The organism is Zestomonas carbonaria (genome assembly GCF_904061905.1).
Taxonomy (GTDB): Bacteria; Pseudomonadota; Gammaproteobacteria; order Pseudomonadales; family Pseudomonadaceae; genus Aquipseudomonas; species Aquipseudomonas carbonaria.
On sequence record NZ_CAJFCI010000081.1, the window covers coordinates 1 to 42,371 of the forward strand.

Here is a 42,371-nt window from a genome sequence, read left to right on the forward strand (position 1 = left end):
GCAGCAGGGGGTGGGGGTTGGTTCGTTTGGCGACTGCCAATTTACCCATTTCCCTGACTGTCAACTCGCTCTTTCCCCTGAGTCCGCGAAGAACCTTTTATTGGGTCCCCGCGTTCGCGGAGATGACGAGGTTGAGGCCCGCGCTCGCTCTCTCCTCCGTCTTCCCCGCGAACGCGGGGACCCAGAAAGCAACCGGGCGTCCCGCCACTTCTAGGCGGTCTTGATACCCGTCAGCGCAGCCGCCCCGTCCACTTCGACCAGCGTCTCGATCATCGCCCGTGCTGCCGGCGACAGGCGGAAGCCGGTGCGACTGACGATGCCGCAGCGGGCGAATAGCTGGTCGAGGTTCTGCGGCAGGTTGCGCCAGTGCAGGTGGACTAGGTCGCCCCGGTCGATCGCCGCCTGGAAGGCTTCCGCCGTGCCGATGCCGATGGCGTCGGTCTGCTCGACGATCCGCCGCAGGGCGTCGTAATGCTCGGCCTCGATGCTCGGGGAGAAGTCGATGCGTCCGCTGAGGTTCGCCAGTACCTTGCGCACCCCCGGCGGGATCAGGGTGGCGGCCAGCGGGTAGGCGAACATGTCGTTGGTCGACAGGCTTTCCTTGGCCAGCAACGGGTGTCCGGGGCGGCAGAAGAACAGGCCGCGCTTGGGCGTCAGCGGTTGGGTCTGGAAGTTCGGGTCGGCCTCGAAATGGCGGATGTCGGCGACGAAGAATTCGATTTCCTCGCGACTCAGGGCGCGGCCGAGCTTTTCCCAGTTGTCGACCATGAACGCGGTGCGCACGCGCGGATGGCGGTTGATGAACTGCGCGACGGCATCCGGCACCAGCCTGACCGCCGGCGCCGGGCCGCAGCCGAAGCGCAGGTCGCCAGCGTCCAGCTTGGTCATCTGGTTGATTTCGCTGACCAGGTTGGCGGCCCCCTGTACCAGGCGCAGGGCGTGTTGCAGCACCAGTTGGCCTTCCGGCGTGGGGCGCAGGTCCTTGTTGCCGCGATCCACCAACTGGCAGCCGAATTCCTGCTCAAGCCCCTGGATGCTGCGGCTGAACGCCGGTTGGGTGATGCCGATGGCATCGGCCGCGCGGACGAAGCTGCGGTGTTCGAGCAGGGCGATGAAGTAACGGAGTTGGCGCAGATCCATGATGCTTTCCCGGCATTGAAAAAATAGGGCGAAGGTATTTGCCCGTCCCTGGGTGCTGGTTTTAAATGCAGGCTCTTATTCCGTCAATAAAGCTTATTTTTAATTATTAGATTTATAAGGAATAAGTTTATGGCCTTGCATCCGAGGGGATATCGCCAATGAACAACACCGCCAACCTACCTGTCCGGCAGTACCGCAGCGCGACCGCGCGCATGTGTCGCTGATCCTTCCGCGCGCCAGCCCATGAGCTGGGCCGGTTCCGCCGGTCATCGCGCCCACCGATCCACACGTTTTTTCAATGCCAGGTCTGCTGGCGCGGGTTCGTTTTGCCCGGCGTTCTGGCGCCGGGATGGGGATGAAAAGGAAAACCATGAGCACGCAACGCAAATCGATCGACCAGCGCTTCCGCCCACGGATTGCCCGCCCGCTGTCCTTGCGCAGGCTGGCCGCGCCGGATTACGCCCTGACCCTGCTGCTGGCGCTGGGGAGCGCCTGGAGCGGCGGCAATGCCTGGGCCGAGGAAGTGGCCGGGGAGGAGGGGGCTTCTCTGGAGTCCGATACCCGCCTGAGCAAGGTCACGGTCACCGCCCGCCGCCGCGAGGAGGATGCCCAGGACGTGCCGACGCCGATCACCACCTTGAGCGGCAACACCCTGGAGACGCAGAAGATCCAGCGGGTGCAGGACCTGCAGCAGGTGCTGCCGAGCGTCAACGTCGCCTACGTGCATGCGCGCCAGTCGAGCATCGCGGTACGCGGCATCGGCAACAATCCGGCCAGCGACGGCCTGGAGGGCAGCGCCGGGGTCTATCTGGACAACATCTACCTGGGCCGTCCCGGCATGGCGGTGTTCGACCTGCTGGACATCGAGCAACTGGAACTGCTGCGCGGCCCGCAGGGCACCCTGTTCGGCAAGAACACCACCGCCGGGGTGCTCAACATCAGCACCCGCAAGCCGACCTTCACGCCGGAAAGCAGCATCGAGTTTTCCGGTGGCGAGCGTGGCTACTTCCAGGGCAAGGGCAGCGTTTCCGGCCCGCTGACCGAGACCCTGGCGGGGCGCCTGTCGGCCTATCGGACCCGCGAGGACGGTTTCATCGAGAACACCTTCAACGGCGACGACCTCAACGGCGGTGTCCGCGAAGGCGTGCGCGGCCAGTTGCTGTTCGAGCCCAGCGAGGACTTCAGCCTGCGCTGGATCGCCGACTACAACGCCGAGGATTCCGACTACGGCACCATGGTGGTGTACGGCGCGCCGGACCGGTACTGGGATCGCGCGGCCCTGGCCGGCGCCTCGCCGCACCGCGACCCGGACGACAAGAAGGTCAACATCGACAGCCGCCAGCACGTCAGCGTGCACCAGGGCGGCACCTCGGTGGAGGCCAACTGGCGGTTGAGCGGCGGCTACAACCTGACGTCCATCAGCGGCTACCGCTACTGGCATTTCACCCCGGCCAACGACGAGACCCTGAATGTCTCGGCGATCCGCAACACCGGCGTGGAAGTGCATGATCGCCAGTTCTCCCAGGAAATCCGCCTGGCTTCGCCCACGGGCGGCGCCTTCGACTATGTGCTGGGCGCCTATCTGTTCAAGCAGGACCTGGGCAACAAGAACTTCACCCACTTCGGCGACCGCGCGGACCTGTTCCTGCTGGGCGCCGACCTGAATGCGCTGAATGGCGTCAGCACCAAGACCAACGGCAAGATCGACACCAACAGCTACGCGCTGTTCGGCCAGGGCACCTGGCATGCCACCGACCGGCTGGACCTCACCGTCGGCCTGCGTGGCACCTACGAGGAGAAGGAGGCCAAGGTCGAGCGCTTCGCCCCGGTCGGTGGGGCTCCGGTGGCGGGCTTGCCGGCGGCGATCCGGCAGGGCCAGACCGGCGCCTACGCCACCGGCGACCTGAACCAGTACAACGCGGCGCCGTCCGGGCTGGTCGCCCTGAGCTACAAGTTCAGCGACGACCTGCTCGGCTACGCCAGCCTGTCCCACGGCGAGAAGTCCGGCGGGGTCAACCTGGCGGTCGGCAGCGCGCCGACGGCGGGGGCGGAGTCGCTGCTGGTCGGTCCCGAACGAGCCAACGACGCCGAGCTGGGTTTCAAGAGCACGCTGTTCGACCGGCGCCTGCAGCTCAACGCCAACCTGTTCTGGACCGGTATCCACGGCTACCAGGCCACCACGCTCTACCAGATCCCCGGCACCATCAATCTTGTGCAGGTGCTGGCCAACGCCGGCAGCGTGCGTTCGCGTGGCGTCGAGTTCGAGGCCACCGCGCTGCCGCTGCGCGGCCTGACCCTGAACTTCAACGGTTCCTATAACGACGTCACCTACCTGTCGTTCAAGGATGCGCCGTGCCCCGGCGAGATCGCCACCGTGCCCGGTGCGCCGACCAGTTGCGACCTGACCGGTGAACGCGTGGTCGGCGCCTCGAAGTGGATCGGCAACATCAGCGGCGAATACAAGTGGCAACTGGACAACGGCATCGAGCCGTACCTCACCGCCAGCTACTCCTACCGCTCCGAGGCCGAAGGCACGCTGGACAACTCGGACCTCTCGAAGATCGACGGCTACGGGCTGGTCAACCTGGCGGCGGGTATCCGCAGCGAGCTGGGCGACGGCCTGCTGGACGCCTCGGTGTGGGTCAGGAATGCCACCGATACCGACTACTACCTGGCCGCCTTTGCCTACCTCAACGGCGCCTACAGCGCATCCGTCGGCCAACCGCGCACCGCTGGCCTGTCCGTGCGTTACGACTTCTGACCACCCCACAGAGGGCTTACATCATGAGCAATGCCGCATTAGCCGTAGAACAGAACGCTGTCCTTGAGATCCATCCTGTCGCTGGCCGTATCGGCGCCGAGATTCGCGGAGTGAAGCTTTCCGCCGACCTGGACGCCGCCACCGTGGAGGCCATCCAGCAGGCGCTGGTGCAGTACAAGGTGATCTTCTTCCGCGACCAGACCCACCTCGACGACCAGGGCCAGGAGGCCTTCGCCAAGCTGCTCGGCGATCCGGTGGCGCACCCCACCGTGCCGGTCCGCGATGGCACCGCCTACGTGCTGGAGCTGGATGGCGCGCAAGGCCACCGGGCCAGTTCCTGGCACACCGACGTGACCTTCGTCGATGCCTACCCGAAGGCTTCGATCCTGCGCTCGGTGGTGGCCGCCAAGGCCGGCGGCGACACGGTGTGGGCGAATACCGCGACCGCCTACGACGACCTGCCGGCCGAGCTGCGCGAGCTGGCTGACAAACTCTGGGCGGTGCACAGCAACGAGTACGACTATGCCGGCGTGCGCCCCAACGCCGACCCGGCGCGCCTTGAGGAATACCGCAAGGTGTTTGCCTCCACCGTCTACGAGACCGAGCACCCGGTGGTTCGCGTGCACCCGGTCAGCGGCGAACGGACCCTGCTGCTCGGCCACTTCGTCAAGCGCCTGAAGGGCTTTTCGCAGGGCGACTCGGCGCAGTTGTTCAACGTCCTGCAAAGCCACGTGATCCGCCTGGAGAACACCGTGCGCTGGCGCTGGCGCGAAGGCGACGTGGCGATCTGGGACAACCGCGCCACCCAGCACTACGCGGTGGACGACTACGGCACCCAGGATCGAGTGGTGCGCCGCGTGACCTTGGCCGGCGACGTGCCGGTGGGCGTCGACGGCCAGCGCAGCCGCACCGTGCGCAAGGGCTGAGGCCGGTCGTGGGGTGGATGTCATTGTGCACATCCGCTCTTGCGAGCCGGGCCTTGGCCGCCCCACATCCAACCCAATCACCAGAGAACCCCGTCATGTCCCAATCCGCCACCGCGCTCCGCCAGGAGCCCGACACCTTCGCCATCACCCCGCTGGACGCGCCGCTCGGCGCCCGCGTCAGCGGCCTGGATGCCCGCCAGCCGCTGAGCGCCGACCAGGTACTGGCCCTCAAGCAGGCGCTGCGCGACCACCACATCCTGGTGTTCAGCGGCCAGAAACTGAACGACGGCCAGTTCCTCGACTTCGCCACCTGGTTCGGGTCGGTGTTCCAGCCGCCGGCCGATATCCCGGTGCTGTCTTCCGGCTCCGACGGCAAGGCGCCGCAGATCGTCCGCGTCGCCAACCACGACGAGGGAGAACTGGGCAGCATCGCCTTGCCGCCCCACAGCGACCACCACTGGACGCCGGTGCCGTCGGCCGGCTCGCTGCTCTATGCCCTGGACGTGCCGTCGAAGGGCGGCGACACCAGTTGGTACAACTTGGCCCTGGCCTACGAGACCCTCGACGAGGAGACCAAGCACGAGATCGATGGCCTGCGGCTGATCAACTACAACCCGTTCATCCGCCTCCGCCAGGGCGGCTACGGCGGCGCCCACGTCACCTACCGAACGCCGGACATCGAGCCGATCCAGGGCACCGAGCATCCGCTGGTGCGCGTGCACCCGGAAAGCGGCAAGCGCCTGCTCTATCTCAGCGTGGCCACCGAGGTGGAAATCCCCGGCTACGACCCCGAGCGCGGCAAGGCGCTGATCGCCCGGTTGCGGGAACACATCGGCCAGGAGCGGTTCTTCTATACCCACAAATGGCAGGTGGGCGACATCGTCTACTGGGACAACCAGGCCACCCTGCATGCGCGCAGCGCCTTCGATCCACGGGAGCGGCGCGATCTCAAGCGGATCAGCCTGGCCGGTAGCCGGCCGTTCTAGGGCGATGGCGTTCCCGGATTGCACCCGGGCTACAGGAGGGGAGGCAAGCCAGATGAGCCGCCTGTCGAGAGACAGGCGGCTTTTTTGTCGAGGTGCTGTTTTTCCATGCCTTTTAGGCATTTTTCCAATGCCTTCTTGATCATCGAATAAATAAGTCATTTAAAAACAAATAGATAGAGAACTTATATTCTTTTTAGATATTACAAAATCAATAAAAATTACTTTATGAGATAAAAGCTGCCGCCAATCATTGTCCTCACACCCGGCAACCGCTCTGCGATGGCCCTTTCAAGCCTCCGGAAGGCTGCCGGCTCCACTGTCACCGCCGTGACCCTGTCAGGGCGCGGCGCAACAGGTTTCTTCGAGGAGTTTTTCGATGGGCAATGCACAGAGCGCAGCCAGCGCCCAGGAGTTGTTCTGGCGTGAGGCGCCAAGTGCCGATCTGGTTGGCATCGGCCGACCGCACCGAGAACCGCTGGGGCGCGACCGCCAGCATCATGTCCGTCCGCAGGGTGCGCTGAGCCGCCGTGAAGGCCTGTTGCTCGGCGCCTTCGCCCTGGTCCTGCACGGCGCGGTGATCTACTGGCTGAGCCAGCGTCCCGAGCCGGTGCTGCCGGAAGTTCCGGTGGAGATTCCGCCGATGACCATCGAATTCACCACGCCGGCGCCGCCGGTGATCGAGCCGCCACCGCCGGAGCCGATTCCCGAGCCGGTGGTGGAACCGCCGCCACCGCCACCTCCGGTGGTCGACGAACTGGCGACCAAGCCGCCACCGAAGCCGAAACCCAAGCCGAAGCCCGCGCCACCTCCGCCGCCCAAGCCGGTCGAGCCGCCGCCGGCGCCGCCGAAGGAAGTCGCTCCGCCGCCGCCCGCGCCGGCCCCGGTCATACCGCCCTCGGCCAACGCCGGCTACCTGCGCAACCCGGCGCCGGAATACCCGTCGCTGGCCCAGCGCCGGGGCTGGGAAGGCACCGTGCTGCTGCGCGTCCATGTACTGGCCAACGGCAAGCCGAGCGATATCCAGGTGCAGACCTCCAGCGGCCGCGACGTGCTCGACCAGGCCGCGATACGGGCGGTCAAGCGCTGGAGCTTCGTGCCCGCCAAACGCGGCGACGTCGCCCAGAACGGCTGGGTCAGCGTGCCGATCGACTTCCGCCTGAATTGAACGAACAGACATTCATTTCGCTGAACACAGAGAGACCCGACATGAACCTACTGGCATCCCCACTCGAATCCATCGAACACGCGGTCATCTGGCTGCTGATCGGCTTTTCCATCGTCACCTGGGGGCTGGCCCTGCTCAAGGCCGTGCAGTTCGGTCGCCTGAAAGGCCAGGATCGCAAGTTCCAGAAGCTGTTCTGGAGCGCCTCCAGCCTCGACGGCGCCGCCGAGCTGACCAACGCCCAGCCCGGCGCGGTGTCCCGTGTGGCCCAGGCCGGCTTCGGCGCCATCCGTATCCAGGACCACGGCCAGGGAGACCTGAGCCAGGCGATCAACCACCAGGACCGCCTCGAACGCGCCCTGCGCCAGCAGATCCAGCGTGAGCGCCGCTCCCTGGAGTCGGGCCTCGCGGTACTCGCCTCGATCGGCTCGACCTCGCCGTTCATCGGCCTGTTCGGTACCGTGTGGGGCATCATGGAAGCGCTCAAGGGGATCAGCGCGGCCGGCTCGGCCAGCCTGGAAACCGTGGCCGGGCCGATCGGCGCGGCACTGGTCGCCACCGGCGTGGGTATCGCCGTCGCGGTGCCGGCGGTGCTGGTCTACAACTATTTCCTGCGCCGCCTGAAGCTCAACGCCGCCGATCTCGACGACTTCGCCCATGACTTCTACAGCCTGGCGCAGAAGAGCGCGTTCAAGCTGATCCAGCTCCCCACCGCCAAGCCCGCCGCCGGCGCGCAGAAAGTGAAGGAGGCGTCCTGACATGGCCTTTTCCACCCAAGACAGCGATGAAGTGCTGAGCGAGATCAACGTCACCCCACTGGTGGACGTGATGCTGGTGCTGCTGGTGGTATTCATCGTCACCGCGCCGCTGCTGACCAACGCGATCCCGATCAACCTGCCGAAGACCGAAGCGGTGGCGCCTCCCGAACAGAAGGACCCGCTGGTGGTGAGCATCGACGGCGAAGGCCGGTTCTTCATCAACAAGGACGAGGTCCAGCTGGACCTGTTGCAGAGCAACCTGGAAGCCGCCAAGGCGGAGGACCCGGAACTGCGCGTGCAATTGCAGGCCGACGAACACGTCGACTACGGCCAGGTGGCCAAGGCAATGGCCTCCATCGAGCGGGCCGGCATCACCAAACTGGCGGTGATCACCGCACGCTGACCGGACGCGCACGGATCGTTCCGGTCGGTTCGTCTTCGACCGTCCTTCTTCAGGCAGGGGAAGGGCGGTCTTTTTTATTATGATTGGCCATTATTGACCTTGTGTTCCTAAGTTGGAACTTCCAACGTTTTCAAGGTACTAACCTGCGTAGTGGCAATATGCAGGCGTGTGGTGCGATCAATAAACAATTGAATAGCGTGACTCGCTATAACGGCATATGTCTACTATCGTTCTACAGGTCCACGTGTTTGACACTCCGACCTCGTATACAAGCCAACTGGGGATATTTAAGGATGAAACTGAAAAACACCTTAGGCGTTGTCATAGGTTCACTGATCGGAAGTCTTTCGCTCAGCGCACTGGCCCAAGGCCAAGGTGCAGTCGAGGCGGAAATTTTCGGTAAGCGATACTTCGAAGACAGCACTCGCGATTTCGACGAGGGCAACTTGCTGGGTGGCTCTCTCGGTTACTTCCTGACCGAAGACCTGGCACTCGTGCTTTCCTATGGCGAGTACCATGACATCCGCGGCGATGTCACCAACAAGGACATCAAGGGCAGTTCGACCGGCCTGGATGCCGTCTACCACTTCGGAGAGCCCGGCCCGGGCCTGCGCCCCTACCTGTCGGGCGGTGTCGCTCACCAGAGCATCGGCCAGGCGGCACGAAGCGGACGTGACCACACCACGCAAGGTGTTCTCGGCGCCGGTCTGAAGTACTACTTCACCGAGCACTTCTTCGCCCGCGCGGGTGTGGATGGTCTCTACAACTTCGACCGTGGCGATACCGAGTGGCTGGCCGGTGTCGGCGTCGGTGTGAACTTCGGCGGCACCAAGCCGGCGCCGATCGTTGCCGCACCCGAGCCGATCCCGGAGCCGGAACCGGTCGAAGAGCCGCCGCAGACCGTTCGTGTCGAGCTGGACGTGAAGTTCGACTTCGACAAGTCGGTGGTGAAGGAAGAAAGCTACGGCGACATCAAGAACCTGGCCGACTTCATGAACCAGTACCCGCAAACCTCCACCGTGGTGGAAGGCCACACCGACTCGGTGGGTACCGACGCCTACAACCAGGCGCTGTCCGAGCGCCGCGCCAACGCGGTCCGCGATGTACTGGTCAACCAGTACGGCGTGGGTGCCGAGCGCGTGGATTCGGTTGGTTACGGCGAGTCCCGTCCGGTGGCGGACAACGCCACCTCCGAAGGTCGTGCGATCAACCGTCGCGTGGAAGCGGAAGTGGAAGCCCAGGTTCAGCAGTAAGCTGCTGGTGCTTCAGGAAGAACCCGGCCTCGGCTGGGTTTTTCTTTGCCTGCTTGGCACGGTGTGGGCGGGTTTTTCTGGATTCCCGCGTGCGCGGGAATGACGGAGCTGGCGGAGCGCACGGTGTCTCTCCCGCCATCCCCGCGAACGGCGTAGGGTGGATGTCGCTCTTTACATCCACCGGAGATGGTGGAAAACGCTTCGCGGTTTTCCACCCTGCGAGACGGGACGGAGCCGGCGGAACACACGGTGTTTCCCCGCCATCCCCGCGAACGCGGGGACCCAATAGACACGTAGGGTGGATGTTGCTTTTTACATCCACCGATGATGGTGGAAAACGCTTCGCGGTTTTCCACCCTACGAGGCTGGGACGGAGTCGGCGGAGCGCGCGGGATTTCCCTTGTCATCCCCCCGAATGCGGGGACCCAGAAAAACGGCAAACCGCAGGGTGGTCAGGCGCTTTGCGCCAGGGCTGCCTGCCCGGTGGCGGCGACTTCGCCGATCATCAGGATCGCCGGGCTTTTCAACTGGAAGAGGGCGGCATCCTGCTGCAGGGTGGCCAGGGTGCTGCGGCATTCGCGCTGCTCGGGCAGCGAGGCGTTCTCGATCATCGCCACCGGCATGTCGGTGCGCATGCCGCCGGCCAGCAGGCTTTCGCGTACTTCGCCGAGCTTGGCCACGCCCATGTAGATCACCAGGGTGGTACCGCCCTGGGCCAGCGCGGCCCAGTTCAGGCTGCTGTCGTCCTGGGTGTGGGCGGTGACCAGGGTCACGCCACGGGCGATGCCGCGCAGGGTCAGGGGAATGCCGCAGTTGGTGGCACCGGCCAGTCCGGCGGTTATGCCGTTGACCATCTCGACTTCGATACCGTGCTGCGCCAGCCAGTCGGCTTCCTCGCTGCCGCGACCGAAGATGCACGGGTCGCCGCCTTTCAGGCGCACCACGCACTTGCCCTGGCGGGCGTAGCGCAGCATCAGGCGGTGGATGAACGCCTGCGGGGTGGAGCGGCAGCCGCCGCGCTTGCCCACCGGCACCACCCGCGCGTCAGGGCAGTGTTCCAGCACGGCCGGGTTGACCAGGTCGTCGATCATCACGATCTCCGCCTGGCGCAGGGCCTTCACCGCCTTGAGGGTCAGCAGTTCCGGGTCGCCGGGGCCAGCGCCCACCAGCCAGACTTTTGCGTTCATATCGATTTCTCCTCACAGGGTGGTGGAAAACGCTTCGCGGTTTTCCACCCTACGGTCTAACAGGCGTTTGATTTCCGGGACGCAGGAGCCGCAGCTCGTGCCGCACTTGAGGTCGCGCTTGAGGCCGTCGAGGTCGAGGCCACGGGCGATGCCGTCGCGGATCGCGCCTTCGCTGACGTTCATGCAGTTGCACAGGGTCTTGTCGGCCTGCTTGCCGCCGCCGGGCGGGGTCGATAGCGGGGCGAGCAGCCAGCGGCGCAGCTCGGCGTCGGCCCGGCCTTCGTTCCACAGTGCTTTCAGCCAGTCGCGGGCGGCGGTTTCGCCGGCCAGGCGGATGCTGACGATGCGTCCGTCCTCGATACGCACGCGCTTGCCGACAGTGCGCCGTGGGTCGTCGTAGGCCAGCACCGGACCTTCGTCGACGCCGAGCAGCGCGTCGATGCGCGCCAGCAGGCCAGCGTCCGGCGCGACCGGGCTGGCGGCCTTGATCACCAGGGCGGGGCGTTCGCGGCCGGTGAGGGCCAGGCTGGCATAGGCGAAGTTGTCGAACAGCGGACGCAGGGCGGTGAAGCGCTGCTGCACGTCGCCTTCGACCAGGGCGAACAGTTGCCAGGGCAGCTCGACTCTCTCGACCTCGATGCCGGCGTGCTTGAGTTCCGGCTGGCGGGACAGCGGGTCGAACGCCGGCAGGGTCAGGATGTTGGTGCCCAGGCCCTTGAGGAAGCGGTTGCCCCAGTGCATCGGCAGGTAGGCCTGGCCGGGGCGCACGGCGTCGTCGGCCTGCACCGGGAGGATCAGGCTGCCGCGTCGGCTGCGCACCCTGGCCAGTTCGCCGGGTTGCAGGCGACGCCGGCGCAACTCGTCCGGGTGCAGGCCGAGCACGGCTTCCTCGACGTGGCCGAACAGCCGTGCGGCGGTGCCGGTGCGGCTCATGCCGTGCCACTGGTCGCGCAGGCGGCCGGTGTTGAGGGTCAGCGGGAAGCGTGCGTCGCGGCGCTCCTTCGGCGCGCGGTAGACGTCGGCATGGAAGCGCGCGCGGCCGCTCTCGGTGGCGAAGCGGCCGTCGCCGTACAGGCGCGGCGTGCCCGCCGTGGCGCCGGCCGGAAACGGCCATTGCTGGGGACCCCGGGTGTCGAGGATGGCGTAGCTCAGGCCGGAGTAGTCCAGGTCGCGGCCGGCGGTGAGCGGCTTGTATTCCTCGAACAGGGCTTCGGGGCTGGCGAAGTCGAACAGGCTGGGCAGGCCGGGGCGTAGACGTTGTTCCAGGCGGCGGGCGAAATCGCTGGTGATCGCCCAGTCCGGCCGCGCCTCCGCGGGCGCTGGCACGGCGCGGCGCACATGGCTGATGCGGCGCTCGGAGTTGGTCACCGTGCCTTCCTTCTCGCCCCAACTGGCGGCGGGCAGCAGCAGGTCGGCGTAGTGGCAGGTCTCGGTGGTGAAGAAGGCTTCCTGCACCACGACGAAGGGGCAGGCGGCCAGGGCTTCGTGGATTTTCTGCTGGTCCGGCAGCGATTGCGCCGGATTGGTGCAGGCGATCCACAGCGCCTTGATCCGCCCGTCGCGCACCGCCTCGAACAGTTCGATGGCGGTCAGGCCGGTGCTTTCCGGCAGCCGCTCGACGCCCCAGTGGGCGGCGACTTCGGCGCGGTGTCCGGCGTTGGCCGCGTCGCGGTGGCCGGGCAGCAGGTTGGCCAGGCTGCCGGTTTCCCGGCCGCCCATGGCGTTGGGCTGGCCGGTCAGCGAGAAGGGCCCGGTGCCAGGCCGGCCGATCTGTCCGGTGGCCAGGTGCAGGTTGATCAGCGCGCTGTTCTTGGCGCTGCCGGACGAGGACTGGTTGAGGCCCATGCACCACAGCGAGAGGAAGCCCGGCGCCTTGCCGATCCACTCGGCGGCCAGCAGCAGGTCGGCCTGGGGGATGCCGCAGATATCGGCGACGGCGACGGGCGTGTAGTCGCGCACCAGCGTCTTCAGTTCGTCGAAGCCTTCGGTGTGGGCATCGATGTAGCGGCGGTCGATCCAGCCTTCCCAGAGCAGGATGTGGAGGATGCCGTGGAACAGCGCCACGTCGGTGCCGGGCAGGATCGCCAGGTGCAGGTCGGCCAGTTCGCAGGTGTCGGTGCGGCGCGGGTCGACCACGATGATCTTCATGTCCGGGCGCTGGGCCTTGGCGGTTTCCAGGCGGCGGAAGAGGATCGGGTGGGCATAGGCCATGTTGCTGCCGGCGATCAGCAGGCAGTCGCTCTGCTCGATGTCTTCGTAGGAGCAGGGCGGGGCGTCGGCGCCGAGGCTGCGCTTGTAGCCGACTACCGCCGAGGACATGCACAGGCGCGAATTGCTGTCGATGTTGTTGGTGCCGACCAGGGCGCGGGCCAGCTTGTTGAAGGCGTAGTAGTCCTCGGTCAGCAACTGGCCGGAGATGTAGAAGGCCACGCTGTCCGGGCCGTGTTCGCGGATGGTGTCGGCGAACACGTTGGCGGCGTGGTCGAGGGCGCTGTCCCAGTCGCTGCGGCTGCGCGCCAGGCCCTTGCCCAGGCGCAGCTCGGGATACAGGCCGCGAGCGTCGAGGTCGCCGGTCAGGTGCAGGGTCGAACCCTTGCTGCACAGCTTGCCGAAGTTGGCCGGGTGGTTCGGATCGCCCCGTACGCCGAGGATCGTCTCGCCGTCGTGCTCGATCAGCACGCCGCAGCCGACGCCGCAGTAGCAGCAGGTCGAGGCGGTGGTCTGAGTCATGAGTCAGATTCTCCGTTGCAGGAGCAACCGTCTTGTCCCGGCATCCTCTTCTGGATTCCCGCGTTCGCGGGAATGACGAGGTGAAGGGCAATATTGCAGCTCAATCGTCATCCCCGGGAACGCGGGGACCCAAAACGCTGTAGTTCGCAGGGTGGACGACGCTTCGCTTGTCCACTGCAGCGGTGGCGTGGCGGGTGGAAAAGCCGGCGACGTTCATGCGCATGCGGCCATGCTCTTGAGCGCCAGCAGCACGCGGCCGTTCTCCACCTTCACGTCGTGGCGGTGGGCGCAGCCGACGTCCGGGGCCACGGCTTCGCCGCTCTCCAGTTCGATCTGCCAGTTGTGCAGCGGGCAGGCCACGCGCTTGCCGTAGATCAGGCCCTGGGACAGCGGGCCGCCCTTGTGCGGGCAGCGGTCGTCAAGGGCGAAGACCTCGTCGTCCGAGGTGCGGAAGATGGCGATGTCGCCCTTTGGGCCGGCGACGATGCGTGAGCCGAGCAGGTTGATGTCGTCGAGGGCGCAGATGTCGAGCCAGGTCATGTGGGTGTCTCCAGAATTCGGTGGTGGCGTTCTTCCCTCTCCCCAGCCCTCTCCCGCAAACGGGAGAGGGAGCAGGCCGTGGCACGGTGGTCAGGCCTGAGTCACCCCTCGCCCATTTATGGGAGAGGGGCCGGGGGAGAGGGCGCTGTCAGGCGGTTTCCAGTTGCTTGACCGGAATCCGGTCGAATTCCTTCTTCAACTGCGGCGTCTCGATGCGTTCCTTCCACGGGTCCTGCTCGAACGACAGCGCGTAGCTCAGGCGGTCGGCGAGGGCCTTGCGGTTCTCGGCGTCCTCGATCACCGCCTTCTTGATGTGTTCCATGCCGACCCGTTGCAGGTAGTGCACGGTGCGCTCCAGGTAGAAGGCTTCCTCGCGGTACAACTGCAGGAAGGCGGCGTTGTATTCGCGCACTTCCTCGGCGGTCTTGAGCTTGACGAAGAACTCCGCCACCTCGGTCTTGATGCCGCCGTTGCCGCCGATGTACATCTCCCAGCCGGAATCCACGCCGATGATGCCGACGTCCTTGATGCCGGCCTCGGCGCAGTTGCGCGGACAGCCGGAGACCGCCAGCTTGACCTTGTGCGGCGACCACATGTTGAACAGGTCGTGTTCCAGGTCGATGCCGAGCTGGGTGGAGTTCTGCGTGCCGAAGCGGCAGAACTCGCTGCCGACGCAGGTCTTCACGGTGCGGATGGACTTGCCGTAGGCGTGGCCGGAGGGCATGTCGAGCTCTTTCCAGACGTTCGGCAGGTCTTCCTTCTTCACGCCCAGCAGGTCGATGCGCTGGCCACCGGTGACCTTGACCATCGGCACGTTGTACTTCTCGGCGACGTCGGCGATGCGGCGCAGTTCGGACGGGTTGGTGACGCCGCCCCACATGCGCGGCACCACCGAGTAGGTGCCGTCCTTCTGGATGTTGGCGTGGGCGCGTTCGTTGATCAGGCGCGACTGCGGGTCGTCCCGGGCTTCGCCCGGCCAGGTGGAGATCAGGTAGTAGTTCAGCGCCGGGCGGCAGGTGGCGCAGCCGTTGGGCGTGCTCCAGTCCATGAAGCGCATGGCCTCGGCCATGGAGGTCAGGTGGTGTTCGCGGATGGCCTTGCGGACCTGGCCGTGGTTCAGGTCGGAACAGCCGCAGATGGCCTTCTCGCTCTTCGGCTTGACGTCCGCCGCGCCGCCCACGGTGCTGATCAGGATCTGCTCGACCAGCCCGGCGCAGGAGCCGCAGGAGCTGGCGGCCTTGGTGTGCTTCTTCACCTCGTCGACCGAGAACAGGCCGTTTTCCTGGATGGCCTTGACGATGGTGCCCTTGCACACGCCGTTGCAGCCGCAGACCTCGGCGCTGTCCGGCATGCTCGCGGCGCTGTTCTGGCCCTGGTGGCCGACGTCGCCGAGGGCGCTTTCGCCGAACATCAGGTGGTCGCGGATCTCGCTGATGTTGGCCTGCTCGCGCACCTGGCGGAAATACCAGCCGCCGTCGGCGGTGTCGCCGTACAGGCAGGCGCCGACCAGCACGTCGTTCTTGATCACCAGCTTCTTGTAGACGCCGCCGATGGGGTCGGAGAGGGTGATGGTCTCGGTGTCTTCGCCACCCATGAAGTCGCCGGCGGAGAACAGGTCGATGCCGGTGACCTTGAGCTTGGTGGACGTCACCGAGCCCTTGTAGCTGGCGAAGCCGAGGTGGGCCAGGTGGTTGGCGCAGACCTTGGCCTGCTCGAACAACGGCGCCACCAGGCCGTAGGCGATGCCTCGGTGGTTGGCGCATTCGCCGATGGCGTAGATGCGCGGGTCGTAGGTTTGCAGGGTGTCGTTGACCAGGATGCCGCGGTTGCAGGGAATCCCGGCGCTTTCCGCCAGTTCGGTATTGGGGCGGATGCCGGCGGCCATCACCACCAGGTCGGCGGGGATCACGTCGCCGCTCTTGAACTGCACGGCGCAGACGCGGCCGTCGCCGTTGTCCATCAGCTCTTCGGTCTGTTCGTTGAGGCGGAACCTGATGCCGCGCGATTCCAGGGCGCCTTGCAGCAGCTTGCCGGCGGTGCGGTCGAGCTGGCGTTCCAGCAGCCAATCGGAGAGGTGCACCACGGTCACGTCCATGCCGCGCTGCTTGAGGCCGTTGGCCGCTTCCAGGCCGAGCAGGCCGCCGCCGATCACCACGGCGTGGCTGTGGGTCCGGGCGGTCTCCATCATCATCTGGGTGTCGGCGATGTCGCGGTAGCCGATCACGCCGTCCAGCTTGTTGCCCGGCACCGGCAGGATGAACGGGTTGGAGCCGGTGGCGATGAGCAGGCGGTCGTACTCCGCTTCGGTGCCGTCCTGGGCGATGACCTTGCGCGCCTTGCGGTCGATCTTCACCACCTTGCGGCCGAGCAGCAGCTTGATGCCATTGTCCGCATACCAGTTGAGGTCGTTGAGGACGATTTCCTCGAAGGTCTGCTCGCCGGCCAGCACCGGCGATAGCAGGATGCGGTTGTAGTTGGGATGCGGCTCGGCGCCGAACACGGTGATGTCGTAGAGCTCGGGGGAGAGCTTGAGCAGTTCCTCGAGGGTTCGCACCCCGGCCATACCGTTGCCGACCATGACCAACTTGAGCTTTTTCATGCGGGTTATCTCCGGCACAAAAATCACGGAAAACAAAAAAGGCGTCCCGCCGGTTACCCAGCGAGGACGCCTTTGTCCAATCCCGTTCGATCGGGAAGTGCCCCCTCGCCATTGAGGGGGACGCTTTATGTGATTGTCGGGAACGGTATTGCAGGGGGTGTGCCAACTTGCCCGGGGCCCGGTTTTTCCGGGGATTGGCGGGATTTCCTTGCGTGGAGCAGGGGGAAGTGCACCGGTTTAAGGCGGGTTGGCGCCGTTATGGTGCGGGTTGGCGTAGGGTGGGGCGGAGTTCCGCTTTAACCCACCACGAGGGAGTTTGGCCCTTGCTGACTGAATTTTGGTGTGAGGGGGAAAGCCCGCTCCCTCACCCTATCCACAATGCCAAACCGTAGGATGGGTGAGCGAAGCGAAACCCATCACTCCATCCCTGGAATCACCTGACCACCCGAGCCTGCCCGGCGGCCCAGTCGATCATCTCCCTGGCCAACCGCTCGCTGGCCAGGCCGAAGGCTTCCACCACCGCGCCGACCTGCGCGTCCCTGGGCGCCTGGCGTACCTCGAAGCGGCGACTGGCGAGGATGCGTTGCGAGCCGGCGCTGGCCAGGTGTGCGTCGTAGCGGATCACCACTTCGGGGCGGCCGTCGCGGTATTCGGTCTGGAACGCCGACAGGGTGCCCAGGAGGTCGAGATCCACCAGCAGGTGCTGTTCGTCGCTGCTCACGGCAGCGAACCGGCCGTCGGTCTGGAAGAGCGTCACCAGCCGGTCGCGCAGCAGGGCCGGCGCGGTATCGCCCCAGCGCGCGCCCTTGTAGCTGCTGATCTGGCTGCCCTCGGGGGTCACCGCGATGCGGGCGCTGTCGAGGATCATGCTGGCCTGCGGGCGGACGATGCGCAGCGAGCGCTCCACCCGCGCGCCAGCGGCCGGCTGGAGGCTGGCCGGCGGCAGCAGGTAGATCTGCACCGGCTCGGCCTCGGGCAGGATCGAGCAGGCGGTCAGCACGAAGGCGAGGCCCGCCAGCGACAGGTAGCGGACGATGGTCATGGTTCGAACTCCTCGATCTGTTGGCGTCCCTGCAACAGGCTGCCGGGGTTTTCCGAAAGGCGGCGGGTGAGTTGGCGCAGCGAGGCGAGGGTGCCGCGCAGTTCGACGATGGCCGGGCCCAGTTCGCCGAGGCTCTGCAGGCCGCCGCTTAGCGCGTCCTTGTTGTTGCCGATGATCTGCTCGATGTTCCGGCTGCTGCGGTCCAGCGCGGCCATGGTCTGGGCGGCGTTGTCGAGGATGTCGCGACCTTGCTTGTCGACCAGGCTGTTGGCGTTGCGCGCCAGCTCGCCGGTCTGTTGCAGGGTGACGCTGGCGTGCCTGCTGACCTCGGCGAGCTGTTCGAGGGTCCGCTTGATATCGTCGCGTTGCTCGGCGAGCACGCTGGTGGTCTTGTCGAGGTTTTCCAGGGTGTTGCCGATACGCTCGATGTTGCGCCTGGAGAACATCCGGTTGGCGTTGAGGATCAGCCGGTTGACGTTGCTGACCAGATCTTCGCCGTCGGCCAGCAGGCGCGACAGCGGCGAGCGGTCGGCGACTATCACCGCCGGCCTGTCGTTGCGGGTGGCCAGCGGCGGGCTCATCGGCGAGCCGCTGTAGAGCTGGATCACCGAGCCGCCGGTGATGCTGGTCAGGGCCAGGCGGGCGCGGGTGTCTTCCTTGATCGGCGTGTCGCCGCCGACGCGGATGCGCGCGAGCACCTTGCGCGGGTCCTTGGGATCGAGCTTGAGCTGTACCACGTCGCCGACCTTGATGCCGCTGTACTGCACGCCGCTGCCGACCGACAGGCCGGTCACCGCCTCCTCGAACACCACGTCGTAGAGGGCGAATTCCTTGTCCACGCTGGACTTGCCCAGCCACAGGGCGAACAGCAGGGCGGCGCCCACCGTGACCACGGTGAACAGGCCGATCAGGACGTGATGCGCACGGGTCTCCATCAGTGTTTCTCCTGGCTGGCGGCGTACTCCGCCGCGCGGCCACGCGGGCCGTGGAAATATTCGCGAATCCAGTCGTCGTCGGTGGCCTCGACCACCGAGAGCTTGTCGGCGACCAGCACGCGTTTCTGCGAGAGGACCGCGACCCGGTCGCAGATGCTGTACAGCGTGTCGAGGTCGTGGGTGACCAGGAACACGCTGAGGCCCAGCGCGTCGCGCAGGGTGAGGATCAACTGGTCGAAGGCCGCCGCGCCGATCGGGTCGAGGCCGGCGGTGGGTTCGTCGAGGAAGAGGATTTCCGGGTCCATGGCCAGTGCGCGGGCCAGCGCGGCGCGCTTGACCATGCCGCCGGACAGCGAGTCCGGGTACTTGTCGCCGGCGTTGGCCGGCAGCCCGGCCAGGGCGACCTTGACCCGCGCCAGGCGCTCGGCCGAGGGGCGGTCCAGGCCGGCGTGCTCGATCAGCGGCAGGGCGATGTTCTCGATCACCGTCAGCGAGGAGAACAGGGCGCCGCGCTGGAACAGCACGCCGAAGCGCCGCTCCACCTGCGAACGGCGTTCGGGCGGCAGTTCCAGCAGGTTTTCGCCGAACACCTTGACGCTGCCGGCCGCCGGCCGCAGCAGGCCGACGATGCTGCGCAGCAGCACCGACTTGCCGGTACCCGAGCCGCCGACCACGCCGAGGATCTCGCGGCGGCGGATGTCCAGGTCGAGATTGTCGTGCACCACCTGCGGGCCGAAGCGGTTGACCAGCCCGCGCACTTCCACCAATACGTCGTCCGTCACCAGCCCATCTCCATGAAGAACAATGCCGCCATGGCGTCCAGCAGGATCACCACGAAGATCGATTGCACCACGCTGGACGTGGTGTGGTCGCCCACCGACTTGGCGCTGCCGCTGGCCTTGAAGCCTTCGAGGCAGCCGATGACGGCGATCAGGAAGGCGAAGAACGGCGCCTTGGCCAGGCCGATGTAGAGGTGCCGCACGGGAATGTCCGATTGCAGGATCGACAGGAACATCGCCGGCGACACGTCCAGCATCAGGGTACTGACCATGCCGCCGCCGACGATGCCGCAGAGCATGGCGATGAAGGTGAGGATCGGCAGGCTGATCAGCATCGCCAGCATGCGCGGCAGCACCAGCAGCTCCATCGGGTCGAGGCCGAGGGTGCGGATGGCGTCGATCTCCTCGTTGGCTTTCATCGAGCCGATCTGCGCGGTGAAGGCGCTGGCCGTGCGCCCGGCCATGAGGATGGCGGTGAGCAGCACGCCGAATTCGCGGAGGAAGGAGAAGGCCACCAGGTGCACGGTGTAGATGGTGGCGCCGAACTCGGCGAGCACCGTGGCGCCGAGGAAGGCCACCACCGCGCCGACCATGAAGGTCAGCAGGGCGATGATCGGGATGGCGTTGAAGCCGGTCTGCTCGATATGCGCCACCAGCGAGGTGATCCGCCAGCGGCGTGGCCACAACAGGCTGCGCAGCAGGCATTCGAGGGTCAGGCCGATGAAGCCGAGCAGGGCCATCACTTGCTTCGCGAAATCGGACACCGCGCAGCCGATGTGTGCGAGCACTTCGACCAGCGCCGGCCCACTGGGCTCGCCGGGCGTGCTCGGGCAGGTGTTCAGCGCCTGGCCCACGGTGCGCAGCAGCGCCAGGCGCTCGACCGGCAGGCCGGGTGTGTTGCTCGCTACTTCGAGCAGGCGCTCTTCGCCGAGCCAGCGGCCGAGCAGCGCCGCGCCGGCGGTGTCCAGTTGCCCCAGTTCGGCGAGATCCACTTGCGCGCCGCCGCTGGACGCGCTCTCCGGCGTGCGCTGGATCTGCGACTTGAGCTGCGCATAGTGCGCCAGTGTCCAGTCGCCGCGCACACGCAGGCGTGGTGGAGTCTGGGTGGTTTCCAGTTCGAGGGTGCCCGGTTGTGGCATGGTCGTCCTGACTTCCTTCGGATCTTGAAGGCTATGTATAGCCGGTCAGGGCCCCCGGAGTCATGTCTCAAGGCAATGTTTAGTAGGGTGGGCTTCAGCCCACCGAAAAAGACCGCGTGGCCGGTGGTGGGTTGAAGCCCACCCTACGGGGACGGGATCAGGCGAGCAGCCAGATCAGCAGGGCCGCGTTGATCAGCAGCGAGACCAGCGCCACGCCGCGCCAGACCTTCAGCGGCTCGCGCTCCAGCAAGGGCCGGGGGCGTGTGTCGAGTGCCCGGCGTTCGCCCTGTTCGAGGATTAGCAGCCATTCCTCGGCGGTTTCGAAGCGCTGGGCCGGGTCGGCGGCCACGGCGCGGCTCAGGCATTCGTCGAGCCAGGCCGGCAGGTCGGGGCGGTAGCGGCTGGCTGGGGTCGGCTGGCCGAAGCGCGGGTGTTGGAAGGCTTCGATCTCGCCGTGGGGATAGTGGCCGGTGAGCAGGTGATAGAGCGTCACGCCAGCCGCGTAGAGGTCCTGCTGGGGAGTCGGCGGCGCGCCGCCGAAGGCTTCCGGGGCGATGTAGCTGGGCGTGCCCGGCAGGCTGTGGTCCTCGTCGCGGGACAGGCCGGGGCAGTAGGCGAGGCCGAAGTCCAGCACGCGCAGCTCGCCGTCGTCGCCCCACAGCAGGTTCTCCGGCTTGATGTCGCGGTGCAGGATATTGCGCCGGTGCAGCATGCCCAGTGCCTTGAGCAGGCGCGGGGCGATCTCCAGCCACTCCGGCAGGCCCAGCGGGCCGTTCAGGCGCAGGTGCTCGGCGAGGGTCTGGCCGGGGTATTCGCGCTGGACGTAGTAGAGGTGCTGGCGCTGCGGCAGCGGGTGGAGCTCCGGGAAGTGACGCCCGGCCACCCGGCGCAGGAACCATTCCTCGAGCAGCAGTGCCGGCCCTGCTTGCGGATCGTCCGCGCGGCTGGCCGGCAGGGCCTTCAGCAGCCAGCGCCGCGCCTGGCCGTCGCGCACCCGGTAGACCAGCGACTGGCGGGTTTCGCCGAGCAGGCGCTCGACTTGCCAGCCCTCGAAGTCCTGGCCTTCGCGCAGCTTTGGCGGCAGCGGCCAGTGGTCGAGCTGGGCCAGGGTGTCGCTCAGGGCGCTTTCCGGCAGCTCGCCGACCTCCACCAGCAGGGCGCTGGCGTTGTCCTGGCTGCCGGCCAGGTGGGCGGCGCTGACCAGCGCCTGGCAGATCGCCTCGGGCTCGTCGGCGTCCTGGAGAATCCGGCGGATACCGTGGTCGCCGAGGGTCGCCCAGACACCGTCGCTGACCAGCAGGAAGCGCTCGCCGGTGCGCAGTTCGCCGTCGAGGTAATCCACCACCAGGTGCTGGTCGAGGCCCAGTGCGCGCTTGAGCACGTGCTGCATGCCGGGTTGGTCCCAGACGTGGTCCTCGCTGAGGCGTTGCAGTTCGCCGGCGTGCCAGCGATAGGCGCGACAGTCGCCGACGTGCGCCAGGGTGAAGCGCCGCCCGCGCAGGACCAGCGCGGTGAGCGTGGTGAGCAGCGGCTGGCCGCCGCCGTTGGCGCGCAGCCAGCGGTTGTGGGCGATCAGCAGGCGTTCGAGGGACTGCGCCACCGCCCAGGTTTCCGGGGTGGCGTAGTAGTCGAGCGCCAGGGCCTGCAAGGTCGCCCGCGCGGCCAGCCCGCCATCGGCGCACTGGCTGACGCCGTCGGCGAGGGCGAACAGATAGCCCTTGCTGGCCGCCAGCGCTGGCGCCGGAGTGACCACGCGCAGGGCGTCCTGGTTTTCCTCGCGTGGTCCGGTGGCGCTGGCGTCGCCGAAGTGCAGTTGCAGGGACATGGGGTGGTCCGTTCAACAAAGGCCGATAAGAGCGCTGGAGGCTGGAAGGCTGGGCGAAAAAGCGTCGGGTGCGCCGTGCGCACGGCGCACCCTACAACTTCTCTCAAACCCGCGCGACCGTGACCGCCGCGCTGCCCCAGGTGGTGCGCCAGCGCCGCTTCACGCCGTACAGGCCGAACCAGGCCAGCACGCCGAGGCTGGCGAACAGCCACAGGCCGAGCTGGTAGTCGCCGGTGTGCTGCTTGATGGCGCCGAGTCCGGCGGTCAGGCAGAAGCCGCCGATGCCGCCAGCCATGCCGATCAGCCCGGTCATCACGCCGATCTCCCGGCGGAAGCGCTGGGGCACCAGTTGGAACACCGCGCCATTGCCAGCGCCCAGGCTGAGCATGGCGACCACGAACAGCGCCAGCGCGGCGGTCGAGCTAGGCAGGTTGAAGCCCACCGCGGCGATGCAGATGGCCGCTACCGTGTACATCACCAGCAGCGAACGGATGCCGCCGATGCGGTCGGCCAGCGCGCCGCCCAGCGGGCGCATCAGGCTGCCGGCGAACACGCAGGCGGCGGTGTAGTAGCCGGCCTTCACCGGGTCGAAGGCGTACTGGTCGTGGAAGTAGCCGGGCAGGGTGCTGGCCAGGCCGAGGAAGCCGCCGAAGGTCACGCTGTAGAAGAACATGAACCACCAGCTATCGCGGTCGCCGAGGGCCTTGAGGTAATCGGCCAGCGGCTTGGGTGCGGGGCGCTCGGGAGCGTTGCGCGCGACGCTGGCGAAGATGACCAGGGTCAGCACCAGTGGGATCAGCGCCAGGCCGAACACGTTGTTCCAGCCGAACAGCGCGGCCAGGCCGGGCGCGAACAGGGCGGCCAGCACGGTGCCGGAGTTGCCGGCGCCGGCGATGCCCATGGCCTTGCCCTGGTGCTGCGGCGGATACCACTGGGAAGCCAGCGGCAGGGCGACGGCGAAGGAGGCGCCGGCGACGCCGAGGAACAGGCCGAGCAGCAGCGCCTGCTCGTAGCTGCGGATGCCCATCAGCCAGGCGCCCAGCAGCGCCACAATGACGATCACCTGGCCGATCAGGCCGGCGGTCTTCGGCGAGGTACGGTCGGCCAGCAGGCCCATCAGGAAACGCAGCACGGCGCCGGCAAGGATCGGCGTGGCGACCATCATCGCCCGTTGCTGGGTGCTCAGGCCGAGGTCGGCGGCGATCTGCACGCCCAGCGGGCCGAGCACGTACCAGATCATGAAGCTCAGGTCGAAATAGAGAAAGGCGGCGAACAGAGTGGGTTTGTGCCCGGCCTTCCAGAAACTTGCATTCATCTGACACCTCGTCCGTTTGTAGGGCCCGGCACTTGCGCGGCGCCATGATCGTGGGCATGGCTCCGCGCAAGCGCCGGGAGGGCGTCGTGCTCGTGGCACGGCGCCTGTGGCCGGAGCCACAGCGGGTTGAAAGAGCTACAAGCGGAGCGCCGGATCGCGGCCGCTCCACCGACCCCGATCGCTGGGGCCGAAACGAAAAGACGTCGCTACACCTGATCGCCGGAGGGGCGAGGGTGGGGCGACGTCTTTGTCGTGCGTGGAGGCAACCGCCATTGGCTACCCGTGACAGTGGATTAGCAAGACCTGAGCCAGGTCCGCGAGGCCCGGTTTTCGGCGGTCGCAGGTGGGGTGGAGACGGGGCGTGATGCATAAGGGCGCATGAGGGGCTCCCGTGTGCATCGAATTGGGGCGTTGTTTTTCCCGTGTTCATTGGGTCCCCGCGTTCGCGGGTATGACGGGGGAGGAGACACCGCGCGTTCCGCTGGCTCCGTCATTCCCCACGTACGCGGGAATCCTCTCTCGTAGGGTGGAAAACCGCGAAGCGTTTTCCACCATCACCGGTGGATGTAAAGAGCGACATCCGCCCCATGTGTGTCTATTGGGTCCCGCGTGCGCGGGGAAGACGGGGGGAGACACCGTGCGTTCCGCCGACTCCGTCATTCCCACGCACGCGGGAATCCAGTCAACCGTCAATCGAGCCAGTTGACCTGGGGGAACTTCGCGCTGAACGATTCCGGCATCCGCACCACCTTCGACTGCCGGTAGTCGAAGAACACGAAACCGGACTTGGCCATGGCCACCAGGGTTCCGTCGGCCGGGCGGCTGATGCGGAAGATGATGTCGCCGCCGTACTTGTTGAAGTCCATTACCCCGACCTCGAACAGCAACTGGTCGCGGGCGTGGGCCTCGGCTCGGTAGGTGGTGGCCAGGTCGGTGACGATGATGCCGGTGCCGCTTTCCTCGGTCTCGCGGATGCCGAACTCGAACAGGAAGCGCGCGCGGGCCTCGGAAATCATCGAGATCATCGAGTCGTTGCCCAGGTGGTTGGCCGCGTTGATGTCGGTGACCCGAACGGTCAGGTGGGTGCTGTAGCAGAACTGCTGTTCGGGGAATTCGAGCGTGAGGCGGGCCATGGTCGATCTCTGAGGCGTGGGAAAGGCGGCGATTCTACCCTCGCTGCCGCCTTTCCGCGTTCCCGGCTCATTTGTGCACGGCGTTGAGCCAGTAGAAGGTCACCCGGCCGCCCTCGTTGTCCGGTCCGTCGTTGTCCTGCACGTAGGCGCCGGCCTTGAAGTACAGCAACTGCTTGCTCCAGTAGGCGCTGATCGGCTGGTAGTGCGAGCCCTTGTCGCCGCTGCTGCTGCTCACGCTGATGCCGAGCTTGCCGGTGGGCGTCAGGCGCAGGTCGTAGCCGAAGCGCTCGCCGAGCTGGATGTTCTCGGCGATCAGGATGTTCTGCACTTCCTTGTCGCCGGGTCGCTTGCGCAGCAGCGCCTCGATCCGGCCGACGCCGTTGCGGTAGTGGTACTGCAGCTTTAGCAGCGGGTCGTTCTGGCTGCCGGGCTGGTTCTTGCTGTGGATCTGGCCGATGACGATCTTGTTCTTGCTCGGCACCTGGTTCACCGTCAGCACCGCGCTCAGGTAGTTGTCCGCCTGGGTGTAGGGCCAGTAGCTGAGGCTGCCGTCGGCCTGGGTCTCGCGCAGTTCGCTGCGTGGGTAGCTGGCGTTCTCGGTATGGCTGCCGGTGACCGGCACCCAGAAGGTCACGCTGCCGTCGGAGTGCTTGCGGAAGTATTGGCTCTGGTAGTTGTTGTTGAGGCGGGCGGTATTGATTTCGGTGGCGGAGGTCTGGCTGGGAATGGTGAGCATCCAGGTGCTGAGGTCGATCACTGCGACTACCTTTCGGGCGTGAGATATCCGCTGTTCGGTAGGTGGTGTGGCGGTAAGTTCAACGCCGGTGACGAACGGGTACTGGCCGGATAATGGCTGCCCCTCGGCTTCGGTAAGGTGCGCACGGCGCACCCTACGGGTATGTGGCACATCGATCAGGGAAGCACCGTGCTCACCGGCTACTCGGATCGACTCCCTCTCCCCTCGGGAGAGGGCTGGGGTGAGGGGCGGACTATGGAACGGGTACGCGCTTCGAGATGATCATCGCTCGGTGCGGGCGGCACACCCCGCGAAAGGTCAAAAGTGATAGGCGATGTCCGCTCCGGCGTACCAGTTGCGCCCCGGCGCGGGCTCGTAGTAGCGGCCGTTGCCGTCGGCGACGATCACCGAGCCGATGTAGTCGCGGTCGAACAGGTTATCGATGCGCAGGGTCTGGCCGAAGGTCCAGTTGCCCAGGTTCTGTTCCAGGCGCGTACGCCAGTTGAACACCGCGTAGCCGGGCGCGGCCCTGGCCTGGTTGCTGTCCTCGACGTAGACCTTGCTGCGGTACAGCCCTTCGATGGCGCTGGCGATGCCGTCGCGCGGGCGCCAGGCCAGTTCGCCGTACAGCGCGGTGCCGGGCACGCCGGGCAGGTGGTTGCCTTTTTCCACGGCCCTCCCGTTGCTGACGAAATCGTCGTCATAGGTGGCGTCCAGCCGGGTATAGGCGAGGCTGGTGCTCCAGTGTTCGTTCCACTGGCTGTCGATACCCAGCTCGAAGCCCTGGCGCAGGGTGCGCGCGGCGTTCTGGTAGGTGGTGCGGCCGCCCTGGGCGGAGGCGACCACCAGTTCGTCGTCGGTGCGGATCTGGAACAGCGCCGCGTTCAGCCGCGTGCCTTCGCCCAGTCGCGCCTTGAGGCCGATCTCGTACTGGGTGCTGGTCGACGGATCGAGGCCGAGGTTGAAGCCGCCGGTGCCGGGCGAGTAGGCCAGCTCGGTCATGGTCGGCGTCTCGAAGCCCTTGCCAGCGCTGACGTAGCCGTGCAGTTCGGGCGTGAAGGCGTACATCACGCCGATGGCCGGGGTGTTCTTGCGGTAGGCGCGGCTGCCGCTGTCGTCGCCGTTGGCGAGGAAATGGTCGTCCACTTCCGCCTCGACGCGGTTGTGGCGCAGGCCGGCCTGCAAGGTCCAGTCGCCGAGGCGCCAGTTGGCCTGGATGTAGGGGTCGAGGCTGGTGACGGTGTCGATCTCGTCGCGGCGCAGGCGGCCCTTCACGCCCAGTTGCGAGCCGACGAAGTTCTCGTAGCCCTGGCGGTCGTCCTCGCTGACGTCGTAGTCGAGACCGATCACCCATTCGAACTCGCCCGGCAGCGCGTCGACCGGTTGCAGCCAGCGCAGGCTGCCGCCGTGTAACTCGCGGTCGAAGTCGATCACCCCGCCGGAATGGCCGGGAGCCGCCTGCGGCGCCGATGGGATCGACTGGTACTGCACCACCCGGCGCGTGCCGGCATACAGGGTGGCTTGCAGGCGCGCATCGCCGATATGGCGCTCGTAGTTGAGGCCGAGCTGGCGGTGGTCGATGCTCTTGCGCGTGTCGAACTGCAGGGCGACCGGCGCCACCGAACGCGGATCGGCGCGATAGGCGTCCCAGGAGAGGCCCAGCGGATCGTCGCTCTGCTGGTTGAGGTCGCTGTAGATCAGCGCCAGGCGGCTGTCGTCGTCGGGCTCGAGGCTGAGCTTGGCGAAGTTCTGTTCGCGGCGGGCGGCGCTGTGATCGCGATAGCCATCGGTGTCCAGCCGCGAGCTGTCGACGATGAAGCCGACCCTGCCCGTCCCACCCTCGGCGCTCAGGCGTTCCTTGCGCAGCCCATCGCTGCCGAAGGCGGTTCCGGCGGACAGCTTCGGCGGGCCTTCACCGTCGCGGGAGAACAACTGGATCACGCCGCCCGCGTTGCTGCCGTACAGCGTGGCCATCGGCCCGCGCAGCACCTCGATGCGTTCGGCGGTGTCGAGGTCGAAGGTGGCCGCCTGGCCCTGGCCGTCCGGTGTGCTGGCGGGAATGCCATCGGCGATCAGCTTGATCCCGCGCACCCCGAAGGTCGCCCGGGAGCCGAAGCCGCGCGAGGAAATCTGCAGGTCCTGGGCGTAGTTCTGGCGGTTCTGCACCACCAGTCCGGGTACCCGTTGCAGCACTTCCGAGGCATTGATGCCCGGCTGTCCCTCGCTGATCTGGCGGCGGTCGAGGCTGTCCACCGAGAACGGCAGGTCGAAGCCGGCGGCTTCGCTGCGCGAGCCGCTGACCACGGTGGGCTCCAGCAGCAGACCGGTATCGGCCGCGGCCAGTGGCACGCAGAGTAGGGCGGGAAGCAGGGACAGGCGTCTTGGCATGGCTCGGTTCGAGGCTGCTCGGGAATGGAGCTGCCATTCGATACCGAAAGGAAGAGCAAAGGAAATGAGTCTTTGGAACTAAGTGTTTCCTGCGTTCGCAGCGAATGCTTCGCGAGACGGGGCGGAAGAGTGTGTTATCGAATAACCGGCCGATCATGTATTGGCGGTCATATCTACCTCGCCAACATTTTTCTTATTGTAGGGTTTGTTCTTGAACAAAGTTACAGGCGTCGAACTTCCCTGTTCGATTTTTCAGATAATCAACTCAGCGATGCTTGAACGCCAGGATGCCTGCGTAGGACATGGCCGGTTCGGGTTTCGCCTTGCTTCTGGAGGTTTTCCAGTCGACCAGCAGGACCATCATGGTGAAGCCGGCCGCGATCAACAGCGGATAGGCGATGAGAAGTTCGTGGAGGCTGTATTTCCAGGCCAGCGGGCGGCCGATGCCGAGCAGGGCGGCATACAACCAGGAAACGCCGGAGACGGTACCCGCGAATATGGCCAGGGTACGGGCGTTGGGCGCCATCTTGAGAATGCAGCCGGCCTTTTCCATGGCGGGCATGACGAACTGGTGGAGTGCGAAGCCATTGATGGTGAGCAGCGTGACGATCAGTATCTTGGCTTGCAGTTTGGGGTTCAGGAAGTACTCCATGCCTTTGATCGAGACATCCAGCCCGATGATCATGAGGCCGGTGATCCACAGCGCGGCCAGGGCGATGAGGACGGTATCCTTGAGTTTCGCGAGGTGATCGCTGTCCTGGGTGGAAGAGCCACCACCGATCAACTTCTTGATCATCGAGAAGTCGCTGACGATGACCATGCCGATAGCGACACAGCAAGCGATCAAGTGGGCATAGACGATTCCCATGCGTACCAGGTCCATGGTTACTCCCTGGGTGAACAGGGAAGTAAAGAGTTGATTAATATCCATGGGGATACCTCTTTTTCAAACGGCTGATTATCAGGCCGATGCTGTTGCATCGATTATTGGAGTAGTACTCCCGTACCCGTTCAGAAGTTATTGGAACGGCTGTTCTAACAGCGACTTGTAATTGAGCGCTTCGCGTTTTCCGGACAAAAGAGAACCGCTGCACATGACTCGTGCACTTTGCGGTTCTTCTTCCTGGGGTAAACGGATGCTCGCGGACCCATTGCCAGTCGCAATGTGTCCAGGCAGGAATTCTGAGTCCGGAAAAACGGATTTGTTCAGACTTTGGTCTGATGTCGAGGTGCTGGCCCGACGAGCGGCAAATTTCGTGCCAGAGTGACTAAAGTACCAAGAAGGAGCAATGCTGCCAGTTAGACAGGTGGGTTTCCGGAAACCTGTCCATATGGTCAGAAGAGGGCGTCAAGAACATGGCTCTCGCTCGCCCGCGTCATGCCTGGCGGCCGGAATCCTGGCGGGCCGCGATGGCCCGCCGTCCAATTCAGGCTGCCGGGCGCCGCTGGCGCTGGTAGAGGAATTCCAGCACGGCGGTGCGGTACTCGTGGTAGCGGGCGTCGTTGGCCAGGGCCAGGCGGTCGCGCGGACGCGGCAGCTCGACCTCGAGGATCTCGCCCACGGTGGCCGCCGGGCCGTTGGTCATCATCACGATGCGGTCGGAGAGCAGCACCGCCTCGTCCACGTCGTGGGTGACCATCACCACCGTGCTGTGGGTCTCGCCGACGATGCGCAGCAGCTCGTCCTGCAGGTGGGCGCGGGTGAGGGCGTCCAGGGCGCCGAAGGGCTCGTCCATCAGCAGCACCTTGGGTTGCATGGCCAGGGCGCGGGCGATGCCGACGCGCTGCTTCATGCCGCCGGAGATCTCGTTGGGGTGCTTGTGCATCGCGTGGCCGAGGCCGACCATGTTCAGCGCCGCCTCGCTGCGGGCCTTGAGCTGGGCCTTGTTCTCCTTGCCGCCGAAGACCTTTTCCACCGCCAGGTGGACGTTGCCGTAGCAGGTCATCCAGGGCAGCAGGCTGTGGTTCTGGAATACCACGGCGCGCTCCGGGCCGGGACCGTCGATCTCCCGGCCATTGCAGATCAGGCCGCCCTCGTTGGGCTCCAGCAGCCCGGCGATCAGGTTGAGCACGGTGGACTTGCCGCAGCCGGAGTGGCCGATCAGCGAGACGAACTCGCCACGGGCGATGCTCAGGTTGACGTCGGCCAGGGCCTGGAAGCGGCCTTTCTTGGTGTCGAAATGCTTGCTGACGCGGGTCAGCTCCACGAATTTGTCCATCGGGATTCTCCTGTCTCGATATGCCGTAGGGTGGGCTCCAGCCCACCAATACGAGGTCAAGCCCGGCTCGGTGGGCCGAAGCGGAACGCCGGCCGGCCGGGGTTCAACTGGCGTAGTCGAAGCGCCGGGCGAGCAGTAGCAGGACCTGTTCCAGGGCCAGGCCGACCAGGCCGACGATGATGATGGCGATGAGGATGTGTTCGACGTTGAGGTTGTTCCACTCGTCCCACACCCAGAAGCCCAGGCCGATGCCGCCGGTGAGCATTTCCGCGGCGACGATTACCAGCCAGGCGACGCCGATGGCCAGGCGGATGCCGGTCATCAGGTGCGGCAGCACGGCCGGGAAGAGGATGCGGGTGAGCACCTTCCACTCGCTGAGCCGGAGCACCCGGGCGACGTTGAGATAGTCCTGCGGCACGCTGGCTACGCCGGCGGCGGTGTTGAGGATGATCGGCCAGATCGAGCTGATGAAGATCACCCAGATCGACGCCGGCCCGGCCGCCTCGAACACCAGCAGGCCGATTGGCAGCCAGGCCAGCGGCGACACCGGGCGCAGCACGCTGATCACCGGCGACAACATGCCGGCGAGGAAGGCGAAGCGGCCGATGGCGAAGCCCAGGGGGATGCCGATCAGCGCGGCGAGGCCGAAACCGATGCCGACGCGGCCCAGGGAGTTGAGGATGTTCCAGCCGATGCCCATGTCGTTCGGGCCGTTGTCGTAGAACGGATCGGCGAACAGCACCAGGGCGGCCTGCCAGGTGCTCAGCGGGCCGGGCAGGCCCTCGCTGCGGCTGGCGATCAGCGCCCACAGGCCGATGAAGGCGAGGATGCCGAGCAGCGGCGGGATCGCGGCCCTGGCGGCGGCTGCCAGCGTTTCGCCGCCGGGCAGGCGTTCGCGCAGGGGCTTGCGGGGCGTCGCGTCGTGCAGCAACGGGGTTTTCACGGGAGCGTTCATGGCGGACCTCCGGGTCAGGCTTTGATCGCAAAGGATTGGGCGTAGGCGGCCGGGTCCTTGCCGTCCCAGACCTTGCCGTCGATCAGCGTGCTGCTGCGCAGCGAGCTGGCCGGCACCGGCAGGTTCAGCGCGCTGGCGGCTTCGCTGTAGAGCTGGGTCTGGTTGACTGCGGCGGCCACGGCGGCGTAGTCCGGGTCCTCCTTGATCAGCCCCCAGCGCTTGAACTGGGTGAGGAACCAGATGCCGTCGGAGTGGTAGGGGAAGTTCACACTGCCGTCCTTGCAGAAGGCCATGGCGTGGTCGTCCTGCCAGCTATTGCCGAGGCCGTCTTCGTACTGGCTGAGGAAGCGCGGTTCGATGACCTTGACCGGTGCGTTGACGTAGGCCTTGCCGGAAATCAGCTTGGCGGTGCTCTTGCGGTTCTCCTCGCTGGCCTCGATGAAGCGGCTGGCGTCGAGGATGGCCATGATCAGGGCGCGGGCGCTGTTGGGGTACTGTTCGACGAAGGCGCGGGTGGTGCCCAGGACCTTCTCCGGGTGGTCGGGCCAGATCTGCTGGGTGGTCACCGCGGTGAAGCCGATCTTGTCGAAGATCGCCCGCGCGCCCCAGGGTTCGCCGACGCAGAAGCCGTCCATGTTGCCGACGCGCATGTTGGCGACCATCTGCGGCGGTGGCACGACGATGGTCTTCACATCGCTCATGGGGTTGATGCCCAGGCTGCCGAGCCAGTAGTAGAGCCACATGGCGTGGGTGCCGGTGGGGAAGGTCTGCGCGAAGGTCAGCGGGTTGCCGCCCTGTTTCACCCGCTCGGCCAGTTGCGCCCCGTTGGTCACGCCAGCTTCGCGCAGTTGCCTGGAGAGGGTGATGGCCTGGCCGTTCTGGTTCAGGCCCATGAGCAGGGCCATGTCCTTCTGCGGGCCGGCGAGGCCGAGCTGGGCGCCGTACATCATGCCGTAGAGCACGTGGGAGGCATCCAGCTCGCCGGTGTTGAGCTTGTCGCGCACGCCGGCCCAGGAGGCTTCCTTGCTCGGGGTGATGGTCAGGCCGTATTTCTCGCCGAAACCCTGGGTGGCGGCGACCACCACCGAGGCGCAGTCGGTCAGCGGGATGAAGCCGACCTTCAGCGCGGCTTTCTCCGGGGCGTCGGAACCGGCGGCCCAGGCCGCGCTGCGCAGGAAGCCCGGCGCGGAAAGGCCGAGCGCCGTCACGCCTCCGACGGCGCCGGCCACGGCGATGGATTGCTTGAGGAAGTTGCGGCGGCTGCTGTTTACCGTTTCGTTGGAATCACGATCACTCATGGAGTTGTCCTTTTCATGGGCGAAAAACAAAAACGGCGTACGCCAGGGCCACTCCCGGAGGATGAGTGGCCCTGACGGACGCCGTTGTCCGTGATCCGCGGCCCGCCGCCGTTGGCGTGCTACGCAGGAATCTGTGGGTGGAATTGCAAGGGGCTTGCCAGGTTGGCCGCGATGTCGGTTGTGGCGATCTTCACGGGATGGGCGCGCGGCGGGTGGGATGCCTTCGGCCTTGTGAATCATGGGGTTGGGGCGCGTGGGCTGACGGACCGGTCAGCTCGGTGGCGGCGGGGGCATTGAACCATCCCTGTGCGTTGCGCGGCGGGATGGGGGCGCGATTGCTTCAGTCTGGGGCGATGGCGTCCCGTAGGGTGGGCCGGGCGGCGTTCCGCTTCAGCCCACCACATGGGCCTCAAGTTCGCTTGGTGGGCTGAAGCCCACCCTACGCGCTGGAGTCTGTCCTGTGGGGTTGGTGTTTACTGAGAGTCCGGTCCTCACTCCAGCCCTCTCCCAGGGGGAGAGGGAGCTGTTCGGAGTGGACTTCACGCACTGCGCCACCCTATGCCCCGGGTTAGCTCCCTCTCCCTTCGGGAGAGGGCTGGGGTGAGGGAGCGTGCCTGACCCCAACCCCGAGCCACAACCCTACACCTTGGTAGCCGCTTTCCTGGCCTTGGCGCCCGACAGCAATCCATCGGCACGGAACATCGCCTTGATGCCGCGCACCGCTTGGCGGATGCGGTCCTGGTTCTCGATCAGGGCGAAGCGCACGTGGTCGTCGCCGTAGTCGCCGAAGCCGATGCCCGGCGAGACGCAGACCTTCGCCTCGGCCAGCAGCTTCTTGGCGAACTCCAGCGAGCCGAGGTGGGCGTAGGGCTCGGGAATCTTCGCCCAGACATACATAGAGGCCTTGGGATTCTCGACCATCCAGCCGGCTTCGTGCAGGCCCTTGACCAGCACGTTGCGGCGCTGGCGGTACTGCTCGGCGATGTCGCGCACGCATTGCTGGCCGCCTTCCAGCGCGGCGATGGCGGCTACCTGCAACGGGGTGAAGGTGCCGTAGTCGTGGTAGCTCTTGATCCGCGCCAGGGCACTGACCAGTTCCGGGTTGCCGACCATGAAGCCGATCCGCCAGCCGGCCATGTTGTAGCTCTTCGACAGGGTGAAGAACTCCACGGCGATGTCCTTGGCGCCCGGCACCTGCATGATCGACGGTGCGGTCCAGCCATCGTAGACGATGTCGGCATAGGCCAGGTCGTGCACCACCAGCACGTCGTACTGCTTGGCCAGCGCCACCACGCGCTCGAAGAAGTCCAGCTCCACGCACTGGGCGGTGGGGTTGGAGGGGAAGCCGAGGATCATCATCTTCGGCTTGGGAATGCTCTCGCGGATGGCCCGTTCCAGCTCGGCGAAGAAGTCGACGCCCGGCACCAGCGGTACCGAGCGCACCTGGGCGCCGGCGATCACCGCGCCGTAGATGTGGATCGGGTAGCTGGGGTTGGGGACCAGCACGGTGTCGCCATGGTCGAGGGTGGCCAGCATCAGGTGCGCCAGGCCTTCCTTGGAGCCGATGGTGACGATGGCTTCGCTTTCCGGGTCGATTTCCACGGCGTAGCGGTCGCGGTACCAGTGCGAGATGGCCCGGCGCAGACGCGGGATGCCGCGCGAGGTGGAGTAGCCGTGGGTGTCGCCGCGCTGCGCGGTGGTGCAGAGCTTTTCGACGATGTGCGGCGGGGTGGCGCCGTCCGGGTTGCCCATGCTGAAGTCGATGATGTCCTCGCCACGGCGGCGGGCGGCCATCTTCAGTTCGGCGGTGATGTTGAAGACGTAGGGGGGAAGGCGATCGATACGCGCGAAGCGGCGCGCTGAACGTTGTTCAGCCATGTTTTCCTCTGATACGTAAGCGCCCGGAACCGTCCGAGCGACGTTGGCCAGAACCTTGGCCAGGAGCGCAACATACGCCGCTCCATGACGCCTGTCGAGGGGCCTCAGGGGGAGACCTGGATGGAGAAGCTCTTGGCGATATGGTTGCCGTCGGCGTCGCGGACCCTGGCCATGAAACCGTGGCTGCCGCTCTCCACTGGCGTGCCGCTGATCGCACCGTCCGGGCCGAGCACGAGCCCCGCCGGGGGACGTCCGCTGACCAGCGTCCAGGTGCCGCCACCGGTCCCGCCCGCGGCTTGCAGCAGGGTCTGGTAGGGCTGGCTGGCGTGGGCGCTGGGTAGGGTCGCCTTGCTGGCGATGCGCAGGTCGTTGCGTGCGTGGCTGGCCGCCAGGCGGTAGAAGCGGACCAGTGCGCCACCATTGCCCTGGTGGCTGTACAGGTAGGCACCGGCCTTGAAGTAGAAGGTTTCCCGGTCCCAGGCGGGATCGATGACCATTTCGGCGCTGGGACCGTTGTTGGCCTGGGCGGCGGCGATGCCGTCTATCACCCTGATCTGGTAGACGAAGGATTGCCCCAGCCGGATGTCGCTGGCCAGGGTGTGGTGAGTGAAGGGCTGGCTGTGCACCGGCAGGCCCTGCAGCTTGACCATCACCTGGCCGGTCTGGGTGGCGAAGTCATAGAGGTAGTAGAGCAGCACCAGCGGCGGCGAGTCGAAACCGTGCACTTGGCCGATGATCACCACGCCGTCGCTGGGCACCTGGGCGACGCGCACCTGCGCCTCGAGGATCGAGGTGCCATGGCTATCCCAGTTCACACGAGGATTGCCGGGGTCGATCATCTCGCGCAGCTCGCTGCGCGGCTTGGGCGAACCGCCTCCGGCCAGACCATCGACCGGGGCCCAAAAGGTCATCGCGCCGTCGTCCGAGCTGTAGAACCAGGGCGATGAGTAGCCGAACGGGCCGCTCAGGTCCGGCGGATAGACGGTCAGCGGACGATCGGCCGGGCCGTCCGGGGCGGCGGCCGGGACGGTGATGTTCCAGTTGTCCAGGTCGAAGTTGCCGCCGGGCGGGAGGTCCGGATCGAGGGCCGCCTGGGTGGCCTGGAAAGGCAGGGCGATGCACAAGAGCAGGGCGAACCGCAGGGTAGGGCGCATGGATGTCGCCCTGGATGGTTTCTTCGACATTACCGGAACCTCCTGCAAACGATGGAGAGGATTCCTTCCGCGCTGCTGCGGGCCTGGGCGCCAGGCCACTACCGCAGCACTGCCAGTGCCGGGAAGAACGACGGTGACATGCCAGTTCCCTGCCAATGGGCGGTGGTCTTCCGGGGACGATGCGCTCGAAGCGATCGACGGTAGCGCCCGGATGGCCCTGCCCGACGAGCCGGGCGTTCAGTGGCCCAGCATGTCGTGCATGGCGATGATCTGTTCGGCCACCTGGATGAGCTTCTGCTGGCGGCTCATGGCCTGGCGGCGCATCAGGGTGTAGGCGTCTTCCTCGTTGCAGTTCTTCATCTTCATCAGCAGCCCCTTGGCCAGTTCGATGCGCTTGCGCTCGGCCAGTTGCTGCTCGCGGGCGCTGAGCTGGGAGCGCAATGCCTGGTCGCTCTCGAAGCGGGCCATGGCCACGTCGAGGATCGGTTGCAGGCGATCGGCCTGGATGCCTTCGACGATATAGGCGCTGACCCCGGCCTGGATGGCCTGGCGCATTGCCCTGGGGTCATGATCGTCGGTGAACATGACAATCGGTCGTGGCTGGTCGCGGCTGACCAGTACGACCTGCTCCATGACGTCGCGGCCGGGCGACTCGGTGTCGATGAGGATCACGTCGGGGCGCAGCGCTTCCACGCGCTCGGGCAGGTCGATGACCAGCCCGGACTCGTCGATGACGTCGAAGCCCGCCTCGACCAGGGCGCTCTTCAGGCGACCGACCTTCTTCGCTGTGTCGTTGATGAGGAGAATGCGTAGCATCTTGGTGCTCGATTAGAGGGCGATGGTGCCAGCGCTGTCGCTGCGCGCGTGGATGGCGAAGCCGTTGGCGTAACCGGCCGGGTCGCTGCCGTCCCAGTGACTACCGTCGAGCAGGGTGGCGCTGCGCATCGGTTGCCGCGCCACGGCGATGCCGAGGGCATTCGCGGCCTGGGTATAGAGTTCGAGCCGATGAACCTGGCGGGCGATGCCAAGGTAGTCCGGGTCATCCTTGAGCAGGCCCCAGCGGCGGAATTGGGTCATGAACCAGATGCCGTCGGACAGCCAGGGCATGGTCGCCTCGCCGCCGGCGAAGAAGCGCAGCGGATGGGCGTCCTGCCAGGCGTGGCCGAGACCATCCTCGTACTGGCCGAGGAAACGCGGCTGGATCGCCGAGAGCGGGGCGTCGACATAGTCGCGACCGGCGATCAACTGGGCGGCGCTGCGCTTGTTCTCTTCGTTGGCATCGATGAAGCGGCTGGCCTCGAGCACCGCCATGGTCAGGGCGCGCGCGGTGTTGGGATAGCGCTCGACGAATTCGCGGGTGACGCCGAGGACCTTTTCCGGGTGATCCGCCCAGATCTGCTGGCTGGTGGCGATGGTGAAGCCCTGGCCCTGTTCGACCGCCAGTGCTCCCCAGGGGCCGCCGGCGCAGAAGCCGTCGATGCGGCCGGCCTGCAGGTGGGCAACCATCTGTGGCGGCGGCACCACCACGGTGTCGACGTCCTCCAACGGGTGGATGCCGTGGGCTGCCAGCCAGTAGTAGAGCCACATGGCATGGGTGCCGGTGGGGAAGGTCTGCGCGAAGGTCAATTTCGCACCGGCTTGGCGCACGCGGGCGACGAGTGCCTCGGCACTGTTCACGCCGGCGTTCTTGAGCGGCCCGGACAGATTGATCGCCTGGCCGTTCTGGTTCAGGCCCATGAGGATGGCCATCCCGGTGGCCGCGCCGCCGATGCCAAGGTGGGTGCCGTAGACCTGGCCGTAGAGCATCTGCGCGGCGTCCAGTTCGCCGCCGAGCAGTTTGTCGCGCAGCGTCGCCCAGGAAGCCTGGCGGCGCAGGTTGAGGGTCAGGCCGTAGGGCTGGGCGAAGCCCTGGGTGGCCGCGACGATCAGCGAAGCCGCGTCGGTGAGGGGCATGAAGCCCAGTTCCAGGATGCTTTTCTCCGGGGCATCGGAGCCGGCCAACCAGGCCAGGGGATCGCTACGCGTGCTGCTGTGTTCGGTCATGACAGGATTCCGCCGTGAAGCAAAAAGGCGCCGTCCCGGCTGTCACGCAAGTGTCAGTCGGAAGCGACGCCATTGTCCATGAACTGCCTCCGCCGTTGGAGAGAGTTCCACTGCAGTTGGATAAGCAAGCGATATGCCAGTGATGGAGGGGCGGCTGGTCTATTGGGTCCCCGCGTTCGCGAGGACGACGGGGATCGGGTTCGACACGTGTCCCAGCCCCCGTCATTCACAGGGTAATCCAGTGAACCTCGCCTGAATGGACCGAGCCTGTAGGATGGGTGCAACCCATCAAGGCCAGAGCGATGGGTTTCACCCATCCTGCGGACTGGAGCGGGGACGACAGGGAGAGGCCCTGCACGCGGCCCAACCTTGCGTCATTCCCGCGAACGCGGGAATCCACTGCTGGAGCCAGGACGTGGCTCAGCGTTCCAGCATCTGCCGGACCGAGCTTTGCGGGATCTGTTGCTTGCGGCCCTCGCTGTCCTCGAACTCGAGCATGCCGGTGTCCTTGTCCAGCCGTGGTTTGCCATCGCTGGTGAACATCTGGCCGTCGGTGGTGGTGATGATGTATTCACTGGCGCAGCCGGCGAGGCCGAGCGTGCAGAGAAGGACGAGAATCCAGTGCTTCATGGGCGGTACTCCTGATGGTCGAAAAAAGGAGCCACAAGTGAGTGGCTCACCTCCTCAACACTAGCTGGTGCGAGTATGTCCGCAAGGTGGCCCGTGGGGTGTGTCGGGTGCATTGGGTGATGGGTTGTCACCCATCCTACGGGTATGGCGGGCCGCAAAGAAAAAGCCCCGCACTGGGCGGGGCTTTTCTTCACGCTGCTTGCCGTCAGGCTTGAACGACCGGGATCTGGGCGTTCGCGGCCGCTTCACGGAATTCGGCGATCTGGTCGAAGCTCAGGTAGCGGTAGATGTCCGCCGCCATGCTGTCGATGTTCTTCGCGTATTCCATGTATTCCTCGACGGTCGGCAGCTTGCCGAGGATCGAGGAGACCGCTGCCAGTTCCGCGGAGGCCAGGTACACGTTGGCACCATCGCCCAGGCGGTTCGGGAAGTTACGGGTCGAGGTCGACACCACGGTGGCGTTGGCGGCGACGCGGGCCTGGTTACCCATGCACAGCGAGCAGCCCGGCATTTCCATGCGCGCACCGGCCTTGCCGTAGATGCCGTAGTAGCCTTCCTCGGTCAGTTGGTGGGCGTCCATCTTGGTTGGCGGCGACAGCCACAGGCGGGTTGGGATCGAACCCTTGACCTTGTCGAGCAGCTTGCCGGCAGCGCGGAAGTGGCCGATGTTGGTCATGCACGAACCGATGAACACTTCGTCGATCTTGTCGCCGGCCACGGTGGACAGCAGGCGGGCATCGTCCGGGTCGTTCGGGGCGCAGAGGATCGGCTCGGTCACTTCGGCCAGGTCGATCTCGATCACCGCGGCGTACTCGGCGTCCTTGTCGGCTTCCATCAGTTGCGGGTTGGCCAGCCAGGCTTCCATCGCCTTGGCGCGACGTTCCATGGTGCGGGCATCGCCGTAGCCTTCGCTGATCATCCAGCGCAGCAGGGTGATGTTCGACTTCAGGTACTCGGCGATAGCGTCTTCCGGAAGCTTGATGGTGCAACCGGCGGCGGAGCGTTCGGCCGAAGCGTCGGACAGCTCGAAGGCTTGCTCGACGGTCAGGTCGTCCAGGCCTTCGATCTCGAGAATGCGGCCGGAGAAGATGTTCTTCTTGCCTTTCTTCTCGACGGTCAGCAGGCCGGCCTGGATGGCGTAGTAGGGGATCGCATGCACCAGGTCACGCAGGGTGATGCCGGGCTGCATCTTGCCCTTGAAGCGGACCAGCACGGATTCCGGCATGTCCAGCGGCATCACGCCGGTGGCGGCGGCGAAGGCCACCAGGCCGGAACCGGCCGGGAAGCTGATGCCGATCGGGAAGCGGGTGTGCGAGTCGCCGCCGGTGCCGACGGTGTCGGGCAGCAGCATGCGGTTCAGCCAGCTATGGATGATGCCGTCGCCCGGACGCAGCGAGACGCCGCCACGGGTGCGGATGAAGTCCGGCAGGGTGTGGTGGGTCTTGACGTCGATCGGCTTCGGATAGGCGGCGGTGTGGCAGAAGGACTGCATCACCAGGTCGGCGGAGAAGCCCAGGCAGGCGAGGTCTTTCAGCTCGTCGCGGGTCATCGGGCCGGTGGTGTCCTGGGAACCGACGGTGGTCATCTTCGGCTCGCAGTAGGTGCCCGGACGGACGCCGGCGACGCCGCAGGCCTTGCCGACCATCTTCTGGGCCAGGGTGTAGCCCTTGCCGCTGTCGGCCGGCTGTTCCGGCTTCTTGAACAGGTCGGATGGGCCGAGGCCCAGTTCGGCGCGGGCCTTCTCGGTCAGGCCACGGCCGATGATCAGCGGGATACGGCCGCCAGCGCGGACTTCGTCGAGCAGCACCGGGGTCTTCAGTTCGAAGGTGGTGATGACTTCGTCGGTGCCGTGCTTGCAGACCTTGCCAGCGTACGGGTAGACGTCGATCACGTCGCCCATGTTGAGGTTGGCGACGTCGAATTCGATCGGCAGGGCGCCGGCGTCTTCCATGGTGTTGTAGAAGATCGGGGCGATCTTGTTGCCGAAGCAGAAGCCGCCAGCGCGCTTGTTCGGCACGTAGGGGATGTCGTCACCGAAGAACCACAGCACCGAGTTGGTGGCGGACTTGCGGGAGGAACCGGTACCCACCACGTCGCCGACGTAGGCGACCGGGAAACCCTTGGCCTTGACCGCTTCGATCTGCTTCAGCGGGCCGATGCTGCCCGGCTGGACCGGCTCGATGCCGTCACGGGCCATTTTCAGCATGGCCAGGGCGTGCAGCGGGATGTCCGGGCGGGACCAGGCGTCCGGAGCGGGGGAAAGGTCGTCGGTGTTGGTTTCGCCGGGGACCTTGAACACGGTCAGGCTGTACTTCTCGGCGATCGCCGGCTTGTTGGTGAACCACTCGCCGTCGGCCCAGGACTTCAGCACGGCCTGTGCGTTGGCGTTGCCGTTCTTGGCGCGCTCGGCGACGTCGTGGAAGGCGTCGAACATCAGCAGGGTGTGCTTGAGTTGCTCGGCGGCCACGGCGGCCAGCTCGGCGCTGTCCAGCAACTCGACCAGGGTGGCGATGTTGTAGCCGCCCTGCATGGTGCCCAGCAGCTCGACGGCGCGCTTCTTGTCGATCAGCGGGGAACTGGCTTCGCCTTTGGCGATGGCGGACAGGAAACCGGCCTTGACGTAGGCGGCTTCGTCGACGCCCGGCGGGACACGGTTGGTGATCAGGTCGGCGAGGAAGGCTTCTTCGCCGGCCGGGGGATTTTTCAGCAGCTCGACCAGGCCTGCGGTTTGTTCGGCGTTCAGCGGCTGGGGCGGGATGCCCTGAGCGGCACGCTCTTCAACGTGTTTGCGATAGGCTTCAAGCACAGTATTACCCTCATCAGTGGTCCCAAAGGGGTGTCCGGGACGCATTCGGAAGCCGCTAAACACATCCGTTCCATCGCTTTTTGGGCGGGGAACGATGGTTTCAGTGGCTCCATCCAGAAGCTGTTTTCAAAGTTTTACGCTTGCAGGAACGGGTCTGATGAGGGCTGGCGCAGGACCCTGGCGAGATCCGGCGCCAACATGTTCCTGCTGGATAAACTGTGCTCGTGACGCTTTGAAAACAGCTTCCAACGGACATCGGCGCCGCTAGGGTCTGTTGACGTTTCGGCGCGAGCCGCGTTGCTGCGCCAAATGGCGCCTGGCAAGGCGCGGGACGCAGGGAATGGTCGTTCCCTTGCCAAGTCCCGCAACGCCGCATGGCGCTATTTGCCGCGCAACCCGGAGGGACGGGCCTGTTTTAGCGCGGTGCGTCGTTGCTCGACGCTCATTTGGGGGACCAAACTTCGCGTCTCGCGCCTAGCCCCGCGCTAAAACAGGCTCCGTCGCGGCCGTGACGAAACGTCAACAGACCCTGGAGGCGGGGCGATTCTACTGGAAAGGAAAGGCAAAGTTAAGCCGAAACCCTTACGCAAAGCGGGGTGACCCTGACTAGACAAAGGGCTAATATGCCAGCCCGTTCCATCCTCCAGTCTCTTCCCCGGCCATGTCCACTCAGCGCATCAAGACGCCCTGCGTCGGCCTCTGTTCCACTGTCTATGGCGATCATGTGTGCCGAGGCTGCAAGCGTTTCCACCACGAGGTGGTGAACTGGAACCTGTACAACGACGATGAAAAACGTGCGGTCTGGCAGCGCCTGGAATACCTGCTGGTGCAGGTGATGCAGGCGAAGCTGGATGTATTCGATGCCGTTCGTCTGCGCGGCCAGCTCGAACAGCACAGCATCCGCTTCGTTCCCGAGCAGTCCCCCTATTGCTGGGCCTACCAACTGATCGCCCGTGGGGCGCGGCTGATCAACCAACTGGACGCCTATGGCGTGGTGCTGTTGCCGGAGTTCCGCCATTGGGAGCTGCCGACGCTGCGCGACGCCATCGATCGCGAGTTCTTTCTGCTTTCCGAAGCCCATTACGATCGCTACATCGCCCCGCGCTTCCTGCGCGAGGGTGTCGAAAGCCGAGTCTAACCCCCGGCAAAGGGGCTTTTTCTGGTTCCCCGCGTTCGCGGGAATCCAGTGAACCTCGCCGGATGGATCGAGCCTGTAGGATGGGGGCAACCCATCAAGGCCAGGGCGATGGGTTTCACCCATCCTACGGACTGGAGCGGGGACGACGGGGATGGGCTCGGCACGCGCCCCAACCCCCGTCATTCCCGCGAACGCGCACTGCTGTCCGGCACGCCTCATGCTATCAACAGTTGGCCCTGACGCAGGTTGATCTCGCGTATTCGCTCCTGCCGTCGTCGGTAACGTTCGGCTTCCAGGCCAGGGCGCTGAAACAGCGTCGCCTGCACCTCCACCATCAGCATCCACAGGCTCTGCTGCGTTCCCGTTCTGCGTTGGTAAAGACTCAGCAGCAAGTAGCTGATCAGCGCACAGAGCATCTGGAGGCGCACGGCATTCTCGCTACGGCCCAGGAAACGCCTGACCTTCAGGTGTTGCTTGATCCATTTGAAAAACAGCTCGATCCGCCAGCGATCC

The 42,371-nt window shown here is 65.9% G+C and carries 33 protein-coding genes; 8 read left to right on the forward strand and 25 right to left on the reverse strand.

The features are described 5' to 3' along the window. Positions 1–210: 210 nt before the first annotated feature. On the reverse strand, positions 211–1,140 hold the full coding sequence (locus tag PSEWESI4_RS22540) for a LysR family transcriptional regulator (protein WP_187673478.1): 930 nt from the start codon (positions 1,138–1,140) through the stop codon (positions 211–213). Between the two features lie 370 nt (positions 1,141–1,510). On the opposite strand from PSEWESI4_RS22540, the gene PSEWESI4_RS22545 reads away from it, so the two are divergent. From PSEWESI4_RS22545 to PSEWESI4_RS22575, 7 genes are all read left to right on the forward strand, one after another. Further along, positions 1,511–3,901 (forward strand): TonB-dependent receptor, encoded by a 2,391-nt coding sequence (locus PSEWESI4_RS22545; protein ID WP_187673479.1) that lies wholly within the window; start codon positions 1,511–1,513, stop codon positions 3,899–3,901. A gap of 23 nt (positions 3,902–3,924) precedes the next feature. After that, on the forward strand, positions 3,925–4,827 hold the full coding sequence (locus PSEWESI4_RS22550) for a TauD/TfdA dioxygenase family protein (protein WP_187673480.1): 903 nt from the start codon (positions 3,925–3,927) through the stop codon (positions 4,825–4,827). Positions 4,828–4,922: 95 nt separating this feature from the next. Next, on the forward strand, positions 4,923–5,813 hold the full coding sequence (locus PSEWESI4_RS22555) for a TauD/TfdA dioxygenase family protein (RefSeq protein ID WP_187673481.1): 891 nt from the start codon (positions 4,923–4,925) through the stop codon (positions 5,811–5,813). A 376-nt stretch (positions 5,814–6,189) separates the two neighbouring features. Further along, positions 6,190–6,978, forward strand: a complete 789-nt coding sequence (locus tag PSEWESI4_RS22560; RefSeq protein WP_187673482.1) for an energy transducer TonB — start codon at positions 6,190–6,192, stop codon at positions 6,976–6,978. A 41-nt stretch (positions 6,979–7,019) separates the two neighbouring features. Further along, positions 7,020–7,733, forward strand: a complete 714-nt coding sequence (locus PSEWESI4_RS22565; protein ID WP_187673483.1) for a MotA/TolQ/ExbB proton channel family protein — start codon at positions 7,020–7,022, stop codon at positions 7,731–7,733. Between the two features lies 1 nt (position 7,734). Further along, on the forward strand, positions 7,735–8,136 hold the full coding sequence (locus PSEWESI4_RS22570; protein WP_187673484.1) for an ExbD/TolR family protein: 402 nt from the start codon (positions 7,735–7,737) through the stop codon (positions 8,134–8,136). A gap of 293 nt (positions 8,137–8,429) precedes the next feature. Next, positions 8,430–9,389: an OmpA family protein gene (locus tag PSEWESI4_RS22575; RefSeq protein WP_187673485.1), complete on the forward strand. Its 960-nt coding sequence runs from the start codon at positions 8,430–8,432 to the stop codon at positions 9,387–9,389. Between the two features lie 452 nt (positions 9,390–9,841). Here PSEWESI4_RS22575 and cobA read toward each other — a convergent pair whose 3' ends face one another. From cobA to acnB, 23 genes are all read right to left on the reverse strand, one after another. After that, positions 9,842–10,576 (reverse strand): uroporphyrinogen-III C-methyltransferase, encoded by a 735-nt coding sequence (gene cobA / locus PSEWESI4_RS22580; RefSeq protein WP_187673486.1) that lies wholly within the window; start codon positions 10,574–10,576, stop codon positions 9,842–9,844. Positions 10,577–10,588: 12 nt separating this feature from the next. After that, positions 10,589–13,306, reverse strand: a complete 2,718-nt coding sequence (locus tag PSEWESI4_RS22585; protein WP_187673487.1) for a nitrate reductase — start codon at positions 13,304–13,306, stop codon at positions 10,589–10,591. Positions 13,307–13,519: 213 nt separating this feature from the next. Beyond that, positions 13,520–13,846 carry a nitrite reductase small subunit NirD gene (gene nirD / locus PSEWESI4_RS22590; protein ID WP_187673488.1) on the reverse strand — a complete coding sequence of 109 codons (327 nt, stop codon included), beginning with the start codon at positions 13,844–13,846 and terminating at the stop codon, positions 13,520–13,522. 148 nt (positions 13,847–13,994) lie between these two features. Continuing rightward, positions 13,995–16,445, reverse strand: coding sequence for a nitrite reductase large subunit NirB (gene nirB / locus PSEWESI4_RS22595; RefSeq protein ID WP_187673489.1), 2,451 nt, complete (start codon positions 16,443–16,445; stop codon positions 13,995–13,997). A 433-nt stretch (positions 16,446–16,878) separates the two neighbouring features. Then, entirely contained in the window at positions 16,879–17,487 is a 609-nt protein-coding gene (locus tag PSEWESI4_RS22600) for an ABC-type transport auxiliary lipoprotein family protein (RefSeq protein ID WP_187673490.1), read from the reverse strand. Beyond that, positions 17,484–18,422: an MlaD family protein gene (locus PSEWESI4_RS22605; protein WP_187673491.1), complete on the reverse strand. Its 939-nt coding sequence runs from the start codon at positions 18,420–18,422 to the stop codon at positions 17,484–17,486. Before PSEWESI4_RS22605 ends, PSEWESI4_RS22600 begins: the two co-directional genes overlap by 4 nt. Next, positions 18,422–19,207, reverse strand: a complete 786-nt coding sequence (locus tag PSEWESI4_RS22610) for an ABC transporter ATP-binding protein (protein WP_187673510.1) — start codon at positions 19,205–19,207, stop codon at positions 18,422–18,424. The genes PSEWESI4_RS22605 and PSEWESI4_RS22610 overlap by 1 nt, the downstream gene beginning before the upstream one ends. Further along, complete coding sequence (locus PSEWESI4_RS22615; RefSeq protein WP_187673492.1) at positions 19,201–20,340, reverse strand: ABC transporter permease; 1,140 nt, start codon at positions 20,338–20,340, stop codon at positions 19,201–19,203. The genes PSEWESI4_RS22610 and PSEWESI4_RS22615 overlap by 7 nt, the downstream gene beginning before the upstream one ends. Positions 20,341–20,497: 157 nt before the next feature. Further along, positions 20,498–22,165, reverse strand: a complete 1,668-nt coding sequence (locus tag PSEWESI4_RS22620) for a bifunctional protein-serine/threonine kinase/phosphatase (RefSeq protein ID WP_187673493.1) — start codon at positions 22,163–22,165, stop codon at positions 20,498–20,500. Positions 22,166–22,268: 103 nt separating this feature from the next. Beyond that, positions 22,269–23,480 carry an MFS transporter gene (locus tag PSEWESI4_RS22625; protein WP_187673494.1) on the reverse strand — a complete coding sequence of 404 codons (1,212 nt, stop codon included), beginning with the start codon at positions 23,478–23,480 and terminating at the stop codon, positions 22,269–22,271. 689 nt (positions 23,481–24,169) lie between these two features. Then, complete coding sequence (locus PSEWESI4_RS22630; RefSeq protein WP_187673495.1) at positions 24,170–24,613, reverse strand: thioesterase family protein; 444 nt, start codon at positions 24,611–24,613, stop codon at positions 24,170–24,172. A gap of 67 nt (positions 24,614–24,680) precedes the next feature. Continuing rightward, positions 24,681–25,370, reverse strand: a complete 690-nt coding sequence (locus PSEWESI4_RS22635; RefSeq protein ID WP_187673496.1) for a polysaccharide lyase family 7 protein — start codon at positions 25,368–25,370, stop codon at positions 24,681–24,683. Positions 25,371–25,667: 297 nt separating this feature from the next. Beyond that, positions 25,668–27,737, reverse strand: coding sequence for a TonB-dependent receptor family protein (locus tag PSEWESI4_RS22640; protein WP_187673497.1), 2,070 nt, complete (start codon positions 27,735–27,737; stop codon positions 25,668–25,670). A gap of 265 nt (positions 27,738–28,002) precedes the next feature. Further along, positions 28,003–28,668: a hypothetical protein gene (locus PSEWESI4_RS22645; RefSeq protein ID WP_187673498.1), complete on the reverse strand. Its 666-nt coding sequence runs from the start codon at positions 28,666–28,668 to the stop codon at positions 28,003–28,005. 496 nt (positions 28,669–29,164) lie between these two features. Beyond that, on the reverse strand, positions 29,165–29,956 hold the full coding sequence (locus PSEWESI4_RS22650) for an ABC transporter ATP-binding protein (protein WP_187673499.1): 792 nt from the start codon (positions 29,954–29,956) through the stop codon (positions 29,165–29,167). 103 nt (positions 29,957–30,059) lie between these two features. Next, complete coding sequence (gene ntrB, locus PSEWESI4_RS22655; RefSeq protein WP_187673500.1) at positions 30,060–30,911, reverse strand: nitrate ABC transporter permease; 852 nt, start codon at positions 30,909–30,911, stop codon at positions 30,060–30,062. Positions 30,912–30,925: 14 nt separating this feature from the next. Beyond that, complete coding sequence (locus tag PSEWESI4_RS22660; RefSeq protein ID WP_187673501.1) at positions 30,926–32,209, reverse strand: CmpA/NrtA family ABC transporter substrate-binding protein; 1,284 nt, start codon at positions 32,207–32,209, stop codon at positions 30,926–30,928. Positions 32,210–32,848: 639 nt separating this feature from the next. Further along, on the reverse strand, positions 32,849–34,087 hold the full coding sequence (gene alaC, locus PSEWESI4_RS22665; RefSeq protein WP_187673502.1) for an alanine transaminase: 1,239 nt from the start codon (positions 34,085–34,087) through the stop codon (positions 32,849–32,851). A gap of 104 nt (positions 34,088–34,191) precedes the next feature. Continuing rightward, positions 34,192–35,241: a polysaccharide lyase family 7 protein gene (locus PSEWESI4_RS22670; protein ID WP_187673503.1), complete on the reverse strand. Its 1,050-nt coding sequence runs from the start codon at positions 35,239–35,241 to the stop codon at positions 34,192–34,194. 237 nt (positions 35,242–35,478) lie between these two features. Continuing rightward, positions 35,479–36,057, reverse strand: a complete 579-nt coding sequence (locus PSEWESI4_RS22675; RefSeq protein ID WP_187673504.1) for an ANTAR domain-containing response regulator — start codon at positions 36,055–36,057, stop codon at positions 35,479–35,481. A 12-nt stretch (positions 36,058–36,069) separates the two neighbouring features. Continuing rightward, positions 36,070–37,284, reverse strand: a complete 1,215-nt coding sequence (locus PSEWESI4_RS22680; RefSeq protein ID WP_187673505.1) for a CmpA/NrtA family ABC transporter substrate-binding protein — start codon at positions 37,282–37,284, stop codon at positions 36,070–36,072. 420 nt (positions 37,285–37,704) lie between these two features. Continuing rightward, positions 37,705–37,914, reverse strand: a complete 210-nt coding sequence (locus PSEWESI4_RS22685) for a YgdI/YgdR family lipoprotein (protein ID WP_187673506.1) — start codon at positions 37,912–37,914, stop codon at positions 37,705–37,707. Positions 37,915–38,119: 205 nt separating this feature from the next. Then, entirely contained in the window at positions 38,120–40,720 is a 2,601-nt protein-coding gene (gene acnB, locus PSEWESI4_RS22690) for a bifunctional aconitate hydratase 2/2-methylisocitrate dehydratase (protein WP_187673507.1), read from the reverse strand. Between the two features lie 661 nt (positions 40,721–41,381). On the opposite strand from acnB, the gene PSEWESI4_RS22695 reads away from it, so the two are divergent. Beyond that, on the forward strand, positions 41,382–41,858 hold the full coding sequence (locus PSEWESI4_RS22695; protein ID WP_187673508.1) for a DUF1289 domain-containing protein: 477 nt from the start codon (positions 41,382–41,384) through the stop codon (positions 41,856–41,858). Positions 41,859–42,073: 215 nt separating this feature from the next. Here PSEWESI4_RS22695 and PSEWESI4_RS22700 read toward each other — a convergent pair. After that, on the reverse strand, positions 42,074–42,371 hold a 298-nt coding region (locus PSEWESI4_RS22700), incomplete at its 5' end, for a transposase (protein WP_187673509.1).

Bases quoted from the DNA above. Each gene is read 5' to 3' on its own strand.
- PSEWESI4_RS22630 (WP_187673495.1), bottom strand. From the start codon at position 24,613: ATGGCCCGCCTCACGCTCGAATTCCCCGAACAGCAGTTCTGCTACAGC.
- PSEWESI4_RS22650 (WP_187673499.1), bottom strand. From the start codon at position 29,956: ATGGACAAATTCGTGGAGCTGACCCGCGTCAGCAAGCATTTCGACACC.
- PSEWESI4_RS22550 (WP_187673480.1), top strand. From the start codon at position 3,925: ATGAGCAATGCCGCATTAGCCGTAGAACAGAACGCTGTCCTTGAGATC.
- PSEWESI4_RS22570 (WP_187673484.1), top strand. From the start codon at position 7,735: ATGGCCTTTTCCACCCAAGACAGCGATGAAGTGCTGAGCGAGATCAAC.
- PSEWESI4_RS22565 (WP_187673483.1), top strand. From the start codon at position 7,020: ATGAACCTACTGGCATCCCCACTCGAATCCATCGAACACGCGGTCATC.
- PSEWESI4_RS22625 (WP_187673494.1), bottom strand. From the start codon at position 23,480: ATGAATGCAAGTTTCTGGAAGGCCGGGCACAAACCCACTCTGTTCGCC.
- alaC (WP_187673502.1), bottom strand. From the start codon at position 34,087: ATGGCTGAACAACGTTCAGCGCGCCGCTTCGCGCGTATCGATCGCCTT.
- PSEWESI4_RS22540 (WP_187673478.1), bottom strand. From the start codon at position 1,140: ATGGATCTGCGCCAACTCCGTTACTTCATCGCCCTGCTCGAACACCGC.
- PSEWESI4_RS22555 (WP_187673481.1), top strand. From the start codon at position 4,923: ATGTCCCAATCCGCCACCGCGCTCCGCCAGGAGCCCGACACCTTCGCC.
- PSEWESI4_RS22620 (WP_187673493.1), bottom strand. From the start codon at position 22,165: ATGTCCCTGCAACTGCACTTCGGCGACGCCAGCGCCACCGGACCACGC.
- PSEWESI4_RS22660 (WP_187673501.1), bottom strand. From the start codon at position 32,209: ATGAGTGATCGTGATTCCAACGAAACGGTAAACAGCAGCCGCCGCAAC.
- PSEWESI4_RS22685 (WP_187673506.1), bottom strand. From the start codon at position 37,914: ATGAAGCACTGGATTCTCGTCCTTCTCTGCACGCTCGGCCTCGCCGGC.
- PSEWESI4_RS22640 (WP_187673497.1), bottom strand. From the start codon at position 27,737: ATGCCAAGACGCCTGTCCCTGCTTCCCGCCCTACTCTGCGTGCCACTG.
- PSEWESI4_RS22670 (WP_187673503.1), bottom strand. From the start codon at position 35,241: ATGCGCCCTACCCTGCGGTTCGCCCTGCTCTTGTGCATCGCCCTGCCT.
- PSEWESI4_RS22695 (WP_187673508.1), top strand. From the start codon at position 41,382: ATGTCCACTCAGCGCATCAAGACGCCCTGCGTCGGCCTCTGTTCCACT.
- PSEWESI4_RS22680 (WP_187673505.1), bottom strand. From the start codon at position 37,284: ATGACCGAACACAGCAGCACGCGTAGCGATCCCCTGGCCTGGTTGGCC.
- PSEWESI4_RS22545 (WP_187673479.1), top strand. From the start codon at position 1,511: ATGAGCACGCAACGCAAATCGATCGACCAGCGCTTCCGCCCACGGATT.
- PSEWESI4_RS22605 (WP_187673491.1), bottom strand. From the start codon at position 18,422: ATGGAGACCCGTGCGCATCACGTCCTGATCGGCCTGTTCACCGTGGTC.
- ntrB (WP_187673500.1), bottom strand. From the start codon at position 30,911: ATGAACGCTCCCGTGAAAACCCCGTTGCTGCACGACGCGACGCCCCGC.
- PSEWESI4_RS22675 (WP_187673504.1), bottom strand. From the start codon at position 36,057: ATGCTACGCATTCTCCTCATCAACGACACAGCGAAGAAGGTCGGTCGC.
- PSEWESI4_RS22645 (WP_187673498.1), bottom strand. From the start codon at position 28,668: ATGGATATTAATCAACTCTTTACTTCCCTGTTCACCCAGGGAGTAACC.
- PSEWESI4_RS22600 (WP_187673490.1), bottom strand. From the start codon at position 17,487: ATGACCATCGTCCGCTACCTGTCGCTGGCGGGCCTCGCCTTCGTGCTG.
- PSEWESI4_RS22585 (WP_187673487.1), bottom strand. From the start codon at position 13,306: ATGACTCAGACCACCGCCTCGACCTGCTGCTACTGCGGCGTCGGCTGC.
- PSEWESI4_RS22575 (WP_187673485.1), top strand. From the start codon at position 8,430: ATGAAACTGAAAAACACCTTAGGCGTTGTCATAGGTTCACTGATCGGA.
- nirD (WP_187673488.1), bottom strand. From the start codon at position 13,846: ATGACCTGGCTCGACATCTGCGCCCTCGACGACATCAACCTGCTCGGC.
- PSEWESI4_RS22615 (WP_187673492.1), bottom strand. From the start codon at position 20,340: ATGCCACAACCGGGCACCCTCGAACTGGAAACCACCCAGACTCCACCA.
- cobA (WP_187673486.1), bottom strand. From the start codon at position 10,576: ATGAACGCAAAAGTCTGGCTGGTGGGCGCTGGCCCCGGCGACCCGGAA.
- PSEWESI4_RS22560 (WP_187673482.1), top strand. From the start codon at position 6,190: ATGGGCAATGCACAGAGCGCAGCCAGCGCCCAGGAGTTGTTCTGGCGT.
- nirB (WP_187673489.1), bottom strand. From the start codon at position 16,445: ATGAAAAAGCTCAAGTTGGTCATGGTCGGCAACGGTATGGCCGGGGTG.